Origin of the sequence: Microbacterium californiense, from assembly GCF_047246625.1 — a bacterium.
Lineage (GTDB): Bacteria > Actinomycetota > Actinomycetes > Actinomycetales > Microbacteriaceae > Microbacterium.
Genome location: NZ_JBFOKQ010000002.1, coordinates 1 through 56108 on the forward strand (window position 1 = coordinate 1; position 56108 = coordinate 56108).

56 protein-coding genes, 1 tRNA gene and 1 pseudogene (1 of these 58 running past the window's edge) are annotated in these 56108 nt (G+C 70.5%); 26 read left to right on the forward strand and 32 right to left on the reverse strand.

The window, feature by feature from the left end; genetic code table 11:
* Window positions 1–55: 55 nt before the first annotated feature.
* From AB3M82_RS11250 to AB3M82_RS11320, 15 genes are all read right to left on the reverse strand, one after another.
* Window positions 56–868 carry a hypothetical protein gene (locus AB3M82_RS11250; RefSeq protein ID WP_412958039.1) on the reverse strand — a complete coding sequence of 271 codons (813 nt, stop codon included), beginning with the start codon at window positions 866–868 and terminating at the stop codon, window positions 56–58.
* Complete coding sequence (locus AB3M82_RS11255) at window positions 865–1287, reverse strand: flagellar FliJ family protein (RefSeq protein ID WP_412958040.1); 423 nt, start codon at window positions 1285–1287, stop codon at window positions 865–867. Before AB3M82_RS11255 ends, AB3M82_RS11250 begins: the two co-directional genes overlap by 4 nt.
* Entirely contained in the window at window positions 1284–2612 is a 1329-nt protein-coding gene (locus AB3M82_RS11260) for a FliI/YscN family ATPase (protein WP_412958041.1), read from the reverse strand. The genes AB3M82_RS11255 and AB3M82_RS11260 overlap by 4 nt, the downstream gene beginning before the upstream one ends.
* Window positions 2609–3259, reverse strand: coding sequence for a FliH/SctL family protein (locus AB3M82_RS11265; RefSeq protein ID WP_412958042.1), 651 nt, complete (start codon window positions 3257–3259; stop codon window positions 2609–2611). The genes AB3M82_RS11260 and AB3M82_RS11265 overlap by 4 nt, the downstream gene beginning before the upstream one ends.
* A 134-nt stretch (window positions 3260–3393) precedes the next feature.
* Complete coding sequence (gene fliG, locus AB3M82_RS11270) at window positions 3394–4476, reverse strand: flagellar motor switch protein FliG (protein ID WP_412958043.1); 1083 nt, start codon at window positions 4474–4476, stop codon at window positions 3394–3396.
* The gene (gene fliF, locus AB3M82_RS11275; RefSeq protein ID WP_412958044.1) at window positions 4473–6113 is read right to left on the reverse strand and encodes a flagellar basal-body MS-ring/collar protein FliF; all 1641 of its coding nucleotides are present in this window, start codon (window positions 6111–6113) and stop codon (window positions 4473–4475) included. Before fliF ends, fliG begins: the two co-directional genes overlap by 4 nt.
* Before the next feature lie 2 nt (window positions 6114–6115).
* Window positions 6116–6382 (reverse strand): flagellar hook-basal body complex protein FliE, encoded by a 267-nt coding sequence (gene fliE, locus AB3M82_RS11280; RefSeq protein WP_489672256.1) that lies wholly within the window; start codon window positions 6380–6382, stop codon window positions 6116–6118.
* A gap of 50 nt (window positions 6383–6432) precedes the next feature.
* Complete coding sequence (locus AB3M82_RS11285; protein ID WP_412958046.1) at window positions 6433–6828, reverse strand: flagellar basal body rod protein FlgC; 396 nt, start codon at window positions 6826–6828, stop codon at window positions 6433–6435.
* Window positions 6825–7172, reverse strand: coding sequence for a flagellar basal body rod protein FlgB (locus AB3M82_RS11290; protein ID WP_412958047.1), 348 nt, complete (start codon window positions 7170–7172; stop codon window positions 6825–6827). The genes AB3M82_RS11285 and AB3M82_RS11290 overlap by 4 nt, the downstream gene beginning before the upstream one ends.
* A gap of 109 nt (window positions 7173–7281) precedes the next feature.
* Window positions 7282–7560, reverse strand: coding sequence for a hypothetical protein (locus AB3M82_RS11295; protein ID WP_412958048.1), 279 nt, complete (start codon window positions 7558–7560; stop codon window positions 7282–7284).
* Window positions 7561–7565: 5 nt separating this feature from the next.
* Entirely contained in the window at window positions 7566–7979 is a 414-nt protein-coding gene (gene fliS, locus AB3M82_RS11300; protein ID WP_412958049.1) for a flagellar export chaperone FliS, read from the reverse strand.
* Between the two features lie 42 nt (window positions 7980–8021).
* Window positions 8022–9386 (reverse strand): flagellar filament capping protein FliD, encoded by a 1365-nt coding sequence (gene fliD, locus AB3M82_RS11305; RefSeq protein WP_412958050.1) that lies wholly within the window; start codon window positions 9384–9386, stop codon window positions 8022–8024.
* Between the two features lie 98 nt (window positions 9387–9484).
* The gene (locus AB3M82_RS11310) at window positions 9485–10345 is read right to left on the reverse strand and encodes a flagellin N-terminal helical domain-containing protein (protein WP_412958051.1); all 861 of its coding nucleotides are present in this window, start codon (window positions 10343–10345) and stop codon (window positions 9485–9487) included.
* A gap of 105 nt (window positions 10346–10450) precedes the next feature.
* On the reverse strand, window positions 10451–11326 hold the full coding sequence (locus tag AB3M82_RS11315) for a sigma-70 family RNA polymerase sigma factor (protein WP_412958052.1): 876 nt from the start codon (window positions 11324–11326) through the stop codon (window positions 10451–10453).
* 139 nt (window positions 11327–11465) lie between these two features.
* Window positions 11466–11538: transfer RNA gene (locus AB3M82_RS11320), tRNA-Val, on the reverse strand.
* 153 nt (window positions 11539–11691) lie between these two features.
* On the opposite strand from AB3M82_RS11320, the gene aceE reads away from it, so the two are divergent.
* The 6 genes from aceE to AB3M82_RS11350 all read left to right on the forward strand — a co-directional run bounded on the left by aceE (window position 11692) and on the right by AB3M82_RS11350 (window position 19313).
* On the forward strand, window positions 11692–14418 hold the full coding sequence (gene aceE, locus AB3M82_RS11325) for a pyruvate dehydrogenase (acetyl-transferring), homodimeric type (protein WP_412958053.1): 2727 nt from the start codon (window positions 11692–11694) through the stop codon (window positions 14416–14418).
* A 31-nt stretch (window positions 14419–14449) separates the two neighbouring features.
* Entirely contained in the window at window positions 14450–15646 is a 1197-nt protein-coding gene (locus tag AB3M82_RS11330; RefSeq protein ID WP_412958587.1) for a PucR family transcriptional regulator, read from the forward strand.
* Between the two features lie 96 nt (window positions 15647–15742).
* Window positions 15743–16663, forward strand: a complete 921-nt coding sequence (locus tag AB3M82_RS11335) for an ACP S-malonyltransferase (RefSeq protein WP_412958054.1) — start codon at window positions 15743–15745, stop codon at window positions 16661–16663.
* Window positions 16660–17661, forward strand: coding sequence for a beta-ketoacyl-ACP synthase III (locus AB3M82_RS11340; RefSeq protein ID WP_412958055.1), 1002 nt, complete (start codon window positions 16660–16662; stop codon window positions 17659–17661). Before AB3M82_RS11335 ends, AB3M82_RS11340 begins: the two co-directional genes overlap by 4 nt.
* A 69-nt stretch (window positions 17662–17730) precedes the next feature.
* Window positions 17731–17979: an acyl carrier protein gene (locus tag AB3M82_RS11345; protein ID WP_314647770.1), complete on the forward strand. Its 249-nt coding sequence runs from the start codon at window positions 17731–17733 to the stop codon at window positions 17977–17979.
* 92 nt (window positions 17980–18071) lie between these two features.
* On the forward strand, window positions 18072–19313 hold the full coding sequence (locus tag AB3M82_RS11350) for a beta-ketoacyl-[acyl-carrier-protein] synthase family protein (protein ID WP_412958056.1): 1242 nt from the start codon (window positions 18072–18074) through the stop codon (window positions 19311–19313).
* A gap of 71 nt (window positions 19314–19384) precedes the next feature.
* On the opposite strand, the gene yczE is transcribed toward AB3M82_RS11350, so the two are convergent.
* Window positions 19385–20050 carry a membrane protein YczE gene (gene yczE, locus AB3M82_RS11355; protein ID WP_412958057.1) on the reverse strand — a complete coding sequence of 222 codons (666 nt, stop codon included), beginning with the start codon at window positions 20048–20050 and terminating at the stop codon, window positions 19385–19387.
* A gap of 95 nt (window positions 20051–20145) precedes the next feature.
* On the opposite strand from yczE, the gene yczR reads away from it, so the two are divergent.
* Complete coding sequence (gene yczR, locus AB3M82_RS11360) at window positions 20146–21549, forward strand: MocR-like transcription factor YczR (RefSeq protein WP_412958058.1); 1404 nt, start codon at window positions 20146–20148, stop codon at window positions 21547–21549.
* A gap of 140 nt (window positions 21550–21689) precedes the next feature.
* Here the strand turns inward: yczR and AB3M82_RS11365 are convergent, their stop codons facing one another.
* Complete coding sequence (locus AB3M82_RS11365) at window positions 21690–22193, reverse strand: DUF3145 domain-containing protein (protein ID WP_412958059.1); 504 nt, start codon at window positions 22191–22193, stop codon at window positions 21690–21692.
* Window positions 22194–22378: 185 nt separating this feature from the next.
* The gene (locus tag AB3M82_RS11370; RefSeq protein ID WP_412958588.1) at window positions 22379–23152 is read right to left on the reverse strand and encodes a hypothetical protein; all 774 of its coding nucleotides are present in this window, start codon (window positions 23150–23152) and stop codon (window positions 22379–22381) included.
* Window positions 23153–23329: 177 nt separating this feature from the next.
* On the opposite strand from AB3M82_RS11370, the gene AB3M82_RS11375 reads away from it, so the two are divergent.
* Window positions 23330–25330, forward strand: coding sequence for a DUF262 domain-containing protein (locus AB3M82_RS11375; RefSeq protein ID WP_412958060.1), 2001 nt, complete (start codon window positions 23330–23332; stop codon window positions 25328–25330).
* A 58-nt stretch (window positions 25331–25388) separates the two neighbouring features.
* Window positions 25389–26615 carry an alpha/beta fold hydrolase gene (locus AB3M82_RS11380; RefSeq protein ID WP_412958589.1) on the forward strand — a complete coding sequence of 409 codons (1227 nt, stop codon included), beginning with the start codon at window positions 25389–25391 and terminating at the stop codon, window positions 26613–26615.
* Between the two features lie 377 nt (window positions 26616–26992).
* Here the strand turns inward: AB3M82_RS11380 and AB3M82_RS11385 are convergent, their stop codons facing one another.
* The 3 genes from AB3M82_RS11385 to glgA form a co-directional block, all read right to left on the reverse strand.
* Complete coding sequence (locus AB3M82_RS11385; RefSeq protein WP_412958061.1) at window positions 26993–27250, reverse strand: type B 50S ribosomal protein L31; 258 nt, start codon at window positions 27248–27250, stop codon at window positions 26993–26995.
* 90 nt (window positions 27251–27340) lie between these two features.
* Entirely contained in the window at window positions 27341–28126 is a 786-nt protein-coding gene (locus tag AB3M82_RS11390; protein ID WP_412958062.1) for an ABC transporter ATP-binding protein, read from the reverse strand.
* A gap of 17 nt (window positions 28127–28143) precedes the next feature.
* A complete protein-coding gene (glgA, locus tag AB3M82_RS11395) occupies window positions 28144–29328 on the reverse strand; it encodes a glycogen synthase (RefSeq protein ID WP_412958063.1) in 1185 nt (394 codons plus the stop codon).
* A gap of 46 nt (window positions 29329–29374) precedes the next feature.
* Here glgA and AB3M82_RS11400 point away from each other — a divergent pair, with 46 nt between their 5' ends.
* The 3 genes from AB3M82_RS11400 to AB3M82_RS11410 are packed head-to-tail and all read left to right on the forward strand — an operon-like array spanning window position 29375 to window position 32053.
* Window positions 29375–30619, forward strand: coding sequence for a glucose-1-phosphate adenylyltransferase (locus AB3M82_RS11400; RefSeq protein ID WP_412958064.1), 1245 nt, complete (start codon window positions 29375–29377; stop codon window positions 30617–30619).
* Window positions 30620–30661: 42 nt separating this feature from the next.
* On the forward strand, window positions 30662–31297 hold the full coding sequence (gene serB, locus AB3M82_RS11405) for a phosphoserine phosphatase SerB (RefSeq protein ID WP_412958065.1): 636 nt from the start codon (window positions 30662–30664) through the stop codon (window positions 31295–31297).
* A 57-nt stretch (window positions 31298–31354) separates the two neighbouring features.
* Window positions 31355–32053 (forward strand): alpha/beta fold hydrolase, encoded by a 699-nt coding sequence (locus tag AB3M82_RS11410; protein WP_412958066.1) that lies wholly within the window; start codon window positions 31355–31357, stop codon window positions 32051–32053.
* A gap of 36 nt (window positions 32054–32089) precedes the next feature.
* On the opposite strand, the gene AB3M82_RS11415 is transcribed toward AB3M82_RS11410, so the two are convergent.
* Window positions 32090–32800: a beta-ketoacyl-ACP reductase gene (locus AB3M82_RS11415; protein ID WP_412958067.1), complete on the reverse strand. Its 711-nt coding sequence runs from the start codon at window positions 32798–32800 to the stop codon at window positions 32090–32092.
* 166 nt (window positions 32801–32966) lie between these two features.
* Between AB3M82_RS11415 and AB3M82_RS11420 the strand changes: the two genes are divergently transcribed.
* Genes AB3M82_RS11420 through AB3M82_RS11435 form a run of 4 tightly spaced genes read left to right on the forward strand, consistent with a single transcriptional unit; the run spans window position 32967 to window position 34941 of the window.
* Window positions 32967–33527: a DUF4190 domain-containing protein gene (locus AB3M82_RS11420; protein ID WP_412958068.1), complete on the forward strand. Its 561-nt coding sequence runs from the start codon at window positions 32967–32969 to the stop codon at window positions 33525–33527.
* A 54-nt stretch (window positions 33528–33581) separates the two neighbouring features.
* A complete protein-coding gene (locus AB3M82_RS11425) occupies window positions 33582–33932 on the forward strand; it encodes a DUF3099 domain-containing protein (protein WP_412958069.1) in 351 nt (116 codons plus the stop codon).
* Entirely contained in the window at window positions 33929–34123 is a 195-nt protein-coding gene (locus tag AB3M82_RS11430; protein ID WP_412958070.1) for a hypothetical protein, read from the forward strand. Before AB3M82_RS11425 ends, AB3M82_RS11430 begins: the two co-directional genes overlap by 4 nt.
* The gene (locus tag AB3M82_RS11435) at window positions 34120–34941 is read left to right on the forward strand and encodes an SURF1 family cytochrome oxidase biogenesis protein (protein WP_412958071.1); all 822 of its coding nucleotides are present in this window, start codon (window positions 34120–34122) and stop codon (window positions 34939–34941) included. Before AB3M82_RS11430 ends, AB3M82_RS11435 begins: the two co-directional genes overlap by 4 nt.
* 3 nt (window positions 34942–34944) lie before the next feature.
* Here AB3M82_RS11435 and AB3M82_RS11440 read toward each other — a convergent pair whose 3' ends face one another.
* Window positions 34945–35544 (reverse strand): pyridoxine/pyridoxamine 5'-phosphate oxidase, encoded by a 600-nt coding sequence (locus AB3M82_RS11440; protein ID WP_412958072.1) that lies wholly within the window; start codon window positions 35542–35544, stop codon window positions 34945–34947.
* 34 nt (window positions 35545–35578) lie between these two features.
* A complete protein-coding gene (locus tag AB3M82_RS11445) occupies window positions 35579–37177 on the reverse strand; it encodes an ABC-F family ATP-binding cassette domain-containing protein (RefSeq protein WP_412958073.1) in 1599 nt (532 codons plus the stop codon).
* A 166-nt stretch (window positions 37178–37343) separates the two neighbouring features.
* Here AB3M82_RS11445 and AB3M82_RS11450 point away from each other — a divergent pair, with 166 nt between their 5' ends.
* From AB3M82_RS11450 to AB3M82_RS11465, 4 genes and pseudogenes are all read left to right on the forward strand, one after another.
* The gene (locus AB3M82_RS11450) at window positions 37344–37958 is read left to right on the forward strand and encodes a DedA family protein (protein ID WP_412958074.1); all 615 of its coding nucleotides are present in this window, start codon (window positions 37344–37346) and stop codon (window positions 37956–37958) included.
* Between the two features lie 5 nt (window positions 37959–37963).
* Window positions 37964–39220, forward strand: a complete 1257-nt coding sequence (locus AB3M82_RS11455; protein WP_412958075.1) for a histidine kinase — start codon at window positions 37964–37966, stop codon at window positions 39218–39220.
* On the forward strand, window positions 39217–39888 hold the full coding sequence (locus AB3M82_RS11460; protein ID WP_412958076.1) for a response regulator: 672 nt from the start codon (window positions 39217–39219) through the stop codon (window positions 39886–39888). The genes AB3M82_RS11455 and AB3M82_RS11460 overlap by 4 nt, the downstream gene beginning before the upstream one ends.
* A 99-nt stretch (window positions 39889–39987) precedes the next feature.
* A pseudogene (locus tag AB3M82_RS11465) lies at window positions 39988–41058 on the forward strand (acyltransferase family protein); the annotation flags it as partial.
* A 192-nt stretch (window positions 41059–41250) separates the two neighbouring features.
* Here the strand turns inward: AB3M82_RS11465 and AB3M82_RS11470 are convergent.
* The 7 genes from AB3M82_RS11470 to sufB all read right to left on the reverse strand — a co-directional run bounded on the left by AB3M82_RS11470 (window position 41251) and on the right by sufB (window position 47929).
* Window positions 41251–42621, reverse strand: a complete 1371-nt coding sequence (locus AB3M82_RS11470; protein ID WP_412958077.1) for an MFS transporter — start codon at window positions 42619–42621, stop codon at window positions 41251–41253.
* Entirely contained in the window at window positions 42618–43772 is a 1155-nt protein-coding gene (locus AB3M82_RS11475) for a MalY/PatB family protein (RefSeq protein ID WP_412958078.1), read from the reverse strand. The genes AB3M82_RS11470 and AB3M82_RS11475 overlap by 4 nt, the downstream gene beginning before the upstream one ends.
* Window positions 43773–43864: 92 nt before the next feature.
* Window positions 43865–44194, reverse strand: coding sequence for a metal-sulfur cluster assembly factor (locus AB3M82_RS11480; protein WP_412958079.1), 330 nt, complete (start codon window positions 44192–44194; stop codon window positions 43865–43867).
* Window positions 44195–44203: 9 nt separating this feature from the next.
* The gene (gene sufC, locus AB3M82_RS11485) at window positions 44204–44974 is read right to left on the reverse strand and encodes a Fe-S cluster assembly ATPase SufC (protein WP_412958080.1); all 771 of its coding nucleotides are present in this window, start codon (window positions 44972–44974) and stop codon (window positions 44204–44206) included.
* Window positions 44975–44977: 3 nt separating this feature from the next.
* On the reverse strand, window positions 44978–45304 hold the full coding sequence (locus AB3M82_RS11490; RefSeq protein ID WP_412958081.1) for a non-heme iron oxygenase ferredoxin subunit: 327 nt from the start codon (window positions 45302–45304) through the stop codon (window positions 44978–44980).
* Window positions 45301–46509, reverse strand: a complete 1209-nt coding sequence (sufD, locus tag AB3M82_RS11495; RefSeq protein ID WP_412958082.1) for a Fe-S cluster assembly protein SufD — start codon at window positions 46507–46509, stop codon at window positions 45301–45303. Before sufD ends, AB3M82_RS11490 begins: the two co-directional genes overlap by 4 nt.
* Before the next feature lies 1 nt (window position 46510).
* A complete protein-coding gene (sufB, locus tag AB3M82_RS11500) occupies window positions 46511–47929 on the reverse strand; it encodes a Fe-S cluster assembly protein SufB (RefSeq protein ID WP_412958083.1) in 1419 nt (472 codons plus the stop codon).
* A 233-nt stretch (window positions 47930–48162) separates the two neighbouring features.
* Between sufB and AB3M82_RS11505 the strand changes: the two genes are divergently transcribed.
* Complete coding sequence (locus tag AB3M82_RS11505; RefSeq protein ID WP_412958084.1) at window positions 48163–49281, forward strand: COX15/CtaA family protein; 1119 nt, start codon at window positions 48163–48165, stop codon at window positions 49279–49281.
* 88 nt (window positions 49282–49369) lie between these two features.
* Window positions 49370–49804: a hypothetical protein gene (locus tag AB3M82_RS11510; RefSeq protein WP_412958085.1), complete on the forward strand. Its 435-nt coding sequence runs from the start codon at window positions 49370–49372 to the stop codon at window positions 49802–49804.
* Here the strand turns inward: AB3M82_RS11510 and AB3M82_RS11515 are convergent.
* Entirely contained in the window at window positions 49750–50664 is a 915-nt protein-coding gene (locus AB3M82_RS11515) for a heme o synthase (protein WP_412958590.1), read from the reverse strand. The genes AB3M82_RS11510 and AB3M82_RS11515 overlap by 55 nt on opposite strands.
* Window positions 50665–50872: 208 nt before the next feature.
* On the opposite strand from AB3M82_RS11515, the gene tkt reads away from it, so the two are divergent.
* The 4 genes in view from tkt to zwf are tightly spaced (at most 22 nt apart) and all read left to right on the forward strand, a layout consistent with a single transcriptional unit that may run on beyond the window.
* Window positions 50873–52987 carry a transketolase gene (tkt, locus tag AB3M82_RS11520; protein WP_412958591.1) on the forward strand — a complete coding sequence of 705 codons (2115 nt, stop codon included), beginning with the start codon at window positions 50873–50875 and terminating at the stop codon, window positions 52985–52987.
* On the forward strand, window positions 52984–54096 hold the full coding sequence (tal, locus tag AB3M82_RS11525) for a transaldolase (RefSeq protein WP_412958086.1): 1113 nt from the start codon (window positions 52984–52986) through the stop codon (window positions 54094–54096). The genes tkt and tal overlap by 4 nt, the downstream gene beginning before the upstream one ends.
* Window positions 54093–55700 carry a glucose-6-phosphate isomerase gene (locus AB3M82_RS11530; RefSeq protein ID WP_412958087.1) on the forward strand — a complete coding sequence of 536 codons (1608 nt, stop codon included), beginning with the start codon at window positions 54093–54095 and terminating at the stop codon, window positions 55698–55700. The genes tal and AB3M82_RS11530 overlap by 4 nt, the downstream gene beginning before the upstream one ends.
* Window positions 55701–55722: 22 nt before the next feature.
* Window positions 55723–56108, forward strand: the 5' portion of a protein-coding gene (zwf, locus tag AB3M82_RS11535; RefSeq protein WP_412958088.1) for a glucose-6-phosphate dehydrogenase. The gene runs 1165 nt beyond the window's last position; the window shows 386 of its 1551 coding nt (coding positions 1–386); it begins with the start codon at window positions 55723–55725; its stop codon lies beyond the right edge, outside the window.

The window sequence follows — 56108 nt, forward strand, 5'->3', positions numbered from 1 at the left end:
CCCCCCCCCCCCCCCCCCCCCCCCCCCCCCCCCCCCCCAGCACTCGGCGGCCGCGTCAGTGGTGTATACGAGACCGGGGGGCCGCCCCGGCCCCCGCGGCGGACGCCGACGGGGCCTGCGGGCGGTCGACCGGCGTCGCCGCCGACTGCACCGCAGGGCCCGGAGGAGCCGTGGCCACGGGAACCGCCGGGCCCGTCGTCCGCGAAGGCAACGGCCCGGACTCCTCGGTCGGGTGCGGCGACGCGGATGCCGGGTCGGCACCGCGAGGTCCGGACGGGATGACGCGGACGTGGGAGGCCTCGGGACGCTCCGGGGTCCGGGTACCCCGAGGGGCGCTCTCGGGGGTGGCCGCCGGGCTCGCCGGAGCGACAGCGGGCCCCCGCCCCGCGGCCTCCGGCTCCCCGGCACCCCCGGGCTGCTGTGCGGAGGTCTCCGGAGGCACGGACGCCTGCGCCGTGCGGGGCGCCGCGCTCGCGGCGAGCGGGACGTCCAGGACGACGTCCGCCCCGTCAGTCTGGGAGGGAACCGGCGCCGACGACGCCGTGGCGGGGGGCGCCGCGTCCAGAGGCGCGGCGTCCGGCGTGGACGACGGGTCCGCCGTCCGTGTCTCGACGCGCGCGATGAGCAGCGGCACCGGCACGGGCAGCGCGTCGGTCGTGGCGTCGGCGCCCTCCCCTGTTCCGTCCTCCGGGTCACCGGGGGTCTCGATCACCGGGATCCGCGGCGGTCCGTCCCGGTCCTCGAGCGCGCGCCCGGCGAGAGAGAGCGCGGAGCCGAAGATCGCCGCCGCATCGGTCACGGCGCGTCCGCGTTCCGCACTCTCGCCCGAGGTCTCGGCCAGCGCCGGGATCAGGGCGACGGCGGTCATGCGGCGCTTCCGTCGTGCAGGCTGCGCACGACCGCGATCTCGTCGAGCGCGGCCTGCTCGGCACGGAGCTCCGCCTTCTCGCTCTCTGCGCGATGGCTGTGCTCCAGGCGCTCCAGGCCCTTGAGCTCGCGCCGTGCCTCGACGTGCGAGGCCGTCGCCTCGGCCTCCTCCGCCCGCCGCAGCTCGCTGAGCGTCTGCAGGTCGCTGAGGGCGCTGCGGCCGGCGGCACGCGCCGCCGCCAGGGCCATGAGCGTCGAGGCGTCCTCGATCTGGACGCCGAGGTCGGCGAGGCTCGTCACCGCGCCCTGTTCCGCCTCCTCCGCCTGCATCCGCTCCGTCCGCGCTCGCGATGCCTGCTCGGCGGCGACGCGCTCCTGGGCGCTGCGCACCCGCAGCAGTCCGGCCAGTGGGAATGTCATGACGCCAGTCCTCCGAACTCGGTGGTCAGGGCAGCGAGACGCTGCCAGGATTCCTCGGGTGCCGTGCGGTCGTCCATCCGCTGCGTGAGGAACGCCACGATGGCTCCCTCGTGCTGCAGCGCCGCATCGACGAGCGGGTTCGCGCCCGCCCGGTATGCGCCGATGTCGATCAGGTCGTTCGCGCTGCGCCGGGCGGCCAGCACGCTCCGCAGCACGACGGCCGCGTCGCGCTGCTCGTCGGTGGTGATCTTCGAGACCACGCGCGAGACCGATCCGAGGACGTCGACGGCGGGGAAGTGCCCGCGGATCGCCAGGGCGCGGTCCAGAACGACGTGGCCGTCGAGGATCCCCCGTGCGGCGTCGGCGATCGGCTCGTTGTGGTCGTCGCCATCGACCAGCACGGTGTAGAGCCCCGTGATCGAGCCGACGGGTCCGGTGCCCGCGCGCTCGAGGAGTCGGGCGAGCACCGAGAACGTGGACGGCGGGTATCCCCGCGTCGCCGGCGGCTCGCCGGCGCTCAGGCCGATCTCGCGCTGGGCCATCGCGACGCGGGTGAGCGAGTCCATCATGAGCACGACGTCCAGGCCGTCGTCGCGGAACCGCTCGGCGATGCGGGTCGCGACCACGGCGGAGCGCAGCCGGGCCATGGCGGGCTGGTCGGAGGTCGCCACGACCACCACCGAGCGGGCGAGGCCCTCGGCGCCGAGGTCGTCCTCGAGGAACTCGCGCACCTCGCGTCCGCGCTCCCCCACCAGCGCGATCACCGTGACATCCGCGGAGGAGCCGCGGGCGATCATCGACATCAGCGACGACTTGCCCACGCCCGAACCGGCGAAGAGACCGAGGCGCTGACCGACGCCGACCGGCGTGAGGGTGTCGAGCACCCGCACCCCGAGGCCCAGCTGACGGTCGATGCGCTGACGGCTCATGATGCTGGGCGCGTCGTGGTCGAGCGACACGAAGGAGGCGTCCGCGAGGGGCCCCTTGCCGTCGATGGGACGCCCCATGCCGTCGAGGACGCGGCCGAGCAGAGCGCGCCCGGTGGGGACCTGGAGCGGTGCGCCCGCGTGGCGGACCTTGGCGCGGGCCGTGATGCCGTCGAGGGGGCTCAGCGGCATGCACCGTGCCACGGCGCCGTCGACCGCGACGACCTCGGCATCCACCGGTCGTCCGCCCGCGCCGTCGATGCGCACCCGATCGCCCACCGCCGCATCGATGCCGCGGACCTCCACGCCCAGGCCTCGGACGGCCTTCACCGTGCCGGACCGCTCCGGCCGCGCGGCATCCAGTGCGCGGCGCCACGAGGCGCGGGTCGTGCCGATCATGCGCGACTCACCGCCCCGGCGGCCTCGACGTCGTCTCCGCGCAGTGCGGCGGACGCGCGGGCGAGGGCCTGCGAGATCCGGGTGTCCACGGCGCCGTGCTCGATGTCGACGATCGCGCCGCCGGGATCCACGTCGGGCGAGGTGACGACCCGGATGCCGCGCAGCGGGTCGAGGCCGCCCTCGTCCTCGCTCAGCACCGCCCAGTCGGCCTCGTGGAAGGCGATCCGCGTCCAGCGCTCGGCCGGCATCTCCGCCAGGGCCCGCCGGAGCGCATGCGCCGCGGAACGCGCGGGATCGGAGAGCTCGACCCCCAGGATCGCCGTCGCCAGCGACACGGCGAGATCCTCGATGCGGTCGGCGGCGAGCTCGCTGAGCTCCCCGATGCGGCGCTCCACCTCGTCCTGCGACGACTGCAGCGCGGCCAGCGCCGAGGCGTGCGCCCGCCGCTGGGCCTCGCGCGCATCCTGCATCCGCGCCTCCTCCTGGAGCTCGCGACGCCGGGCCTCTTCGAGCGCGATACGGCGCCCTTCGGCGAAGCCCTCCGCGTAGCCGCGGGTCCGCGCCTTGTCGGCCTCGCCGCGCACATCGGTGGGGGTCGCGCCCACCCTCGGCACCGCCAGCGGCGTGAAGGCGGAGGGATCGGACACGGCGGGCACCCCGGTCGTCGAAGGCGTGGCCTGTCCGTGGCGCGATGGGCGAGCGGTCCCTGCTCCCCGCCCACTATCGCGACAGGACGCGGCGGACGTAACCGCGGAGGATGAGAGGCCCGGCGACGCGGTCATCACTCGACCAGCTCGTCCTCGTCCTCGCGCGAGATGGTGATCTCCTCCGCCGCCTCGAGCTCGCGGATGATGCGCACCACCTCGGCGCGCGCCTCGTCGACCTGGCGCATGCGCACCGGGCCGAGCACCCGGGTCTCCTCGGCGAGGTTCTCCTGGTTGCGCTCGGTCATGTTGCTGCGGACCTTGTCGGCGATCTGGTCGTCCGCACCCTTGAGCGCCAGTGCCAGCATCCGCAGATCGATCCCCCGCAGCACGCGCTGAGCGTCGCGGTCCTCGAGCCGCGCGATGTCGGCGAAGGTGACCATCCGGCTCCGGATGTCTTCGGCGAGGGCGAGATCGCGCCCCTCCAGGCTCGCCAGGAGCGACTTCTCGAGGGCGGTGTCGGACCGGTTGATGATCTCGACCAGGGGCTGCACTCCCCCGATCGACTCGTGGTTGTCGCGCATCGCGAACACCCCGGTGCGCGATCGCAGCGAATCCGCCACGATCGAGATCGCCTCCTGCGTCGCCGTGCCCATCGTGGCGATCGCCTGGGCGACGTCGGTGCGCAGCGGATCCTGGAGGGCGGCCAGCACGGCGGCGGCACGGTCGGCACGCAGATTGGCGAGGACGACCGCGACCGTGGTCGGGAGCTCCCCCTCGAGGATCGTCGCGAGCTGCGCCGGGTCGGCGGCGTTCAGGAAGTCGAACGAGACCGACCCTTGCGACATGACGCGACCCACCATCCCGACCGCCTTCTCCCGCCCGAACGCGGTCTCCAGCAGACCGGTGGCGAGCTCCTGGCCGCCCCGGGAGAGCACCGAGCCGCCGCTGGCGATCCGACGGAACTCTCCGAGCGCGCGCGCCGTCGCTGCGGCATCCACACCGCCGATCTGCGTGAGCTCCGCCGCGAGCATCTCGGAGCGCTCCTCCCCGAGATGCCGGAGCACCTCGGCGCTGGCCGCGCGGTCCATGTTCATGAGCACGATCGCCGCCTTGCGGAGTCCGCTCATCTCCGGTGCGGGTCCGCTCGCGACCGCCACCGCCGACGACACCTGGACGGTGTCCTCCTGCGCGTTCAGCGCCTCGGTCAGCATGCTCATACCGTCGCCTCGTCCATCAGGTTCGCCAGAGCGCTGGCCGTCGCCTGCGGCTCGCGCGTGGCCAGGTCGTCGATCTCGCGCCGCCGCCGCTCGACGAGGAGCTGGTCGGGCTCGCGCTCATCCTCGACGTCGATCACGGCGGAGGGCAGGATCCGCGTGGGCAGCGGCAGCGTGACCGCGTCGGGATCGGCCAGCCCCTTGAGCGACTTGAGTTTCTGCTCCTCGTCCTCCGACAGGGTCGCCAGGTACTCGATCGGACCGTCGTCGGTGTACAGGATGCGTCGCTTCATCCGGCGCCGCACCACGAGGAAGACCACCAGGATGATCACGGCGAGCAGGATCGATCCGCCGATGATGAGCGCGCGCACCAGCTCCTGCTGGAACTGGGCGTCGCGCTCGGCCTCGGCGGCCGCCAGCGCCGCCTCCGCGGCCGCGGATCCGGACTGGTTGAACTCCACGAACTCGACCGCGATGGTGTCGCCGCGCTCGACGTCGATGCCGGCGGCGGAGGCGACGAGCGTCTCGACCTGGTCGGCCGTCACCCCGGTGACCGTGCCGCGGTTGAGGGCGATGCTGACGGTCTGCCGCGTCACCTCGCCGGCCGGGGTGATGGTCTTCTCCGTCGACTTGTTGACGGCGTTGTTGCGCGAGGTCTCCTCGAATTCGTAGGCGCCGTCGCTGTTGCCGTTGTTCGGCACCGCGATGTTGTCCGGTCCGAGCACCCCTGTGCCGGTGGAAGGTCCGCCCGAGTAGGTCTCGGTCTTGGTCTGCTCGGATGCGCTGAGCTCCCCGTCCGGGGCGCTGTAGGTCTCCTCCATGCGCTCGGAGGTGGAGTTCGCGACGTCGGCCGACACGGTGACGGTGGCGTTGCCGGGACCCACGATGGTCTCGAGCATCTTGCTGACGGAGGCCGCGACCTTGGCCTCGTGCTCCGTGGCCTGCTTCGACGAGGTCCCTGTCAGTCCGGTGCCGACGGCCGAGAGCACGGACCCGTTCTGGTCCGTGACGGCGACGTCCTCGGGCGTCATGCCGGGGACCGAGGCGCTGGTCAGGTGCACGATGGCCTCGATCTTCTCGTCGGAGAGCGTCGAGCCGTTGCGCGTCTTGACGAACACCGATGCGGTCGGGTTCTGCTTCTCCGAGACGAAGACGCTCTCCTCGGGGATGGCGAGCTGCACCGACGCCGTGCTGATGCCGTCCATCGCGCCGATGGTGCTGGCCAGCTCCCCCTCGATCGCCCGCTTGTAGGTCACCGACTGCTGGAACTCGCTCGCGGTCACGCCCATCTCGTCGAGGAGCGTGTACCCCTCGCTGGTGTCGCCGGGGAGTCCGGATGCCGCGGCCGCCAGGCGCTGGGGATACACCTGGTCGTCCGGCACGAGGATCGTGGCACCGCCCTCGGTGAGCTCGTAGCTCACGCCCGCGGACTTCAGCTGCTCGACGACCGCGGAGGCGTCGCCGGCGCTGAGCCCGGTGAAGAGCGGGCTCATCTGCGGCTTCGTCAGCCAGGTGCCGAGCGCGATCGCACCCATGACCAGCAGCGCGACGCCGATGATCGCGATCGTGCGCTGGGCGACGGTGAACCCGCCGACCACCTGCTTCGCGCGGCCGAAGTAGTTCGTGAGCACCTTCGGCATGGTCAGGCCTGCATCCTCATGATCTCGTTGAACGCCGCGACGCTGCGGTCACGGACGGCGACGACGAGGTCGAGCGTCACGGAGGCCCTGGCCGACGCGATCATCGCCTGGTGGATGTCCTGGAGGTCGCCCGTGACCGCCTGGACGGCGAGTTCGTTGGAGCTCGACTGCAGCTGCTGCAGGTTCTCCATGGCGCCCGTGAGGGAGGTCGCGAACGATCCGGCGGACGCCGCACCGGCGGGCGCCGACGCGCCGTCCTCGAAGCTCAGCGGCGCGAGGGGCGAGACCCCTGCGGCCGAGACGGCGTCGATGCCGCCGCTCACGAGTTCCGCCCGATCTGGAGCGCGGCCTCGTACGTCGTCTTGGCGCGGTCGACGACGGCGGCGTTCGCCTCGTAGCCGCGCTGGGCGAGGATGAGCATGCCCATCTGGTCGCCGAGATCGACGTTCGGGTACTGCACGTACCCGTCTTCGTTCGCATAGGGGTGGTCCGGTTCGTAGACGAGCTTCCCCTCGGCCTCCGACTCCACCACGCCGGCGACGTAGACCCCGGGGCTGTCCGTGCCCGCCTGGACCGCGACGAACTTCTCGCGGAACGCATCCTGCCCCGCCGGGGTCGCGGTGTTCACGTTGGCGATGTTGTCGCTGAGGGCGTCGAGCCACTTGCGGTGGACGTTCAGTCCGGTGCCGGCGATGCCGATCGCGTCGAAGGTCATGCCGAGGCCTGCCCGATCGCCTTGGTGATCGAGGTGGCCTGACCGCCGATCGCCTGGCTGGCGAACTGGAATCGGAGGACCGTGTCGATGTTCGACAGCGTCTCGGTGTCGAGGTTGACGTTGTTGCCGTTGAGCCGGGTGGGCTCGAGCGACCGCTCGACGCTCGGGGCGACCGCGCCCGAGCCGTTCGTCACGGCCGAGCGCAGCTCGTCCTCGAACTGGACGCGCTTGGCCTGGTAGCCGGGGGTGTTGACGTTCGCGATGTTCTCGGCGATGGAGCGCTGGCGCAGGGCCAGCCCGTCGAGGGCGCTGATCAGCGCGCTGGAGGTTACGGATTCGAGCACGGCGGTACTCCGGACGTAGGGGGAGAAGCCGATCCGTGGCCAATCGTCGAGCTATCCGTGCTCGGTGGCGACTATCGCGACACCGGGGCGTCCGCGTAACCTGCTCGGTTCATCCCTCGACGTCGAGGTAGGCCGGGGCATCCTTCGGGGTCGTCGGGACCCGTCGGAGAGCAGCGAGCTCCCGGGCGATGTTCGCTCGCGAGGCGGCGAGTCCGCTGATCATCAGCTGCTGGCGTCCGAGCACCGCCTCGGCGCGTTCTCGCAGCTCCTCCGGCACGGGGCCCGCGGGAGGATCGACCGATCCCGGGGCCATCTCCTGGTCCGCGGCGTCGAGCGCGCGCTCGAACCGGTCGAGCACCGCGAGCCAGGCCGTGAGGTTGTCGGACACGGGTTTCAGGCCAGAGCCGAGGTGGGCGATGCGGGCGCGGAGGCGGTCGCGGCCGCCGCCTGGTGCCACGCGTCGCGCAGCGGAGCGACGATGTCACGGCACTCCGCCGTCGCGTTCCGGTCGCGGGCGATGTTCGCCGAGATGAGGCGACCGGTGAGATGCGTGTAGAGCGCGCGGAGGTCGCCCGCACCCTCCCAGGCGTCGGTGAGCGAGCCGCTGAGCTCGGCGACGATGCGCTGGGCGTGGGTGAGGTGGGTGCCGGCCGCCGCCCAGTCGGAGGCGTCCTGGGACGCGGCAGCTCGATCGATGTCGACGAGCAGTCGGTCGTAGAGCATCGTGAGGAGGCGTTCCGGGGAGGCGGAGGCGACCTGCTGCTCGAGGTACTGCTGCTTGGCGCGGTCCAGAGAGGTGAGGGGCATCGTTCTGTTGTCCTAGGGTGCGGGGTCGTCGGGTTCGTCGGGTCAGGAGCTGCTGTCGGGAGTGAGTCCGGCGAGCTGCGAGCTCAGCCACGACGACTGGGACTGCAGCTTCGACAGCTGCACCTCCAGCTGGGAGTAGGTGCGCTCCAGGATCGCCCGGCGCTGCTCGAGCCGCACATCCCACCGCTCCACCTGGGTCTTCAGCGTCTTGACCTCGGACTCCTGACCCGTGATGCGCTGCGTGAGAAGGCCCTCGTACTTGTCGGAGTACTGGTCGGCGACGTCTTCGAGCCGTGCGCTCACAGCGGAGAACAGCCCCTGCACCGCTTGCGGGTCGTCGGCCAACGCCGTGCTGAACTTCTCGGCGTCGAAGGTCAGCACACCCTTCTCGTCGAGCGTGATGCCGATGCTGGACGGGGAGACGCCGTCGACCGGATGCTGCACGGCGCCCGCGAGGGCGGTGCGGAGGTTGCGCACCGTGCTGTCGCCGGTGAAGACCCCGAGTGTCGTCGTCCCGCCCGCCTCGGCCACCGTCGCCCGGGAGCCGTTGTCGATGCGGGTCAGGAGCGCGGCGATCTCCTTGACGAATGCCTCGGCGGTCGTCGACTGCGCCTTCGCATCGAGAGCCACCGACACCGTGACCGGGTCGGCGCTGACCTTCGACACGGTGACATCGATGTCCTGGCCGATGCGGATGGTGTTGGTCGCGCTGGTGAGCGTCTGCTCGGCCGAGGTGCCGGCGAAGAGGCGGATGCGCGCGTCGGCGCCGAGGGCGAGCTGCGCGGCTCCGGGCTCTGCCGCGACATCGACGGAGGTCCCGGCGTCCACGGCGTCGCCGTCGCCGCGGTGCAGGGCGAAGCGTCCGACCTCGCCGGTCTGCGCCGAGGTCAGCTGCAGGCGCGAGAGGGGCTTGCCGTCGGCATCCGTCCCTGCGGGGACGACGGTGGCGGAGACTCCGGCGTTCGCGGCGTTGATCGCCTTGGCCAAGTCCTGTGCGCCGGTCCCCGAGGGGGTGATTTCGGTCTGCTTCCCCTCGGCGTCCACGAGCGTGAACGTCCCGCCCCAGGCGTTCGCTCCGGCTGCCGCGGTCACCGTCGAATGGGCCGTGGCGACGGCATCCACCACCACGCCGGTCGAGAAGGCGCTGGCCTGCGGCCCGGCGGTCACCTTCACGCTCTCGTGGGAGGAGGTGGCCGTGAACGCCGCGAGCGAGGTCGGAGCCGACGCGGTCTTCGCCTTGGCGACCAGGTCCTGCAGCGATTTGTTCAGCGACTGCAGGTTCGTGATGATCGCGTTCCGGTCGGTGATCTTCGTCGTGATCAGCTTCTTCGGGATCGCGGAGACGTCCATCAGGGCGTTGATGAGCTCTTCGGTCTTGAGACCGGAGACCAGTCCGTCGAGTTTCATCCTCGGCTGCCTTCTGTGCGGTGCGGGTCGGGGTCCTACAGGAAGGCGCCCGCGCGAGTGAAGCCCGCGCGGGCGCCCAGCGCCTCAGGCGCAGCGACTCAACGGAGCAGCTGGAGAACGCCCTGGCCAGACTGGTTCGCCTGGGCCAGCATGGCGGTGCCCGCCTGCTGCAGGATGTTCGCAGCGGTGTACTTGACCATCTCCGCGGCCATGTCGGTGTCCGCGATGCGGCTCTTGGCGGCCGACAGGTTCTCGGCCGAGACCTGCAGCGAGTTGATCGTCGACTCGAAGCGGTTCTGGACCGCACCGAGGTCGGCGCGGGCCGACGAGACGGCCTTGATCTCGGTGTCGATGCGGGTGATCGTCGTAGCGGCCACCGTCGGGTCGGCGAAGCCGTCCGTGGTGACGATCGCCGTGCGCAGCCCGGTCGCCAGCGTCTTGATGTTCGCGCTGCTCAGGTCGACGGTGATCTGGCTCGAGGCGGAGCCGTCGGCGCCCACCTGGAAGCTCAGCACGCCGTCGCCGTCGGCACCGGCGGTGCCGTCGAGCAGCTGGATGCCGTTGAAGTTGCTGCTGTCGGCGATGCGCTCCAGCTCGTCGACCAGCTGCGTGACCTCGGTCTTGATGGCCGTGCGCGAGTCGGCGTTGTTGGAGTCGTTTCCGGCCTGCACCGCGAGGTCGCGCACGCGCTGCAGGATGGAGTGGACCTCGGTCAGCGCACCTTCCGCGGTCTGGATGACCGAGATGCCGTCCTGCGCGTTGCGGGCTGCGACGTTCAGGCCGTTGACCTGCGAACGCAGGCCCTCGGAGATGGCCAGGCCGGCGGCGTCGTCGGCTGCGCGGTTGATGCGCAGGCCGCTCGAGAGCTTCTCGAGCGACTTCGAGACGTCGTTCTGGTTGGCCGACAGGTTGCGGTACGAGTTGAGCGCACTGACGTTGGTGGCGATCTGAAGACCCATGATTATCCTCCGTGGTTATGGGACTGGAAGCGGGCCCGTCCGTGGGCCTGCACTCACCACATTCGCGACACGCGCCGGCGGCGTAACCTGTGCCCGGGAAGAAGTTCAGAGCGCGGCGAGCAGCCGGTCCTCGGTGTCGGATGCCGCGGCGGGCGCGGCGGGGAACACCGCGCCGAAGAACTCCGCCTTGGTCTTGTTGGAGCGGTCGCCGTCGGTTCCGTCCTCCCACGCCTCCATCGCTTCGCGCATGAGCGCGAGCCCGCGGCTGCGGAGCTTGGACACGTAGGCGTGGCTGACGTCCATCTCCTCGGCGAGGTCCTTCACCAGGCGGTCGTCGATGTAGATGCCGCGGATCACCCGTTGCATCGCCGCCGGGAGGGCGTCGAGCACGCGCAGGAGCATCGTCCGGGTCTCGTTCTGCTCGGCGGCATGTTCCGGGAGGATGACATCGTCGGTGAGGTCCACCGCCTGCCGGCCGGACTCGGGGTCGAAGTGCTCCTCGAAGCTGGTCGCGGTCCGCACCATCTCGTCGAGCTGGAGCATCTCGGTGACGGCGGCGGCGTCGAGCCCGGACTCCTTCGCCAGCTCCGCCACGGCGCCCGGGCGTCCGGTGCGGGCGAGCACGGCATCCGCCGCCGCGCGCACGAGCTCGATCTTGTCGCGCCCGCGTTCCCCCGCCGGGTCGGCTCGTCGCATCTCCGACAGGATCGCCCAGGTGATCTGCGAGCGGGCGAAAGCGCCGAACGGGATGCCGCGCTCCGGCTGGTAGCTCAGCGCCGCCCGCGCGAGACCGAGCCGCGCCGCCGACAGGAGGTCGTCGAGGTCGACGTGCTGGGCGGACCGTGCCTTCTCGACGGCCAGGAACGTGGCGAGCGGCATGTTCTCCCGCGCCAGCTGATCGGCCGTAGCGCGCGCGGCGGAGTTCGCGCCAGAATCAGCAGAAAGTTCAGAGTGGCTCAGCAACGTGACTCCATGACCCATTCGACTGGTTTACGTGCAATCTGAGAAGAACTTCCCATAAACCAGTGAAAAAGACAACATGCAGACGGCGTGCCGAAGCATCCGCTTCCGGAGGTGGCGAATCGAGCCAATCCGGAGGGGGCGCGGATGCCGTGAGAGGTGGGCCCTGCCGGGATCGAACCGACGACATCCACGGTGTAAACGTGGCGCTCTACCAGCTGAGCTAAAGGCCCTGGTGCGCTCAGTGTATCGGCACGCGGCTGCGCGCCCGAGTCGTGGAACAGGGCTAGGCTGAGTGCGGCGCGCGTTGTGCACAGCCGACAAGGCTGCCCGTGTCGCTTCCCGTTTCATTGGCATGACCTGCCAGCTTGACGAAAGGCTCCCCCGTGACCGTCCACGACCAGGATCCGTACTCTCAGGGCCCCCTCGACAGCGATCCGGAAGAAACCGGCGAGTGGCAGCAGTCGCTCGATGAGCTGGTCGACGCGAAGGGCCACGGCCGTGGTCGCGAGATCATGCTCAGCCTGCTCAAGCGCTCGAAGGAGCTGCACCTCGGCGTGCCGATGGTCCCGACCACGGACTACATCAACACGATCGCCCCGGAGAACGAACCCGAGTTCCCCGGCGACGAGGAGATCGAGCGCCGGTACCGCGCCTGGATCCGGTGGAATGCCGCGGTCACCGTGCACCGTGCGCAGCGCCCCGGCATCGCCGTCGGCGGTCACATCTCGACCTACGCGTCCTCGGCCGCCCTGTACGAGGTCGGCTTCAATCACTTCTTCCGCGGCGCGGACAACCCCGGCGGCGCCGACCAGGTGTTCATCCAGGGCCACGCCTCCCCCGGCATCTACGCCCGCTCCTTCCTCGAAGGCCGCCTGACCGAGGAGAACCTCGACGGCTTCCGCCAGCAGGAGTCGCGCGCACCGCACGGCATCCCCTCCTACCCGCATCCGCGGCAGATGCAGGACTACTGGCAGTTCCCCACCGTGTCGATGGGTCTCGGCCCGATCAACGCGATCTACCAGGCGATGTCGAACAAGTACCTCGAGAACCGCGGCATCAAGGACACGTCGGACTCGCAGGTCTGGGCGTTCCTCGGCGACGGCGAGATGGACGAGATCGAGAGCCGCGGCCAGCTGCAGGTCGCCGCGAACGAGGGTCTCGACAACCTGAACTTCGTCATCAACTGCAACCTGCAGCGCCTCGACGGTCCGGTCCGCGGCAACGGCAAGATCATCCAGGAGCTGGAGTCGTTCTTCCGCGGCGCCGGCTGGAACGTCATCAAGGTCGTCTGGGGCCGCGAGTGGGACTCGCTGCTCGCGAACGACACCGAGGGCGCGCTCCTGAACCTCATGAACGTCACCCCCGACGGCGACTTCCAGACGTATAAGGCCGAGTCCGGCGCGTACGTCCGCGAGCACTTCTTCGGGCGCGACGAGCGCGCGGCGGCCCTGGTCAAGGACTACTCCGACGAGGACATCTGGCACCTCAAGCGCGGCGGCCACGACTACCGCAAGGTCTATGCGGCCTTCAAGGCGGCAGCCGAGCACAAGGGCCAGCCCACGGTCATCCTGGCGAAGACGGTCAAGGGCTACGGCCTCGGCCCCCACTTCGAGGGCCGCAACGCGACCCACCAGATGAAGAAGATGACGCTGGACAACCTCAAGACGTTCCGCGACACGATGCACATCCCGATCACGGACGCGCAGCTCGAGGAGAACCCGTACCTGCCCCCGTACTACAACCCGGGAGCCCAGGACGAGACGATCCAGTACATGTTGGAGCGTCGCCGCGCCCTCGGCGGCTACCTGCCCGAGCGCCGCTCGACGCACGTCGGGCTCTCGCTGCCCGACGACAAGGCGTACGCGCTGCCCAAGAAGGGCTCCGGCACGCAGGAGATCGCCACGACCATGGCGTTCGTGCGACTGCTCAAGGATCTCCTCCGCACGAAGGACTTCGGTCACCGCATCGTCCCGATCATCCCGGACGAGGCCCGCACCTTCGGCATGGACGCGTACTTCCCGACGGCGAAGATCTACAACCCGAACGGCCAGCACTACACCTCGGTCGACCGCGAACTGCTCCTCGCCTACAAGGAGAGCCCGCAGGGCCAGATCGTGCACGTCGGCATCAACGAGGCGGGCGCCCTGGCGGCGTTCACCGCTGCCGGAACGTCGTACGCCACGCACGGCGAACCGCTCATCCCGATCTACATCTTCTACTCGATGTTCGGCTTCCAGCGCACCGGCGACGCCCAGTGGGCGGCCGCCGACCAGATGGCGCGCGGCTTCATCATGGGCGCGACCGCCGGCCGCACGACGCTGACCGGTGAGGGTCTGCAGCACGCCGACGGGCACTCGCACCTGCTCGCCTCGACGAACCCCGCGACGGTGTCGTACGACCCCGCCTACGGGTACGAGATCGCGCACATCGTGCGCTCGGGCCTCGAGCGGATGTACGGCGGCAACCACCCCGACCCGAACGTCATGTACTACATCACCCTCTACAACGAGCCGCTCGTGCAGCCCGCCGAGCCGGAGGATGTGGACGTGGACGGCATCGTGCGCGGCATCCACCGCATCTCGACCGGCGAGGGCGAGGGTCCCCGCGCCCAGCTGCTCTCCTCGGGCGTCGGTCTGCCGTGGGTGCTCGAGGCGCAGGAGCTGCTGAAGAACGACTGGGGCGTCGTGGCGGACGTCTGGTCGGTCACCTCGTGGACCGAGCTGCGCCGCGACGGTCTCGCCGCCGACGAGCACAACTTCCTCCACCCGGAGGCCGAGCCGCGTACCGCCTACCTCACCGAGAAGCTGCGCGACGCGCAGGGTCCCGTGGTCGCGGTGAGCGACTACATGCACGCTGTGCAGGACCAGATCCGGCCGTGGGTCCCGCAGCGTTTCGCGACGCTCGGCGCCGACAGCTTCGGCTTCTCGGACACCCGCGCCGCCGCACGCCGCTTCTTCAAGATCGACGGCCCGTCGATCGTGGTGCGCACGCTGCAGTCGCTGGCCGAGGACGGCGTCGTGGACCGCTCGCTCGCCGCGCAGGCGATCGAGAAGTACCGTCTGCACGACGTGAACGCCGGCACCAGCGGCAACGCGGGCGGCGAAAGCTGAGCCATCGGTGACAGGAACGTCTTCCACCGGCATGGACAAGGCCGCGACGCTCACCTGGCTGCGCCGGATCTCCGGTGACATCGCCTCGGTGACGATCAAGCGGCTCGAGGACACCCTGCCTTGGTACGCCGACATGCCACCAGCCCGCCGTTCTGCGGTCGGGCTGGTGGCCCAGGCGGGCATCACCTCGTTCATCCAGTGGTACGACGATCCGAACTCCACGCCGTGGATCGCCGCCGACATCTTCGCCGCCGCCCCTCGTGAGCTGCTGCGCAGCGTCAGCCTCCAGCAGACCCTGCAGCTGATCCGGGTCACGGTCGAGGTCACCGAGGAGCGGGTCGCCGGTCGCGGCGAGGACCTGCGCGAGGCCATCCTGCTCTACTCCCGTGACGTCGCGTTCGCCGCAGCCGACGTCTACGCCCGCGCTGCCGAGGCCCGCGGTCTCTGGGACGCGCGGCTCGAGGCCCTCGTCGTCGACTCCATCCTGACCGGCGAGGCCGACGAGGAGCTCCCGAGCCGCATCGCCGCGCTCGGCTGGCACGGTCACGGAGAGGTCGCGGTGCTGGTCGGCACGACGCCTCCCCAGTTCGACGTCGACCAGGTCCGCCGCACGGCCCGCAAGCTCGCCGTCGACGTGCTGATCGGCGTGCAGGGCTCCCGGCTCGTGCTGGTGATCGGACGCGCTCGCGACGACGATCAGGAGGGCGACTCGGAAGAGCTGACGTTCCTCGAGATCGCCGCGCGCCTCGAGCCGTCCTTCGGTCCCGGCTACGTCGTGCTGGGCCCGGCTGTGGCGGCTCTGGTCGACGCGAGCCAGAGCGCTCGGGCCGCGCTGGCCGGCTTCGCGGTCGCCCGCGCCTGGCGCAGTGCCCCGCGTCCGGTCGAGGCCGACGATCTGCTTCCCGAGCGTGCGCTGGCGGGCGATCCGCTTGCCAAGCAGACGCTCATCGAACGCATCTTCCGGCCCCTGCAGGCTCATTCGACGGACCTGGTCACGACGCTGTGGAGCTATCTCGACAACGGCCGCTCCCTCGAGGCGACGGCACGGGAGCTGTTCGTGCACCCGAACACCGTGCGCTACCGCCTCAAGCGGGTCAGCGAGGTCATCGGCTGGGACGCCACCGGACCGCGCGAGGCGCTGATCCTGCAGACCGCGCTCATCCTCGGCTCCATCGGCGCGGCGGACCCCGCACGCCGGCGGTCCGCCCTGCGTCGTCCCCCGCGCTGACATCGGCGCCCCGTCTGTACGCCACACACAAGGGTTCCTCGGAATCTTGTGATGGATCATCCACCACTTCTCCCGGATCATTGGCAGACTGGTCTGGTGATTGTCGTCGTATGCCCTGGTCAGGGCTCGCAGACCCCCGGATTCCTCGCCCCCTGGCTCGAGATCGACGGGGCGGCCGAACGGCTCGCCGCGTATTCCGAGGCGGCGGGCGTCGATCTGCAGACCCACGGCACGGAGTCGGATGCCGACACCATCCGTGACACGCGCATCGCCCAGCCGCTCATCGTCGCGGCCTCGCTGATCGCCGCCGACGCCCTCTCCGCCCGCGCCGGACGCCTGGCCGACGGGATCGCCGGCCACTCCGTCGGCGAGATCGCCGCGCTCGTCGGAAGCGGCGTGCTGGATGCCGAGATGGGCATGCGCCTGGTCGGCATCCGCGGTCGCGCGATGGCGGATGCCGCGGCGCAGACCCCCACCGGCATGAGCGCCGTCCTCGGCGGCGACGAGGACGCGGTTCTCGCGCGCCTCACCGACCTGGGACTCTCCCCCGCGAACTACAACGGCGGAGGCCAGCTGGTCGTCGCCGGTGAGCAGGTTGCCCTCGAGGCGCTGGCCGCCGATCCCGTCAAGGGCACGCGGGTCATCGCGCTGCAGGTCGCCGGCGCCTTCCACACGACGTACATGGCCTCGGCCGTCGAGGCCCTGCGCGATGCGGTCGCCTCTGTCGAGCCCCGCGATCCCTCGCTGACCCTCTGGACCAACCGCGACGGCTCCACCGTGAAGGACGGAGCTCAGGCGCTGTCGTACCTCGTCGACCAGGTGTCGTCGCCGGTGCGCTGGGACCTGTGCATGGCCTCGTTCGCCGAGCACGGCGTCACCGGCCTGATCGAGCTGGCCCCCGCCGGCGCGCTGACCGGCCTCGCCAAGCGCGGCCTGCGCGGCGTCCCGACCGTCGCCGTGAAGACCCCCGATGATCTCGACGCAGCCGTCGCGCTGCTGAACGGAGAAGCCGCATGAGCGCCATCCTGACGCAGGCGACCGGTCCTGCCTACACGCGCATCTACTCCTTCGGCGCGGCGCGCGGCGAGAACGCGGTGCCGAACGAGGACCTCATCGGTCCGATCGACTCCAGCGACGAGTGGATCCGCCAGCGCACCGGGATCATCACCCGGGTGCGCGCCGCCAAGGACACCGATGCGATCGACCTCGCCGCCGACGCCGGTGCCGAGGCGATCGCGAAGGCCGGCATCCCGGCCGACCAGATCGACCTCGTGATCGTGGCGACCATCAGCAACCCGAAGCAGACGCCCTCGGTGTCGGCGATCGTGGCCGACCGCGTCGGCGCGAATCCCGCCGCGGCCTACGACGTCAACGCCGCCTGTGCGGGATACGCGTACGCGGTGACCCAGGCCGACGCGCTCATCAAGGCGGGCGCGGCGCGCTACGCCCTCGTGATCGGCACCGAGAAGCTCTCGGACGTCGTCGACCCCGCCGACCGCAGCATCTCGTTCCTGCTGGGCGACGGCGCGGGCGCCGCGGTCATCGGTCCCAGCGAGACGCCGGGCATCGCCCCGGCCGTCTGGGGCTCGGACGGCTCCAAGGCGGATGCCGTCGGCATGAACGGCACCCTCACGCAGTTCCGCGACGGGGAGATCCCCTGGCCGACCCTCCGCCAAGAGGGACCGACGGTCTTCCGCTGGGCCGTCTGGGAGATGGCGAAGGTCGCGCGCGAGGCGCTCGACCGGGCCGGCGTCGAGGCGTCGGACATCGCGGCGTTCATCCCCCACCAGGCGAACATGCGCATCATCGACGAGTTCGCCAAGCAGCTCGGCCTGCCCGAGACCACCGTGATCGCGCGCGACATCGAGACCACGGGAAACACGTCGGCCGCCTCGATCCCGCTCGCCAGCCACCGTCTGATGGCCGAGCACCCCGAGCTGTCGGGGGGCCTGGCCCTGCAGATCGGCTTCGGCGCCGGGCTCGTGTTCGCCGCCCAGGTGGTCGTCCTCCCCTGACCGGGCGTCCGCGTTCCCTAGACTGTTCCACGGTTCCGAAAACAACCCGCAAGAAAGAGGAAGACCGACATGGCTTTCACCAAGGATGAGGTCCTCGCCGGCCTCGCAGAACTGATCACCGACGAGACGGGCATCAACGCCTCCGAGGTCGCCCTCGAGAAGTCGTTCACCGACGACCTCGACATCGACTCGATCTCCATGATGACGATCGTCGTCAACGCCGAGGAGAAGTTCGGCGTCACCATCCCGGACGACGAGGTCAAGAACCTGAAGACCGTCGGCGACGCCGTCGACTTCATCGTCGCAGGCCAGGAGTAAGACGCGCAGGATGCCACCCCCGCTCGCCGGGGCGTGGCATCCTCCGTCCTGCCCGCTCCCATCCGCATCCCGCTCGACAAGGAACCACACCCATGACCCAGCGCATCGTCGTCACCGGCATCGGCGCCACGTCCGCCATCGGCGGGACTGCCCCTGACAACTGGACCAACCTGCTCGCCGGCATGTCCGGCACCCGCACCCTCGAGCACGACTGGGTGAAGGAGCACGACCTCCCCGTCACCTTCGCCGCCGAGGCCATGGTCCGCCCCGAAGAGGTGCTGCCGCGCCACGAGGCGAAGCGTCTCGACCCGTCGTCGCAGTTCGCACTGATCGCCGCACGCGAGGCGTGGGAGGATGCCGGCTCGCCCGAGGTCGCCCCCGAGCGCCTCGGCGTCGATTTCGCCACCGGTATCGGCGGCCTCTGGACCCTGCTCGACGCCTGGGACACCCTGCGCGAGAAGGGCCCGCGCCGCGTCATGCCGCTGACCGTTCCCATGCTGATGCCGAACGCGGCCGCCGGGAACCTCTCGCTGCAGTTCGGCGCTCGCGCGTACGCGCAGACCGTCGTCAGCGCCTGCGCCTCGAGCACCGAGTCGATCATCCACGCGTTCCACCATCTGCAGGAGGGCCTCGCCGACGTCGTCATCGCCGGCGGCACCGAGTCGGCCATCCACCCCATCACCATGGCGGCATTCGCCTCGGCCCAGGCCCTGTCCCGCCGCAACGACGACCCGGCGCACGCGTCGCGCCCCGGCGCGATCGACCGCGACGGCTTCGTCATGGGCGAGGGAGCCGCCGCCCTCATCCTCGAGACCGAGGAGCACGCGAAGGCGCGCGGCGCGAAGATCTACGGCTATGTGCTGGGCGGCGGCGTCACCGCCGACGCCTACCACATCACCGGCAACGACCCCGAGGGCAGCGGAGCGGCGCGCGCCGTCACGCAGGCGCTGACCGAGGCGGGCATCACGGCCGACCAGGTTACGCACATCAACGCCCACGCCACCTCGACCCCGGTAGGCGACCCGAACGAGTACGTGGCCCTGAAGAAGGTGTTCGGCGAGCGTCTCGACGAGATCCCCGTGTCGGCCACGAAGGCGTCGACCGGACACCTCCTCGGCGGCACCGGCGCACTGGAGGCGATCTTCGCCCTCCTCGCCCTGCGCGATCGCGTCGCTCCCCCGACCATCAACATGACGGAGCAGGACCCGGCCGTCCCGTTCCGCCTCTCGGTCGAGCCCACGCCGCTCGGCGACGGCCCGCAGGTCGCGATCAGCAACTCCTTCGGCTTCGGCGGCCACAACGCCGTCGCCGTGTTCGCGAGTGCCGACGACTGATCTCCGACGCGCAGACGCACAAAGCCCCCGGACTCCCCGGGGGCTTTGTGCGTGTCACGGATGCCGGGAACTCAGCCCGCAGGGGCGGCGGTGAGTCGCTGTGAGCGCGCCTCACGCATCGACGCGATGCGCGGCAGGAACCATCCGATCAGCGGTCCGACGCCGAACGCGAACAGGACCGTGCCCACACCGACCGGGCCTCCGAGCAGCCAGCCGACCGCGAGCACACTCCCCTCGATGAGCGTGCGCACCAGCCAGACCGGCCAGCCGGTGCGGCGGACGAGGCCCGTCATGAGGCCGTCCCGCGGGCCGGGGCCGAAGTCGGCGGAGATGTAGAGCCCGGTCGCGAACGCCAGGAGCAGCAGTCCGACGACGAACATCGGCGCGCCGATCCACACCGTGCCGGGCGTCGGGAGCACGAGGAGCGCCAGGTCGGCGCTCGGGCCCACGAGCAGAGCGTTGAGCACGGTGCCGAGACCGACGCGTTGGCGGAGCGGGATCCACAGCAGCAGCACGATGACGGAGACCGCCACGGTCACGGTCCCGTAGCCGATCGGCGCCCAGCGGGCGATCCCGAGCGACAGCACGTCCCACGGGGCGACGCCGATGCCGCCGCGCACCATGAAGCCCAGGGCGACGCCGTACAGCAGAAGCCCGATGATCAGCTGGCCGAAGCGCTCCACGAGGTCGCGTCGACTGGTGGCGGTGATCGGGAGGAGGACGGCGCGGAGCAGCATCCTCCTATCGTGGATGCTGCCGCGGGCGCGCCACCGGAACCACTTCCCGAAAAGTGGCCTGCCTGAAAGAGGCCACTTTGCGCGATGCTGGGGAGATGGGATCACGACTGGTGGAACAGCTCGGCGCACAGACCGTGGCGGGGGCGACGGCCTCGGCACTCGCCGGGCACATCCGCGCTCTGATCCTCGACGGCCGTCTGACCGTCGGCGAGCGTCTGCCCAGTGAGCGGTCACTGGCCCTCGAGCTCCGCCGGTCCCGGTCGACGATCACCCGCGTGTACGGTCTGCTCGAAGGCGACGGATTCGTCTCGCGCCTGCACGGCGGCAGCACCCGGGTCACCCTTCCGCACGAGGCCGCGCCGCCGTCGCTCGCCGAGGACGAGACCGCCATCGATCTGTCGATCGCCTCGATGGACTCCACCCCGGGTCTCTACGACGCCACCGTCCGCTCGCTCCCCCGGCTGGCTGCGATGCGCGGGACGAGCGGATACTCGCTCCGCGGCCTCCCCGAGCTCCGCGAGGCCATCGCGCAGCGGTACACCGACCGCGGCGCCGACACCCACCCGGACGAGATCGTCGTCACGTCCGGGGCCCTGAACGGGCTGAACCTGATCCTCGCCACGCTCGGCAGACGGGGCGAGCGGGCCCTCGTGGAGCAGCCGACCTTCCCCCACGCGCTCGAGGCCCTGCACCGGCACGGCTACCGCCCGGTGCCCACGCCCGTCGACGCGGACGGCTGGGATGCGCGGCACCTCGCCGAGACGCTGCTGAGCACCCGGCCCCACGTCGCCTACCTGATCCCCGACTTCCACAACCCGACGGGCGCCACCCTGCCGGATCCCGAGCGGGACCGCATCGCCGCGACCGCTCGCAGCGCCGGGACGCACCTCATCGTCGACGAGACGACGACCGACCTCGACATCGATCGCGGATGGGCCCCCACCCCCGTCGCGGCGTTCAGCCCGAAAGTCATCACCGTCGGGTCGATGTCGAAGATCGCCTGGGGCGGCATGCGCATCGGCTGGATCCGCGCCGAGCGCTCCGTGGTGAGCCGCCTGCTCGCCGTCCGGCCCTCGTTCGAGCTCGGCACCGCGCTGCTCGAGCAGTGCATCGCGGTCGAGCTGCTGCAGGAGATGCCCGCACTCACCGCTCACGTCCGGGCGCGCCTGCACGCCGGGCGCGCCGCTGTGGCCGCCGGGCTCGGGCACCTGGACGGCATCCGGATGCCGTCCACCCCCGGCGGGCTCTCCACCTGGGTCGATCTCGGTGCCCCCGTGTCGACCCGGCTGTCGCTCGCGGCGCGCGAGCACGGGCTCATCCTGCCGCCCGGGCCGCGATTCACGACGGGCGGGGTGCTGGAGAGGCGGACGAGGATCCCCATCACGCTCCCGCCCCAGCGCACGGCGGAGGCCCTTCACCGACTGCGGCGCGCCTGGGAGGACGTGCAGCGCGGGGCCGCCGCACCGCCGGAGCGCCTCCTGCACGCCGCCGTGATCTGACGGCGGACGAAGGCCCCGCCGCTGCCGGAGCAGGGACGGGGCCTTCGACGGGCGGAGCGGGATACGTCTTCTCAGCGTCCGGGTCGATTCACCGGCATCCGATACTCACGCCTCCGCGCTCCGGGTCTCGGGGCGGCGGGTCAGCCGACCTTGTGGAGCCAGACGACGCGTGCGTCGTCGCTGGCGTGGCGGAAGGGCTCGAGCTCCTCGTCCCAGGCCGTGCCGAGGGCGACGTCGAGTTCGCGCTGGAGCTCGACCGCGTTGCCGGCCGCGATCTCCATGGCGTAGCGGATGCGATCCTCGCCGACGACGATGTTGCCGGCGGCATCCGTCTGCGCGTAGTGGATGCCGAGATCGGGCGTGTGCAGCCAGCGACCGCCGTCACTCCGGGGCGTCGGGTCCTCCGTCACCTCGAAGCGCAGGTGCTCCCAGCCTCGGATGGCCGTGGCGAGAGCGGCCCCGGTGCCGACCGGTCCGTCCCAGTAGAACTCGGCGCGGCGGGCGCCGTCGAGCACGGGCTGGTCCGCCCACTCGAAATTCACCGCACGACCGATAGCGCGTCCGACCGCCCATTCGAGGTGCGGGCAGAGCGCGCGAGGCGCCGAGTGGATGAACACCACTCCGCGTGCGTAAGCCGTCGCCATGATCTCTCCGTTTCATCAGGTGCGTCTTCCCCAACGACCTGGACCAACGAAGTGGCGAGAGTATGCGGTTGTGCGCCCATTCTCGCCCACCCGGCGGCAAATCACAAGCGTGTGATTCCACGCGAAAGGCCCCGGTCGCGAGGACCGGGGCCTTGGACCGCGGAACGGTCCGTCGACGAGGAGGCTCAGGCCTCGCTCATCGCCTGCTTCACCTGCTGGCCCTTGGCCGCGTAGTACGCGGCGCGCGCGGCGTCCTTTCGGGCCTGCTCGGCGTAGCCGTGCTCGAGCACGTCCTGCGGGACCTCGACGTTCGGAACGTCGTCGGTGCCGTGGTACTTCTCGATGTAGGCGTCGAGCTCCGGGCCCGAGGTCCACGACGTGATCAGGCAGTACCGGGGCTCGGTGCCGTTGTGCGTCGCGGCGTGCCACAGGCGCTGGGTGTCGACGATGAGCTGGGCGCCCGCCGGCAGGGCGATGCGGTACTCGATGCTCGGGTCGGTGCGGTTCTCGCGCAGGACGAAGTAGCTGTCCTTGTCATCCGTGAGGTTGAAGAAGCCGCGGACGACCCACCCGGTCCCGTCGGGGTTCAGGCGGTTGTTGTCGTCCTGGTGGAGGTTGTAGAGGCAGTCGCCGTACGGGGTGGGCTGCAGCTCGATGACGCGGCAGCGTCCGACGTTCGCACCGGGCTCCTGCGCGCGGCGGGTGAGGTTGGGGGCCTTGGCGACCTGCGAGTCGATCCAGACCCCGTCCTTGTCGGTGCGCGGCGGCTTGTGGTTCCAGAAGCCGTTGCACTCGATGTCGCCGAAGGCGCTCGCCAGAGGGGCGAAGCGGGTGTCGCCCGAGGACTTCCAGTCGTTGTACTCGATGTCCAGCCACTCCTTGGGGTCGAGCTCCTGGTTGTAGCTGTCGAGGACGACGAAGCCCTTCTCCTCCAGCGCTGCGGACTTGATGTATCCCATGATCTGCGTCATGTTCCTTTCATCGGGGGCCAGCACGTTTTAACAGGCCCTGATTAGGCAAGCCTAACAGCGGCTCCTTCGGGCCCCTCCGAGGGCCGCCGTGAATAACCGAATAGACTTGCTCGGGCGCCTCGGCGAGTCCCGGCGCCGAGCGCAACGGGAGGACCGGACACGAGCATGAGCACCGCCACCAACGTCGAGGCGACGGCCGTCAACACGATCGAGTGGCTCGCGACAGGCTCCTCGAGCATCGTCGTCCCGGTGTACCAGCGCCAGTACCGCTGGGACATCGGCGGGTGCGAGCAGCTCCTCTCCGACATCCGCGCGGTCGCCGACGAGGACACGGCGCACCGGCACTTCATCGGATCCATCCTCTCGGCCCAGGACGGCGACTCCGCGCGGGACCTCATCCTCATCGACGGGCAGCAGCGCATCACCACGCTCATGCTGCTGATCGCGGCGCTTCGGCATTCCGTCGAGCACGCCGACCCGGCCCTGGCCGAGGAGCTCGGTCGCGTGCTGGTCCGCGGCGACGAGCCCTCGCGCACCAAGCTCCGTCCGCACGACGCGTGGGCGGGACCGTACGAGTCGGTGGTCCTCGACCGCCGCGACGACGCCGACCGCGAGTCCCGCTTCGACGACAACTACGCGTTCTTCCGCAGCCAGATCCACGTCGACGAGGTCCCCCGAATCTGGCGCGGACTCCGACGGCTCGAGCACGTGTCGATCACGCTGGGCGCCGAGGCGAACGCCCAGCAGATCTTCGAGAGCCTGAACTCGACCGGCGAGCCGCTCCGCGACCACGAGCTCATCCACAACTACATCCTCATGGGCCTCACCCACGCCGAGCAGCTCGATGTCGAGAGCCGCTTCTGGCTCCCCATCGAGCGCCACACCGGCGAGACGATCGGCGCCTTCTGGCGCCACTACCTGGTGATGACCACGGGACGGGAGCTCGCCGCCAACGGGGAGCACGGCGTGTACAGCGCCTTCCGCCGCTCCTTCCCGCGCGTGGATGCGGAGCAGCTCCAGGCGGATGCCGAGACCTGGCGCCACTACGCCGAGATCTACGGCATCCTCCTCGACCCTTCGCGCGAGCCCGATCCGGAGATCGCCCGTCAGCTGCGGTTCGTCGGCACGTTCGGGCGCGCCGCGTACCCGCTCGTCCTCAGGGTCTACAGCGACCACGCTCGGGGCCTGATCGACCGCGCCGAACTCGTGCAGACCCTGGAGTGGATCCAGGCGCTCTACCTCCGCCGCACGCTGGTCAACCTGCCGAACGAGCGCCTGATCGCCCGGCTCTGCCGCGCTCGTACCCAGGGACCGGACGCCCTCGCGCGGGCCTTCGCGCGCATCACACCCTCCGACGAGCGGGTGAGCGCTGTGCTGAAGTACAGCGAGCTGCCGCACGCGGCGTACGTCCTGGGGCGGCTGGAGGGCGTGGAGGATCCGACGGCCTACGACGTCGAGCACGTGGTGCCGCCGGTTCCGAACGACTCCTGGTCGGGCGACGGCGTGCGTCCGTGGAGCGAGTACTCGGAGGACGAGCAGAACAGCCATCGCGCGCTCGCGCCGACCCTCGGAAACCTGACACTCCTGGAGCCGCACCTGACCGAGCGGGTGTTCGGCGCTCCCTTCCCGGTGAAGCGAGCCGACGCCTATGCGCGCAGCGCCGTCACCGCCACGCGGGAGCTGGCGGGATCGGACCGGTGGAACACGGCGGCCATCACGCAGCGCACAGTGGGGCTGACCGCCGAGCTGGTGCGGATCTGGGCGCGTCCCGCCCTGCCGGAGATCGACGACGACGGCCTCACCCCCATCCTGGATGCGGTGCGCCGGCGCGGCTGGCCCGCCGGCTGGGAGCGCGAGTTCGACTATGTCGAGTACCGCGGGGAGCGCTGGGAGGTCTACGACGTCAAACACCTCTTCAACCGGGTGCTGCGGCGCGCCTGGACCGACACGCGCACTGCCGCCCTGTCGTACTGCGAGACCCACGGCGGTCCGATCTATGCGGACAAGGCGTGGAAGGGGCAGTGGGACGACCTCGGCGACGGCCACCACCTCTACATGGGCTGGGATTCGAACTACATGATGAGCGCCGTGCAGGGGGTGCTGGAAGAGGCGGGCATCGCGTCCGAGGTCTTCGTCAAGTACTCCTACATCGGCAACGTGATGTAGCCCCCCGTCGGCCGGCCGGGACGGTTAGGCTCGACGGGTGAGCACCGTAGTCCGTCGCATGCAGGATCTGACCGTCGAAGAGCACACCCTCACCGTTCCGCTGGTGTGGGACGATCCATCCGACACCCGCACCATCGACGTCTTCGCGGCCGTCGTCTCGCGCGAGGGCGGAGAAGACCTTCCCTACCTCGTGTTCCTGCAGGGCGGTCCGGGTCACGAGGCCCCGCGGCCGTTCCATGCCGCCCTCGCCCCCACCTGGCTCGACGAGGCGCTGGCTCACTACCGCCTGGTGCTCCTGGACCAGCGCGGCACCGGCCGCTCGACGCCGGTGAAGGACGCCGACCTCGGACGCGGCGCCTCGGCGGTCGCGGAACACCTCACCCACCTCCGCGCCGACTCCATCGTTCGTGACTGCGAGGCGCTGCGCGAGCATCTCGGCGCGACGCGGTGGAGCGTGCTGGGCCAGTCGTTCGGAGGCTTCACGACCCTCGCCTACCTCTCGACCCGTGCCTCGTCGCTCGAGCACGTGTACATCACCGGCGGCCTCAGCGCCGTGGGCCGTCACCCGGACGACGTCTACTCCCTGTGCTACGACAAGATGCGCGTCGCGTCGGAGCGCTACTACCGCCGCTTCCCCGAGCACCGCGACGTGATGCGCCGGCTGGTGGATCAGGCCGCGGAGGGAGGGATCGTCCTCCCCGACGGCGAGGTCGTCTCCCCGTCGCGGCTGCGCTCCGCCGGCTCGGCGCTGGGCACCGACAACGGCTGGCAGACGCTCTGGTCCCTCCTCGAGCTCGACCCCGCCTCGAACGCGTTCCGCTACGACCTCCAGAGCGCGATGCCCTACGGCGGACGCAACCCGCTGTACTTCGCGTTCCACGAGTCCAGCTATGCCGACGGGTTCGCCACGCGCTGGTCGGCGGAGCGCGTCGAGCCCGACGACTTCCGTGAGGACCCCACGCTGTTCACCGGCGAGCACATCCGTCGCGAGTGGACCGAGACCGTGCCCGCGTTCCAGCCTTGGCGCGAGGTGGCGCAGGAGCTGGCCGAGTTCGCCTGGCCCCGCCTCTACGACGAGAACGCTTTGGCGGCGTCGGATGCCGCGGGCGCCGCAGCCGTCTACGTCAACGACGCCTACGTGCCCCTCGAGTTCTCGCTCGAGACGGCGAGTCTCCTGCCCGGCGTGCAGCTCTGGCAGACGAGCGAGCACGAGCACAACGGCCTGCGGTCTGGGCACGTGCTGTCCCGCCTGATCGACCTCGCCCACGGGCGCCTCGTGCGCTGAGGCGTCGAGGCTCCGGAACCTGGACGTGCCGCCGTGGACGATGTGATGGGCGGAGTGATCGCCGTGGTCGCGGTCGTCGTCGCAGCCGCGGTGCTCCTCATCGCCATCGAGCGCTCCGCGCGTCGGCCGATCGAGGAGAAGTACCGGGGAGACGGAGGCGGGCTCGGTGCCGCCCTCGACGCGGTCTGGTCGCCGACGGCAGCATCCGCATCGATCTCTGAGCTCTGCGCCGGCTTCCGGTCGCACGAGCGGCTGCTCTCAGCCCTCGGAACAGCCGTCCGCGCGACCGGAACGGTAGCGGATGCCAGGCCTGCGAACGCCGCGACAACGCGGAAAGGCCCCGCCCTCCGAGGAGTGCGGGGCCTTTCGAGCGGTCCTTACTTGGAGGCGCCGCCGAAGCCCTTGAAGCGCTGGTTGAACTTCTCGACACGGCCGGCCGAGTCCATGATGCGCTGCTTGCCCGTGTAGAAGGGGTGCGAGGCCGAGGAGATCTCGACGTCGATGACGGGGTACTCGACACCGTCCAGCTCGATGGTCTTGTCGCTGGTCACGGTGGAGCGGGTGAGGAAGGTCTCGCCCGAGCCGAGGTCGCGGAACACGACCGCCTGGTAGTCGGGGTGAATGTCAGTCTTCATGGGATTCCTTAGTTGCTGCCCTGGATTGTGCCAGGGACGAGGGAAGTCTGCGGTGCACGATGCACCAAGGATCGATTCTACCAGACGGCGTCAGGATGCTGCGCGTGCGGCGTATCGACCCTCGTGCGACGTCAGCGTGATCGGCATGCCGAACGCGGTGCCGAGCGCTTCCGCCGTCAACGTCTCCGCGATGGGACCGGCGGCGACGACCTGGCCCTCCCGCAGCAGCAGGACGTGCGTGAAGCCGACAGGGATCTCCTCGACGTGATGCGTGACCATCAGCATGGCCGGGGTCGTCGGGGAGGACGCATACCCGCTGAGCAGCGACAGCAACTCCTCTCGCGCGCCCAGGTCGAGGGATGCCGTGGGCTCGTCGAGCAGCAGCAGCTCGGGATCGGTCATCACGGCACGGGCAATCTGCACCCGCTTCTGCTCGCCGTCACTGAGCGTGCCGAAGGTGCGGTCGGCGAGGTGCTCGAGCTTCCAGTCCCCGAGCACCCGGAGCGCCCGGCGCTCGTCGATGTCCTCGTAGTCCTCGTTCCAGCGTCCCGTCACCGAGTAGGCGGCCGTGAGCACGGTGTCGAGCACCGTCTCGTCGCGCGGGATCCGCTTGGCCATCGCCGAGGAGGCGAACCCGATGCGGGGGCGCAGCTCGAAGACGTCGGTGCGGCCCAGGGTCTCCCCCAGCACCGAGACCGATCCGGCGGTCGGGTGCATCAGGGTGTCGGCGAGCTGGAGCAGCGTCGTCTTGCCGGCGCCGTTCGGCCCGAGGATCACCCATCGCTGGTCGTCGGCGACCTGCCAGCTCACGTGATCGATGATGTTGCGCCCGTCGCGGCGCACGACGACGTCGGTGAATTCCAGAGCGATCGGCATGGAGCCAGCCTATCGGCTCAGCGGCTCAGCTCCGCGTAGAGCTCCCGTGTGGTGTCGGCGATGGAGGCCCAGCTGAACTCCTGACGTGCGCGCTCGCGTCCGGCGTCGCCGTACTCGCGCGCTCGGGCCGGATCCAGAGCCACCTCGGTGAGCGCCGCCGCGAGATCCGACACGTACCGCTCCGGGTCGACGGGGGTACCGGTACCGTCCTGTACCTGGTCGATCGGGACGAGCCGACCGGTCACGCCGTCGGCCACCACCTCGGGGATGCCGCCGGTCGCCGTTCCGACCACCGCCGCGCCGCACGCCATCGCCTCGAGGTTGACGATGCCGAGCGGCTCGTACACCGAGGGGCACACGAACGTCGTCGCGGCGGTCAGGATGGCCGAGAGCTGGTCGCGCGGCAGCATCCGCTCGATCCAGATCACGCCCTCGCGCGTCTGCTGCAGCAGGCGCACCCCCTCCTGCACCTCGGCCATGATCTCCGGGGTGTCGGGGGCACCGGCGCACAGGATCAGCTGCACCTCCGGTGGCAGCATCCGCGCCGCCCGGAGAAGATAGGGCAGCCCCTTCTGGCGGGTGATGCGGCCGACGAACACGACGGACGGCCGGTCCGGGTCCATGCCGACCGATGCGAGGAAGGCGGGGTCCTGCACGGGGCGCCAGCGCTCGACGTCGATGCCGTTGTGGATCACGCGCACCTTCGCGGGATCGACCTGCGGGTAGCTCCGCAGGATGTCGGCGCGCATGCCGGCGCTGACGGCGATGACGGCGGCCGCATTCTCGTACGCGAGCTTCTCGATGCCGCTCGACACGGCGTACCCGCCGCCGAGCTGCTCGGCCTTCCAGGGGCGCAGCGGTTCGAGGCTGTGCGCGGTGAGCACGTGCGGGATGCCGTGCAGCTGCGAGGCCAGGTGCCCGGCGAAGTTGGCGTACCAGGTGTGGCTGTGCACGATGTCCGCCTGCTCGATCGCCGCTACGATCTCGAGATCGGTCCCCAGCGTCTGCAGGGCGGGGTTCGCGGCGGCGAGGCCGGCCGGCGTCCGGTAGGAGGCGGTCTCGGCCTCGTCGCGCGGCGCCCCGAATGCGCGGACGCTGACGTCGATGCTCGCGCGGAGCGCGGTCACGAGTTCGGCGACGTGCACCCCGGCACCGCCGTAGATCTCGGGCGGATACTCCTTGGTGATCATTTCGACTCGCATGCCTGAACGCTAGTACAGCGAGCGGAATCGCGCCTATGGTTGACCCATGTCCGCACCACAGAAGGTCTTCGGGATCATCCTCGCCGGCGGCGAGGGAAAGCGCCTCATGCCGCTGACAGCCGATCGCGCGAAACCGGCGGTTCCCTTCGGCGGTCAGTACCGGCTCATCGACTTCGCCATCTCGAACCTGATCAACTCCGGTCTGCGGCAGGTCGTCGTGCTCACGCAGTACAAGTCGCACAGCCTCGACCGCCACATCTCGCAGACCTGGCGGATGTCCGCCCTCCTGGACTCCTACGTCACCTCGGTGCCCGCCCAGCAGCGACTGGGCAAGCGGTGGTTCTCGGGATCCGCCGACGCGATCCTCCAGAGCATGAACCTGATCAACGACGAGAAGCCCGACATCGTCGTGGTCATCGGCGCCGACCACGTGTACCGCATGGACTTCCGGCAGATGATCGAGGCCCACGTCGCCTCCGGGGCGAAGGCCACGGTCGCCGGCATCCGCCAGCCGCTCGCCCTCGCCTCGCAGTTCGGCGTCATCGACGCGGATCCCGACGGCTCCGGCCGCATCCGCGCCTTCCTCGAGAAGCCCACCGACGCCACGGGCCTGCCGGATGCGCCGCACGAGGTGCTCGCCTCGATGGGCAACTACGTCTTCGACGCCGATGCGCTGATCGCCGCGGTCGAGGCCGACGGCGAGTCCCCCACGTCCGGTCACGACATGGGCGGGGACATCGTCCCGTACTTCGTGGACCGCGGCGAGGCCGGGTACTACGACATGAAGCGCAACGACGTTCCCGGATCGTCGCCGCGGGATCGCTCCTACTGGCGCGACGTCGGCACGATCGAGAGCTTCTTCGACGCGCACATGGACCTCATCTCCACGCTGCCGATCTTCAACCTGTACAACACCGACTGGCCGATCCACTCGCAGACCGTCAACTCGCCGCCCGCGAAGTTCGTGCGCGATTCGGTGGGACGCATCGGCAACGCCATCGACTCGATCGTGTCGCTGGGCTCCGTGCTCTCGGGCACGCACCTCGAACGCAGCGTGGTCGGCCCGTGGACGCTCGCCGGCGGGGGCTCGACAATCACCGACTCGGTGGTGTTCGATCATGTGCGGGTGGGAGCGGGGTCGCGCGTGCACCGGGCGATCCTCGACAAGAACGTGGTCGTCGCGGACGGCGCGACGGTCGGAGTGGACCGGGAGCGCGACATCGCCCGGGGTTTCACGGTCACCGAGACGGGCATCACCGTGGTCGGCAAGGGCGCGTTCATCGAGCGGTGAGCGTGCGCAGCGGGGTGCCGTTCGATCGCTAGGCTCGAACGCGTGACCCCGCCGCGCTTCCTCGTCGTCCTCGATGCCGATTCCACGCTCATCCGCGACGAGGTGATCGAGCTCCTCGCCGACGAGGCCGGGCGCCGCGCCGAGGTCCAGGCCGCCACCGAGGCGGCGATGCGCGGCGAGGTGGACTTCGCCGAGAGCCTGCGCTCGCGCGTCGCCGCGCTGGAGGGCGTGCCGGTCGATTCCTTCCCTCGGGTGATCGCCCGCATCCAGCCGACACCCGGCGTGCGCGCGTTGACGGCGGCCGTCCACGAGCGCGGCGGCGTCGTGGGCGTCGTCTCCGGCGGTTTCCACGAGATCCTCGACCACGTCGCTCCGGGTCTCGGTGTCGACCGGTGGCGCGCGAACCGGCTGGCCGTCCGCGAGGGTGCCCTGACCGGCACGGTGGACGGCGACATCGTCGACGCGGCGGTCAAAGCGGCGACGCTCCTCGAATGGGCCGACGAGCTGGGGATCGCTCCGCATGCGACCCTCGCCATCGGCGACGGCGCGAACGACCTGCACATGATGGGTGTCGCCGGACTGGGCCTCGCCTTCAACGCCAAGCCCGCGGTGCGCGAGGCCGCAAGCCTCGTGATCGGGCCGCAGGACCTCGCCGAGGTCATCCCGCTCCTCCCCTGAGCCTCCCCGGCTACACGACCCGTCGCGCATGTCGGTGAGCGGGGCTACCTTCGGTTCATGGACGTCATCCTCATCCCCGGTCTCTGGCTCGACGCGGCGAGTTGGGAGGAGGTGGTGCCCGACCTCGAGAAGGCGGGGCATCGCGTGCATCCCCTGACGCTGCCGGGCGTCGGCGAATCCGCCACCTCCTCGTCCGACATCGGCATCGCCGACTGGATCGCCGCGGTCGTGCGCACGATCGACGAGCTCCCCGCCGACCGCGTGGTCGTCGTCGGGCACAGCGGCGGGGGCAACGTCGCGTGGGGCGCCGCCGCCGAGCGTCCGGACCGCGTCGCGCGCGTCATCTTCGTCGACACCATTCCCCCGGCGCCGGGCCACGGGATCAGCGAGTTCGAGGTCGTCGACGGGGTCGTGCCGTTCCCGGGATGGGACTTCTTCCCCGAGGAAGACGTGTACGACCTCGACGAGGCGACCCGGGCGCGGACGGCGCCGCTGACACGCAGCGTGCCGGCCCGCGTGCCGACGGACGAGATCGAGCTCGCGCGCGCGGACCGCTTCCGTGTGCCCGTGACGCTCCTGATGGGCGGCATGGACGAGGAGTCGCTCCGTGCATCGGTGGCCGACTGGGGGCCGTACGGCGACGAGTTCCGGGCGATCGACGATGCCGAGGTCGTGCGGATCGGCTCGGGCCACTGGCCCCAGTTCTCCGTGCCGCACAGACTCGCGGAGCTGATCGACGCCGCGATCCGGCGCTGACCCGTCGGATCGGGCGCGTGCGGGGGCGCGGCGGGGTCAGTGCCCCATGCCGAGGCCGCCGTCGACGGGGATGACGGCACCCGAGATGTACGCCGCGTCGTCTCCCGCGAGCCACGCGACGACACCGGCCACCTCGTCGGGCGTCGCGAAACGTCCGGCCGGGATGTTCGCCTTGTACTGCTTCTGGGTCTCCTCGGGCAGCTCCGCCGTCATGTCGGTCTCGATGAAGCCCGGGGCGACGACGTTGGCCGTGATGCCGCGTCCGCCCAGCTCGCGCGTGAGCGAGCGGGCGAAGCCGACGAGGGCGCTCTTCGACGCCGAGTAGTTGATCTGTCCCGCGGATCCGTAGAGCCCCACCACGCTGGAGATGAGGATGACGCGGCCGAAGCGCGCCCGCAGCATGCCCTTCGACGCGCGCTTGACCACGCGGAACGTGCCGCCGAGATTCGTGGCGACGACGCTGTCGAAGTCGTCCTCGCTCATCCGGAGCAGGAGGGTGTCCTTGGTGATGCCGGCGTTCGCGACCACGATCTCGACCGGGCCGAGCTGCTGCTCGACCTCGGTGAAGGCCGCGTCGAGAGCGGCGGCATCCGTGACGTCGGCTCGGACCGTCAGGGTGCCTTCGGGTCCCTCGCCGCTGCGCGCCGTGACGGCGACGCGATACCCGTCGCGGACGAATCGCTCGGCGATCGCTCGACCGATTCCGCGGTTTCCTCCGGTGACGAGGACGACGCGCTGAGCACTCATGTTGGTTCACTCCCGATGGGCGGTCGATACGGGGCATCCGCATCGACCTCGATCCTATCGACGGATGCCGCTCGTCCGCGGTGCGGCGGCGGCCGTCCCGCACCGCCCCCTGTTTGACAGATGCGGGCGCTCCTGGAAATCTGAACGGGACGAAAGGGCTTCCCGCGTGAGCGACAACAGCGTTCCTCCTTCCGGTGATCCGGCGTACATGCCCCCGCCGGCTCCTCCTGCTCCCTCGACCCTGCCGGCTCAGCCCTCCCAGGCGTATCCGGGTGCAGCCCCGACGTACGGCAGTCCGGCCGCGGCGCCCGCATACGGCGCACCCGCGCCGCAGTATGCGCCCCCGCCGGCTCCCGCCCCCCTCCAGCCCTACGGCGGCGGCCCGGTCGCCCCGGGTCACGGTTATGCGCAGCCTCCGTACCCCGTCTACCCGGCGCCTCGTCCGATCAGCGGTCTCGCCATCGCATCGCTGGTCTGCGCCATCGCCAGCATCGTGTTCAGCTGGCTGGTGCTCCCGGCGTTCGCGTCGATCGCCGCCGTCATCACGGGCCACATGGCCCTCCGCCGCACCAAGGAGAACCCGATGATCGGAGGGCGGGGCATGGCCTTCGCCGGCCTGATCATCGGATACGTCGTGCTGGGGTTCGGCGTGCTGATGCTCCTGATCGGGATCTTCAGCTTCGCGATGCTCGGCGCGTTCACGCTGCCGTTCGTCTACAGCAGCTGATCCGCCTCGAGCGGGCCGTCCACTGCGCTCCCGGCGGCGTAGGCTGGAGGCATCGTGAACCGCAAGCGTCTCGTCCCCGCCGTCACCTCCCTGCCGCAGTCGCCGCGGGCAGAGGCAGACCACCGCGTGCGCCGTTACGCCATCACGATGACCATCCGCATCGTCTGCTTCGGGCTGATGGTGCTGGTGCAACCCTATGGCTGGTACACCTGGGTCTTCGCGATCGCGGCGGCCGTCCTTCCGTACATCGCCGTGGTGTTCGCCAACGCGGGCAGCGACAGCACCGAGACGGGGGCGGAGTCGCCCCTGCAGCAGCTCGAGGCCGCTCCCCCGGAGCCATTCCATCCGGACGACGACGGTCCGCAGATCTTCACCATCCGCGAGAGCCCGCGAGACCCGTCGTGACCGAACTGATCTGCTCGCGCGCCGGCTGCCGACGCGCGGCCACGCACCAGGTCGTCTGGCGGAATCCGCGCATCCACGCCGCCGATCGCGAGAAGGTATGGCTCGCATGCGACGACCACGTCGACTACCTGCGCGACTATCTCGCGGCCCGGGACTTCCCCGTCGCCGTCCGCAAGGGAACTCCCGCATGAGTCGACGTCTGACCCGGTGGGCGGTCTACGTGCTCGTGGCGATCGCCTTCGCCATCGGCTGTGCCTTCCTCTCGAACTGGCAGTTCGACCGCAACGAATCCCGGGCCGAGCAGATCGCGCTCGTCGAGAAGAACTATGACGCGACCCCAGTGCCGCTGGGCGAGCTCATCGGCGACGACGACGTCCTCGACCCGGGCGATCAATGGCACCCCGTCGTGCTGCGCGGCGAGTACCTCCGCGATCAGCAGCTGCTCGTGCGCAACCGCCCCCACGGAGGCACGGCGGCCTTCGAGGTGCTCGTGCCCTTCCGCGACGTCGACGGCCGGATCTTCATCGTGGACCGCGGCTGGGTGCCGCCCGGGGAGGGCGAAGCCCCGGAGTCGGTGCCGTCGGCGCCGTCCGGCACCGTCGAGGTCGTCGTGCGCCTCCGGCCGGGCGAGCCCGTTCCGGCGTCCGGCCGCGGAGCCCCCCAGGGGCAGGTGCCGACGATCAACCTTCCGACCATCGCGGGGCTGGTCGACGGCGACGTCATCACTGCCGCCTACGGGCAACTGGTCAGCGAAGACCCCGCGGGCGGCGCGCTGGGCGGCTTCGACTCCCCCACCGACGATCCGGGGCCGCACCTCTCGTACGCGATCCAGTGGATCCTCTTCGCCCTCATGGGTTTCATCTTCATCGGCTACATCATCCGCACCGAGATCGTGAAGCACCGGGAGGAGCGCGAGGGGAAGCCGGCGCCCGTCCGTCGCTCCCGACGGCGCGACAAGGATGCGGATGCCGAGGACGAGCTGCTCGACGCCGGCGTCGACGCCCGTTGACGGCTAGCGCGGAGCTCGCCCCGCGTCGATCACCGATCCGCCCTCGACCGTCCTCCGCCAGCCCCCTCCGTCGTTCTCGTACACGACGCGCGCGTGGCGACGGTCCTCGGCACCCTGCCAGAACTCGACCCGTGTGGGGCGGAGGCGCCACAGCACCCAGTCGTCGTCACTGATGTCGGCGCGGGCAGCGGCCGATCGGGCCGCGAGATCCGAGGCGCTCTCCTCCGGTGAGGCCTCGTCGACGGGGCCGCGCACACGGACCGCGCGCACGAGCGGCTGCCACCAGAACGCGAGCGCCGCAGCGGGGTGCCGGGCGAGTTGAACGCCGTTGCGCGACGACCGTGGTCCGGCGAAGGCCCAGCCGCGCGCGTCGAGTCCCTTGAGCACCAGCGTGCGGGCATCCGGGACTCCGTCGTCCGCCACCGTCGCGAGGGTCGCCGCGTGCGGTTCCGGCACTCCCGCCGCCGCCGCGTGCTCCATCCACGCCAGGAACAGCGCCACGGGCTCGTCCGGGAGGTGTGAGGAGGCGAGTTCCGGAGCCCGGCCCTGGAGTGTGGGTCGGGCTCGCAGCCACGCGGCCACGTCGTCGGGATCGGGGCGCATGTCTCGACTATGCCACTCGTCCGACGGAGCGCGATCAGGCGAGCTCGATGAGGTCCTGGTAGTCCTGGCTCCAGATGTCCTCCACGCCGTCCGGCAGGATCAGCACGCGCTCCGGGTTCAGGGACTGCACCGCGCCGGGGTCGTGCGACACGAGCACGACCGCGCCCTCGTAGTGCGCGAGCGCCCCGAGGATCTCCTCACGGGAGGCCGGGTCGAGGTTGTTGGTCGGCTCGTCGAGCAGCAGCAGGTTCGCCGAGGAGACGACGAGGGTCGCCAGCGACAGACGCGTCTTCTCCCCGCCCGACAGCACGCCCGCCGGCTTCAGCACGTCGTCGCCGGTGAAGAGGAAGGAGCCCAGCACCTTGCGCGCCTCGGTCTCGGTGATGTGCGGCGCCGCCGAGACCATGTTCTCCAGCACCGAGCGGCCGACGTCGAGGTTCTCGTGCTCCTGGGCGTAATAGCCGACCTTGAGTCCGTGACCGGGTTCGAGCTGGCCGGTGTCGGGCTGGTCCACGCCCGCGAGCATCCGCAGCAGCGTCGTCTTGCCCGCGCCGTTCAGGCCGAGCACGACCACCTTGGATCCGCGGTCGATGGCGAGATCGACGTCGGTGAAGATCTCCAGGGATCCGTAGGACTTCGACAGCCCGGATGCCATGAGAGGCGTCTTGCCGCAGGGCGCGGGCTTCGGGAACCGCAGCTTCGCGACGCGATCCTCCTGCCGAACGTCCTCGAGTCCTGCCAGCAGCTTCTCCGCCCGCGCGACCATCTGGTGGGCCGCGGCGGCCTTGGACGCCTTCGCCCCGAAGCGGGCCGCCTGCTGCTGCAGAGTCGTCGCCTTCTTCTCCGCGTTCACGCGCTCCTTCTTGCGGCGTTCCTCGTCGGCCGCGCGCTGGCGCAGGTAGTTCTTCCAGTTCATGTTGTACGTGTCGATGATCTGGCGGTTCGCATCGAGGTAGAACACGCGGTTGACGGTCTCGCCGACCAGCTCGACGTCGTGGCTGATGACGATCAGCCCGCCCTTGTAGTTCCTCAGGAACTCGCGCAGCCAGACGACGCTGTCGGCGTCGAGGTGGTTGGTCGGCTCGTCCAGGATCATCGTCTGCGCGTCCGAGAAGAGGATGCGGGCGAGCTCGATGCGTCGGCGCTGACCGCCCGAGAGGGTCGACAGCGGCTGATCGAGGATGCGGTCCGGAAGGGAGAGGTTGTGGGCGATCGATGCCGCCTCGGCCTCTGCGGCGTAGCCGCCCTGCGCCTCGAACTTCTCGGTGAGCTGCGCGTAGCGCTTCATGGCCTTCGCCGCGACCTGGGGGTCTTCCGAGCCCATCGCGAGCGAGGCCTCCGTCATGCCCAGGTTGAGCTGACCGAGCCCTCGCGCATCGAGGATGCGCGTGCGCGCGAGGTCCTCGGGGTTGCCCGATCGCGGATCCTGCGGCAGATAGCCGAGCTCTCCGGACCGCGTGACGGTGCCGCCCGACGGCAGGACGTCGCCCGCCAGGACCTTGGTCAGGGTGGTCTTGCCGGCGCCGTTGCGGCCGACGAGTCCGATCTTGTCGCCGTCGGCGACGCGGAAGGAGACGTTCTCCATCAGCAGGCGCGCGCCCACGCGGATCTCGAGGTCGTGCACGGCAAGCACAGCAGGATGTCCGTTCGTTCGGGGTGGAGGTCGGCCGAGGGGCCAGCCTCCCAGTATAAGCCGCCCCGGTTACGCGACCGTCCGACGGCAAGATCACTCCGGGGACCGAGCCGATCCATACCGGGGAGGGATGCCGGCGGCGCGGTGCGCTTCGTACCGTTCCAGGGTGGACGCCCTCACCGACTTCATCCTCCTCGCCGTGCACTCGCCATGGCTCCCGCTGGTGCTCTTCCTGGTCACGGTGGTCGACGGATTCTTCCCGCCCGTGCCGAGCGAGACGGTGCTCGTGGCCGCCGCGGCGGTGTCGACATCCGCGGGTGCAGACGTGCTGGTGCTGGGCGGGGTCGCCGCACTCGGAGCCGCGGTCGGCGACAACGTCGCCTTCGCGATCGGCCGCCGCGTGGGGACGACCTCCCCACGGTGGAGGAGCCGCCCTCGCCTCGCCGCCGCCTTCGAGCGCGCACGGGCGGCTCTGGACGAGCGCAGCGCGTCGCTCATCCTCGGCGCGCGGTACGTCCCGGTGGGTCGCGTCGCGGTGAACATGTCCGCAGGCATGCTGCAGTTCCCGTGGCGCAGGTTCCTCCCGCTCAGCCTCGTCGCGGGCGCGAGCTGGAGCGCCCTGAGCCTCGCGATCGGCGTTTTGGCCGGATCGTGGGTCGCCGACCAGCCGATGCTCGGCGCCGGGATCGGGGTGGCGCTCGCCCTGACGATCGGTGTGGTGATCGACCGCTTTGCGCGGATACGACGAGGCCGCGCCGAGGCGACTCGACTGGCAGGATGATGACCATGGCCCGTTCCCCTCTCCGCTCCCGCTTCACCGGGCGGCAGGTGGCTCTCGCGGCGCTCTGCCTCACCGCCGTCGTGCTCTACGCCGTCTTCGTGCCGGTGCACGTCGCCCTCTCCGGCACCCCGGTCGTCCTCGCGTTCCTCCTGGGCGCGGTCATCTGCGCTGCTCCCCTGCTCGCCCTGACGCGCCCGCGCACGGCGATCGCGCTGTTCTGCGGCGCCGCGATCGTCCTGCCGCTCGTGCCGGACGCCCGCCTCGCCGCGACGGCCCCCTGGCCCTGGTCGGTGCCCGCCCTTCTCGCCTTCGCCCTCTTCGTGGGCGTGGTCACCGCCGTGCACGGCGCCCGTCTCGGCGCCTTCCCGCTCGTCATCGGTGCGGTCGGTCCGCTCGCCGCTCCCCTCGTGCGCGCCGACATCGCGGGATCGCCCGGTGTCCCCGCGACCGCCACGGCCGACCTCATCGTCACGGCATCCGTCGCCGTCGCCGCCTTCCTGCTGGCGATCCTGATCGCCAGCCGCGTGCGCGTCGGCGTGGAGCTCACGCAGGAGCGGGAGCACGCGGCACTCGAGGAAGGCCGTCGGGCCCTGCTCGAGGAGCGCACCCGGATCGCGCGCGAGCTGCACGACGTCATCGCGCACAGCATGTCGGTGATCCAGGTGCAGGCGTCCACCGCGCGCTACCGCTTCCAGGGGATGGACGACGCCGCCGCCCGCGAGTTCGAGGAGATCGCCGCGACCGCGCGCACGTCCCTCATCGAGATGCGCCGACTCCTGGGGGTCCTGCGCACGGAGGACCAGCCGACCGAGCTCGAGCCGCAGAAGGGGGTCGACGACATCCCCGAGCTCGTCGACACACTGCGCCGTGCGGGCGTGGAGGCGGGTCTCGCCCTCGTGGGGGCGGACGCCTCCCACGCGGCGCCGCCCGCCGTGCAGATCGCCGCCTACCGGATCGTGCAGGAGGCGCTGAGCAATGCCGTGCGGCACGCCCCGGACAACCCGATCGCGGTGCACGTCGAGGCCGATGGCCGCGGCATCCGCCTGCGCGTCCGCAATCCCGCCCCCGGGGCGGCAGACGCGGCGACCACCGGCCACGGCCTGCGCGGGATGCAGGAGCGGGCGCACCTGCTCGGCGGCACGCTGACCGCAGGACCGGACGAGCACGGCACCTGGGAGGTGGAGGCGAACCTTCCCGTGACTCCGTCCCGCTCGCAGCCGCCGACGCCTCGCGCCTCTCCCTCGCCGGAGGACGCGTCGTGACGATCCGCGTGCTCATCGCGGACGATCAGGCGATGGTCCGCGCCGGTTTCGCCGCGCTCCTCGACGCGCACGACGGCATCCACGTCGTGGGTCAGGCGGCCACCGGTGCGGAAGCGGTCGCGCTGGCCGTGCGCCTCGACCCCGACGTCATCCTCATGGACGTGCGGATGCCGGAGCTCGACGGGATCGAGGCCACTCGACGCCTCCTCGGACCGACCTTCCCCGCCGCCCGCGTCCCCCGCATCGTGATGCTCACCACGTTCGACATCGACGACTACGTGTACGACGCCCTGGAAGCCGGCGCCAGCGGGTTCCTCCTGAAGGACGCCCTGCCCGAGGAGCTGGTGCACGCCGTCCGCGTCGTCGCGGGCGGCGACGCGCTGCTCGCGCCGAGCATCACGCGCCGGGTGATCGAGCAGTTCGCGAGCCGCAGGCCCCGGTCCGTGCGCTCCGCGACGGTCCTCGCCGAGCTCACCGAACGCGAGCGCGAGGTGCTCGTGCTCATCGGGCGGGGTCGGTCGAACGGCGAGATCGCCGCCGACCTCTTCATCGCGGAACAGACCGTGAAGACCCATGTCGGGAAGATCCTCGCGAAGCTCGGCGTCCGCGACCGGGTGCACGCCGTCATCGTCGCGTACGACACGGGGCTCGTCGAGCCGGCCTCCTGACCCTCCCTCCGCGGTAGGGGGTCACGACCCCACCCGAGGGTGATGCCCCGGCCGGCACCGAGTCCATAGCCTCCAGGGACACCGTTCCGAGGAGGACCCATGGCCATCATCGCCGCGACACCCGTCGTCGTCGAGCCGCGTCGATCGAGCACCCGCGACCCCGGCATCGACCTGGTCCGCGCCCTCTGCGTGACCGGGGTCGTGCTCCTCCACGGCATCATGGTCGGGGTCAGCGTGGTCGACGAGCAGGCCGTGTTCGACAACGCCAGCGTCGGCACGTGGTGGATCGTCCCCGTGAGCTGGGTCCTGCAGGTCATGCCGCTGTTCTTCGTGATCGGCGGGTTCTCGGGCTTCCTCGCCTACCGCAGGGCCCGCGAGCGCGGGGCGACGGCCGCGGCGTTCGTCGCCGCTCGTCTGCATCGGCTCGTGCGTCCGGCGGTCCTGACCATCGCCGTGGTCGGCGCGGTCCTGCTCGCGCTCACCGTCGCCGGCATCCCGCCGGAGCTCGTCGCCGTCGCGGGCTTCCGCTTCGGACAGCCCCTGTGGTTCCTCGCCGTCTTCCTCCTCTGCCAAGCCCTCCTCCCAGCCCTCGTGGCGCTGCACGATCGCGCGCCGGCTCTCGCGGTGACGGCTCTCGTCGTCGCCGCGGCATCCGTCGACGTCCTGCGTGCCACGACAGGTATCGCGTTCCTCGGCTTCCTCAATCTGGCCTTCGTCTGGCTCGCTCTGCAGCAGATCGGCTTCTTCCTGGCGGACGGCCGCATCGACCGTCTGGCGCGCCGCACGCGGACCCTCGCCGGCTCGGCGTCGGTCGCGCTCCTGCTGGCCGCCTTCTCCGCCGGGGTCTACTCCCCCGACCTCATCGAGAACATCAACCCGCCGACCACCGCACTGCTGCTGGTCGGCGTGGCGCACACGAGCCTGATCTCCCTGCACCGAGACCGCCTGCGGCACCTGAGCCGCGGGCCGATCGCCGGGGCGATGACGCGATTCGTCACCCGTCGCGCGATGACGATCTACCTGTGGCACATGCCGGTGCTCCTCGCCATGGCGGGCACGACCGCCGCCGTCGCGCTGGCCGCCGGCACGTCACCCGCGCCGGTCGGCAGCGCCGCCTGGTGGGTCGAGCGGCCCCTCTGGCTCGGCATCGCCCTGTCGTTCACCGCCGTGGTGGCGGTCCTCGCCGGAGGGATGGAGGAGCGCTCCGCGCCGCCGCTCGCCTCGTCGGCGGGACGGGTCTCCCTCGCCGTGACCCTGTCGCTCGTCGCGGTCGTGCTGCTCCTGGCGGCGGGGACCACAGCCCTCACGGCCACCGTCGCCGTCGCGCTGCTCCTCGCCGCGATGCGCTGCGCGAGTCGGGGCTCAGTGCGAGTCGCTCTCGGCGGCATGCCCGAGCCTGAACCCGGGAACCGCCGCCACCGCCACCAGCGCGAGGCACAGCGCGAACACCACCCAGAAAGCGCTCGCCCCGCCGCCGAGCGACGCGACCGCGAGTCCGGCCACCGCGATCGTCACGGCCGATCCGGTGGAGTCCGAGATCGAGAGCGCCGAGGAGTTGAAGCCCTGATCACGCTCACCGGAGTAGGCGAGCGTGAGGACCGTCAGCCGCGGATACAGCAGTCCCATGCCGCCCCCGGCGAAGCCCCAGCCGACGATCACGATGACGGGTGAGACGTCGAGAGTCGCCGCCAGCAGCACGCAGAGCAGCGCGACCACGAGCAACGAGAGGCTGATCGTGGTGATGCGGAGGTTGCCCAGCCGCTCCCCGAACCTCCCCTGCAGCTCCGAGGCGCTCGCCCACGCCAGCGCGGCGAACATCAGGGCGACCCCGGCCCAGGTGGCGCTGAACGCGAAGCGCTCCATCAGCAGGTACGGGATGTATGCCTCGGCGGCGAAGAACGAGCCGGCCGCGATCCCTCGCATCAGCACCACGCTCGGCAGGCCCCGACCCGCCCGCAGGGTGCGACGCGGCAGCAGTGGCAGCAGCGCGAAGGCGATCGCCCCCAACGCCACCAGGGCGATCGGCCAGCCCGGCAGGGGTGGGAGATCGGCGCTGAACCCGATGAGGACCGCGAGCAGCGCGACGACCACCGCGAGCACCAGGCGGATGCCGACGACTCGCCGGTCCTGGGGCTCGCCGTGACCGAGGTCCACGCCGCGCAGCCGCACGGCGATGACCGCGAAGGCGATCGCGGTGAGGACGGCGACCCCGAGGAACGCCCACCGCCAGTCGATGTGCTCGGCCACCGCCCCGGCGAGGAACGGCCCGACCATGGAGGGCACGACCCAGGCCGCGGCGAACGCGGCGAAGATCCGCCCGTGCAGGTGCGGCGGGTAGAGGCGCGCGACGACGACGTACAGCGCGACCGTCTGACCGCCGGCACCGAGCCCCTGCACCAGCCGTCCGAGGAGGAATTGATGCATGGTGACGGCGAATCCGGAGATGACCAGGCCGGCGAGGAACAGCGACACGGCGACGTACAGGGCGCCGCGCGGACCGCGGGAGTCCGACCAAGCGCCCGCGGCGACCATGCCGATCACGCCGGTCGCCAACGTGCCGGAGAAGGCGACGGCGTAGAGGGTACCGCCGTCGAGGGCATCGCTGACGATGGGCATCACGGTCGTGACGGCCAGCGCCTCGATCGCGGCGAGGAAGATGAGCGCGACGGCTCCGCTCGTGACCCAGATGCGCCGGCGGTCCCAGATCGAGGTGACCTCGGACGTGTCCGTCATCGCGCGACCAGGGCGCCGATGCGCTCCACGGCTTCGGTGATGATCTCGGGACTGGTGCCGAAGTTCAGCCGCACGAAGCCCTTCCCCTCAGCTCCGAAGGGCGTCCCGCCCTGGAGCGCGACCCTGGCGTCGCGGAGGATCCGGCGCGACGGGTTCTCGCCCCACTCCAGCGGCCGCAGGTCGATCCACCCGAGGTAGCCGGCATCCGGGACCCGGTAGCGGGCGCCGGGCACGAGACGGGCGAGCAGGTCCTCCAGCAGCACGCGATTGGCGTCGAGCGTGCGGAGCAGGCCGTCGAGCCAGGGGTCGCTCTCCTCCGAGAACGCGGCGACCGCGGCGAGGAGGCCGAACTGTCCCGTCCGCCACTCGACCTCGACCGGCAGGCTGCGCACGACCGCACTGGTCTCGTCATGGGCGGTGATCATGAGGGCGCACTTGAGACCGGCGAGGTTGAACGCCTTGCTCGCGCTGACTACGGCGTAGCCGACCCGCCGTGCGGCGTCGTTCGCGGCGAGGAACGGGGTGAACCCGGTTCCGGGCTGCGCGAGCGGCGCATGGATCTCGTCCGAGACCACCGCCGCGCCGAACTCCTCCGCCAGCTCCGCCAGCGCCTCGAGCGAGGCCCTCTCGTGGACGGTGCCGGTCGGGTTGTGCGGATTGCAGAGCAGGATCGCGCGGGCGCCGTCCTGGAGGGCGGAGCGGAGGCCGTCGAGATCCATCTCCCACCGCGTGCCCGTGTCACGGAGCGGTACACGCTCCACCTCCGCGCCCGCTTCCGCGACCAGCTCGTAGAACGGCGGGTACACCGGCGGCATGACGACCACGCGCTCACCCGGCTGCGTCACGCACCGCAGCAGCTCCACGATCCCCATGCTCACGTCGGCCGTGCTGCGCATGCGCGCGGGATCGGGGTCCCAGCCGAACCGGCGTCGCGCGAACGCCGCGAACAAATCCGCCAGCGGTCCGCGCGACGCGATGTATCCGGTGTCCCCCCGATCGACCGCGTCGTGCAGCGCCGCCGCGACCGTCGGGGCGAGGGGGAAGTCGGTCTCGGCGACGAACAGCGGCAGGACGTCCTCGGGGTACTCGCGCCACTTCTCGCTCGTGCGTCGACGCAGCTCCTCCAGGGGAAGGGCCTTCACTTCGAGCATCCGCGCTCCTCGCCTTCTCGCTGCGCAGCGCCGGAGCTGCGCACGCGCTCACACGCCCGCGTCGGCGCGTCGGGCGCGCCTCGCGCTTCTGCTCAGATCGCGAAGCCGAGCGCGCGCATCATGTCGCGCCCGTCGTCGGTGATCCGCTCGGGGCCCCACGGCGGCATCCACACCCAGTTGATGCGGAATCGCTCCACCACGTTGTCCAGCGCCTGCGCCGTCTGCTCCTCGAGCACATCGGTCAGCGGGCAGCCCGCGCTCGTGAGCGTCATGTGGATGACGAGAGCATCGTTCTCGTCATCCCACGCCAGGTCGTAGATGAGCCCCAGGTCGACGACATTGATCCCGAGCTCGGGATCCATCACGTCCTTGAGAGCCTCGGTGACCTCGTCGTACTTCTCGTCGGTCAGCGTCGCGGTCATGCGGTCAGCCTACGCCTCGAGAGGGGCGGCGGGGTCGAGGAACCGATCGTAGCCCTCTTCCTCGAGCCGGTCGGCGAGCTCGGGGCCGCCTTCCTCGACGATCTTGCCGGCGACGACCACGTGCACGAAGTCGGGGCGGATGTACCGGAGGATGCGGGTGTAGTGCGTGATGAGGAGCACGCCGAGCCCGGTGGCCTCCTTCGCGCGGTTCACGCCCTCCGACACGATCTTGAGCGCGTCGACGTCGAGACCCGAGTCGGTCTCGTCGAGCACCGCGAACTTCGGCTTCAGCACCTCGAGCTGCAGGATCTCGTGGCGCTTCTTCTCGCCACCCGAGAAGCCCTCGTTGACGTTGCGCTGCGCGAACTTCGGGTCCATGCGGAGGTTGCCCATGGCGGCCTTGACGTCCTTGGTCCAGGCGCGGATGGAGGGCGCCTCGCCGTCGAGGGCGGTCTTGGCGGTGCGGAGGAAGTTCGTCACCGTCACGCCGGGGATCTCCACCGGGTACTGCATCGCGAGGAACAGGCCCGCGCGCGCACGCTCGTCGACGCTCATCGCGAGCACGTCCTCGCCGTCGAACGTGATGGAGCCGCTGGTGACGGTGTACTTCGGGTGTCCGGCGATCGTGTACGCCAGCGTCGACTTGCCCGAGCCGTTGGGGCCCATGATGGCGTGGGTCTCACCGGTGTTCATGGTGAGGGTGATTCCGTTGAGGATCGGGGTGGTCCCCTCCTCGGTCTCGACCGTCACGTGCAGGTCGCGGATCTCGAGAACAGACATTCTTCAGACTTCCTTAATCACAGTCGGGTCGATGAGCACGTCGTCGCCGTCGATCTCGACGACGTAGACCGGGACGGGCTCGAAAGCGGGGAGGTTCTGGGGTCGGCCGGTGAGCAGGGAGAACGCGGAGCCGTGCGCCCAGCATTCCACCGTGTCACCCTCGACGAACCCTTCGGAGAGCGAGATGTCACCGTGCGTGCAGGTGTCGCCGATCGCGTGCACCACGCCCTCGCCGTCCTTGATCACGGTGATCGGCACGCCGTTCGGCTCCACCCGCAGCGGAGTGTCCTGCTCGAGGTCGCTCAGGCCGCACACGCGCTGGGCGCTCATGCGCCCGCTCCCGCAGCGAGCTCCGCCTCGATGGAGGCGAGGAGCTCGGTCTCGAGGGCCGGGATGCCGAGGCGCTGCACGATGTCGCTGAGGAATCCGAGCACGACGAGACGGCGGGCCTCCTCCTCGGTGATCCCGCGGGCCTGGAGGTAGAAGAGCTGCTCGTCGTCGAACCGGCCGGTGGCGCTGGCGTGGCCGGCGCCGAGGATGTCGCCGGTCTCGATCTCCAGGTTCGGGATCGAGTCCGCGCGGGCGCCCTCGGTGAGCACCAGGTTGCGGTTCGCCTCGTACGAGTCGGTGCCGGTGGCGTCCGGGCCGATGAGCACGTCGCCGATCCAGACGCTGTGCGCGCCCTCGCCCTGCAGCGCACCCTTGTAGAGCACGTCGCCCTTGGTGTGCGCGCCCTTGTGGTGCAGGTAGACCTGGCTCTCGAGATGCTGGCCGGAGTCGGCGTACGAGAGGCCGTACAGGTATCCCTCCGAACCGGCGCCCGCGAGCTCCACGTTCGGGTTGACCCTCACGACGCCGCCGCCGAAGCTGATCACGAAGTGCTTGAGGGTGGCGTCCGCGTCGACCCGCGCCTGGTGGGCGGCGGCGTGGACGGCGTCGTCATCCCACTGCTGCAGGCTGACCACCGTGAGCCGCGAGCCGGCGCGGGCGATGATCTCGACGTTCTGCGCGTACTGCGCTGCGCCCCGGTGCTGCAGGACCACGGTCGCCGCACTGTGCTCGAGGGCCTCGATCACGATGTGGGCGTCGGCGCGGTGCTCCGCGCCGCGGCCCTCGACCGTGACGAGGATCGGCTCGGCGACCTCTTCCTCGCGCGGGATGCGGATGTGCATCGCCTCGGCGGCGCCCTGCCACGCGACGGCCGCCGTGACGTCCTCCGCCCGGAAGAACTCGCCGCGGGGTGCGGTCCCGATGCCGAGCGGCGCCGCGACGTACTGCTCACCGGCGCCGAGCACGTAGCCGACGCCGTCGTTCGTCGTCGCCGGCGCGAAGAGGTCGGAGAGACGCGCCACCGGCGTGTGCTTCCAGTTGACCTCGCGGCCGGTCGGCGCGCCGAAGTCGCTCGGGTCGAACGAATGCGGGCGCTCGGAGCGCGTCTGCACGGGCACGAAACCGGCGTCCGCCACCTGCGCGGCGGGGTCGACGTGCGCGTTCGAAGAGTGCGGCGCCGTGGGCGCCGTCGTCTGGGACGTCATCTCAGCCGACCGATCCTTCCATGCCCATCTCGATGAGCTTGTTCAACTCCATCGCGTATTCCATCGGCAGCTCGCGGGCGATCGGCTCGATGAAGCCGCGGACGATCATCGCCATGGCCTCGTCCTCCGGCATGCCGCGGGACTGCAGGTAGAACAGCTGCTCCTCGCTGACCTTGGAGACCGTGGCCTCGTGACCGAGCTGCACGTCGTCGACGCGGATGTCGATGGCCGGATACGTGTCGGAACGCGACTTCGTGTCGACCAGCAGCGCGTCGCAGCGCACCGTGTTGGCCGAGTGGTGCGCGGCGGCATCCACCCGCACCTCGCCGCGGTAGCCCGCGCGACCGCCGCCACGGGCGATCGACTTCGAGACGATCGACGACTGGGTGTACGGCGCCATGTGGATCATCTTCGCGCCGGCGTCCTGGTGCTGGCCGGGGCCGGCGAAGGCGACCGAGAGCGTCTCGCCCTTGGCGTGCTCACCCATGAGGTAGATCGAGGGGTACTTCATCGTCACCTTGGAGCCGATGTTGCCGTCGACCCACTCCATGGTCGCGCCCTCGTGAGCGACCGCACGCTTGGTGACCAGGTTGTAGACGTTGTTCGACCAGTTCTGGATCGTCGTGTAGCGCACGCGGGCGTTCTTCTTCACGATGATCTCGACGACCGCCGAGTGCAGGGAGTCCGACTTGTAGATGGGAGCCGTGCAGCCCTCGATGTAGTGGACGTAGCTGTCCTCGTCGGCGATGATCAGCGTGCGCTCGAACTGGCCCATGTTCTCGGTGTTGATCCGGAAGTAGGCCTGGAGCGGGATCTCGACGTGCACGCCCTTGGGGACGTAGACGAACGAGCCGCCCGACCAGACGGCCGTGTTCAGCGCGGCGAACTTGTTGTCGCCCGCCGGGATGACGGTGCCGAAGTACTCCTCGAAGAACTCCGGGTGCTCGCGCAGCGCCGTGTCGGTGTCCATGAAGATGACGCCCTGCTGCTCCAGGTCCTCGCGGATCTGGTGGTAGACGACCTCGGACTCGTACTGGGCGGCGACACCGGCCACGAGGCGCTGACGCTCCGCCTCGGGGATGCCGAGGCGCTCGTACGTCTCGCGGATCTCCTCGGGGAGGTCCTCCCAGGACTGGGCCTGCTTCTCGGTGGACCGCACGAAGTACTTGATGTTGTCGAAGTCGATGTCGCTGAGGTCGGCGCCCCACGTCGGCATCGGCTTGCGGCCGAAGAGCTGGTATCCCTTGAGACGGGTCTTCAGCATCCATTCGGGCTCGTTCTTGAGGGCCGAGATGCCGCGGACGACCTCTTCGGAGATCCCGCGCTTCGCGACGGCACCTGCGGCGTCGGCGTCATGCCAGCCGAACTCGTACACCCCCAGGCCATCGAGCTCCGGGCGGTCGATCAGCACATCCGACATCACACACTCTCCTTATCGGGCCTCAACGGTGTCATCCGCCCCGACACACCTGATCCCCGTCGAGTATGCGGGGAGCGGGTGCCGCTGGTGGGCCCTCATCACCGGCGCATCCGTCGCGCCTAAACTGTTAGCGATGCTCCAGCGCGGTAAGGCGCTCATCGCAACAATCCGATTCTACAGGCTCCGCTTCGCGGACGGGCCGCCCGTCCCGTCCGATGCGGGCCGGAGGACCCATGCCCGAGACCACGACGCCCGCCTCGCCCTGCACCCCCGAGCGAGAGGCGCACTCCCCCGCCCGCTCGACCCTGTGGGGCCGCGCCCTCGGCGTCCTGGCCTGGCTCTCCTTCCTGGCCGAGACCATCATCATCGGCACCGGCGGCGCCGTGCGCCTCACCGGATCGGGACTCGGATGCTCGGAGTGGCCGCTGTGCACGCCGGAGTCGCTGGTCCCGATCCTCGAGGTCGACGGCATCCACGGGTTCATCGAGTTCGGCAACCGCCTCATGACGGGCGTCGTGGGCGCGATCGCCCTCGCCGTGGTGCTCCTGGTGCTGCACCACCTGGGCGGCCGCAGGGCCCTCACCTCCGCGCTGTGGTTCGCCCTCGGCGGGATCCTCGCCGCCGCGGCCGCCTTCGCGATCGCCTCCCCGTTCCAGATCCCCGCCTTCCCCGTGGCGTCGGCCGTGCTGCTGATCGCGGTCATCGCCGCCGCCGTCCGCGCGATCCGGACGGTGCCCGCGCGCCGCGACCTCATGACGCTCGCCTGGATCACCCTGATTGGCGTCGTCGCGCAGGCACTGGTCGGCGGCATCACCGTGCTGACGGGTCTCAACCCCTTCATCGTGGGCTTCCACTACGCGTCGTCGCTGCTGCTCGTCTGCGTGACGGCCGCCTTCCTCGTGCGGCTGCGCGCGGTCCCCGGCCCGCGCGCACGGGCCGTCCCGTCGTGGTTCGCGATCCTGAGCCACGTGACCGGCCTCGCGCTCGCGGTCACCATCTTCTTCGGCATCCTGACCACGGGGTCCGGACCCCACTCGGGCGACGCCGAGGTGTTCCGCCACGGCTTCGACGCGACGGTCCTCGCGCACGTGCACTCCTGGCCCGGCTACGTCCTCGCGGTCCTGGTGCTCGCGCTGACGGTCGCGGCCTGGGTGCTGCGACTGGAGCCCCGGAAGTGGCTCCTCGTGCTGGTGATCGCGATCACCGTGCAGGTCGGTGTTGGCGTCTGGCAGGCGCGCGAAGGACTCCCACCGCTGCTCGTCGGCATCCACATGGTGCTCGCCGCCCTGTCGGCCGCGACCTACACGGTCGTGGTGCTGCACCTCAAGAAGCCGGTCGCCCGCGAGGACTGATCGGACGGCGCTCCGGCGCCTCGCACGGACAGCCGATCCATAGCTCCCGCATACCGCGGTCATCGGAGGATCGATGATCGTGGGTGCCATGAACACGTCACTGACACGCAGCACCGGCTTCTGGGTGCTCCTCGCCCTCTCGCTCGCCTCGACCGCCGTGGGCGGGTGGCTCGTCGCGGGGCAGCTCACCACGATGACCGCGGCGCTCACGAACAACACCGCGACGGGCGTGGACGTCTACGTCGGACAGTCCCTCGTCGTCGTCGGGGCGGCGCTGCTCGGCGCCGGAGTGCTCGGCGTCCTGCTCTCCGCGACCCTGTCCACGGTGCGGTCGATCCTCCCGGCCGCCTCCTCGCCGGTATCCGCCCCCGTCGACGCCCCGGAGCCCGCGGAGCCGGCCGACCAGGACGACGTCGACGCGACCGCGGACGCTGCGGAGACGCCGGACGTCCCGCGAACGGAGGACGATCAGAAGGGCAGCAGCGGGTCGACCGCGACCGCGACGAAGATCAGCGTCAAGTAGGTGATCGAGGCGTGGAAGACCCGCATCGGCCGCGCCTCGGTCCCTCGTACCGCACGGTTGTACAGGCGGTGCGACTCGTAGATGAACCAGCCGCCGAAGACCAGCGCCGAGACCGTGTACACGAGGCCCATGCCCGCGATCGGGACGAGCAGCAGCGAGCACGCGACGGTGGCCCAGGCGTACAGGATCACCTGCAGGCCCACCTGGGAGGCGTTGCGCGTGACGCCCAGCATGGGCACGTCCACGTCGTCGTAGTCGTCGCGGTACTTCATGGACAGCGGCCAGTAGTGCGGCGGGGTCCACAGGAACACCAGCAGGAAGAGGATGAACGCGGGCCAGTCGAGCGAGCCGGTGACGGCGGACCAGCCGATCAGCACCGGGAAGCACCCGGCGATCCCGCCCCAGACGATGTTCTGCTCGGTGCGGCGCTTCAGCAGCATCGTGTAGATCACGACGTAGAAGAAGATCGCGGCCGCCGAGAGGGTCGCCGCGAGCCAGTTCGTGGTGAACCAGAGCCAGACGGTCGAGAGGATCGCCAGCGCCCACGAGAAGATCAGCGCTCCCCGCGGCGTGACCTCGCCGGTGACCAGCGGTCGGTTCTCGGTGCGGTGCATGTGGGCGTCGATGTCGCGATCGAGGTACATGTTGAACGCGGCCGCGGATCCGGCGCTCATGGAGCCGCCGATCACGGTCGCGAGCACCAGCCAGAGGTCGGGCATGCCGCCCTCGGCGAGGAACATCACGGGGACGGTCGAGACGAGCAGGAGTTCGAGGACGCGCGGCTTGGTGAGAGCGACGTACGCCTTCACCGTGCGGCCGGCCGTCCGCTTCCCCACGGTCTGATCAGACATCGTCGAGATCTCGATCCCCTCCTTCACACGCGTCATGACAGCCCTCCCAGTCTAGGGCACGCCGGGCTGCGACTCCCGGCGTAAGACGGCGGCCCGCGACGGAACGACCGGGCTATGCTGAAACCACTCGCGCCCGGCGCTGTGCACACCTCTCCGTGACGATGCGGAGGCGCCAGGGAATACGGGCGCCCTCGAAACCGTCGGAAAGGGCATGACCGTGTCGGAACTGCAGTGGGATGAGATCGATCGACGCGCGGTGGACACCGCCCGCCTTCTGGCGGCGGACGCCGTGGAGAAGGTCGGCAACGGTCACCCCGGCACCGCCATGAGCCTCGCTCCCGCGGCCTACCTCCTCTACCAGCGCGTGCTGCGCCACGACCCGACCGACACCGACTGGCTGGGTCGCGACCGCTTCATCCTCTCGGTCGGACACTCCTCCCTGACGCAGTACGTGCAGCTCTACCTGGGCGGTTTCGGACTCGAGCTCGACGACCTCAAGGCGCTCCGCACCTGGGGCTCGCTCACGCCGGGCCACCCGGAGTACGGGCACACCAAGGGCGTCGAGATCACGACCGGCCCCCTCGGCCAGGGCCTCGCCTCGGCCGTGGGCTTCGCGTACGCGGCGCGTTACGAGCGGGGCCTGTTCGACCCGGATGCCGCGGCGGGCACGAGCCCGTTCGACCACTTCGTCTACGTGATCGCCGGCGACGGCGACCTACAGGAGGGTGTCACCAGCGAAGCCTCGTCGCTCGCCGGACACCAGCAGCTCGGCAACCTCATCGCCATCTATGACTCGAACCAGATCTCCATCGAGGACGACACGAACGTCGCGTTCACGGAGGACGTCGCCCAGCGCTACGAGGCGTACGGCTGGCAGGTGCAGGTCGTCGACTGGAAGAAGACGGGCGAGTACGTCGAGGACGTCGCCGAGCTCTACGCGGCGATCGAGGCGGCGAAGGGCGAGACGTCGAAGCCCTCCCTCATCATCCTCCGCACGATCATCGGCTGGCCCTCCCCCGGCAAGCAGAACTCCGGCAAGATCCACGGATCGGCCCTCGGCGCCGACGAGCTCGCCGCCACCAAGGAGGTGCTGGGCTTCGACCCCGCGCAGACCTTCGTCGTGGCCGACGACGTGATCGCGCACACGCGCGGCCTCGCCGAGCGCGCGTCCGAGGCGCGCGCCGCCTGGCAGGAGTCGTTCGACGCCTGGGCAGCGGCCAACCCCGAGCGCAAGCAGCTGCTCGACCGCCTCGAGGCCGGCGAGCTCCCCGACGACATCGCGTCGGCCCTCCCGGTGTTCGAGGCCGGCAAGGACGTCTCGACCCGCGCCGCCTCGGGACAGGTCATCAACGCCCTCGCCGCCGAGCTGCCCGAGCTCTGGGGCGGCTCGGCCGACCTCGCGGAATCGAACCTCACCACGATCAAGGACGCCCCCTCGTTCATCCCGGCCGAGTGGTCGACCCACGAGTGGTCGGGCACCCCCTACGGGCGGGTCCTGCACTTCGGCATCCGCGAGCACGCCATGGGCGCGATCGTCAACGGCATCGTGCTGCACGGCAAGACGCGCGCCTTCGGCGGCACGTTCCTGATCTTCAGCGACTACATGCGGCCCGCCGTCCGGCTCGCCGCGCTCATGAACGTGCCGAGCGTGTTCGTCTGGACGCACGACTCCGTCGCGCTCGGCGAGGACGGGCCGACGCATCAGCCCGTCGAGCAGCTCGCGACGCTCCGCGCGATCCCCAACCTCGCCGTCGTCCGCCCGGCGGACGCGAACGAGACCTCGGCCGCCTGGCTGGAGATCCTGCGCCGTCAGGCCGGTCCCGCCGGCATCGCCCTGACTCGCCAGAACATCCCCGTGTTCGACCGCGGCGAGGGCGAGGCCGAAGGCGACGTCTTCGCCTCCGCCGCGCACACCGCGAAGGGCGCCTATGTCCTCGCAGAGGCCCCGGGCGAGACCCCCGACGTCATCATCGTCGCGACGGGTTCCGAGGTGCAGCTGGCCGTCGAGGCCCGAGCCGCCCTCTCCCGCGAGGGCATCGGCGTGCGCGTCGTGTCCGCCCCGTCCCTCGAGTGGTTCGCCGAGCAGGACGAGGCCTACCGTGAGAGCGTGCTGCCGTCGTCGATCACCGCGCGCGTCTCGGTCGAGGCGGGCTCGGTGCTCAGCTGGCGCGGCATCGTGGGAGACCGCGGCCGCTCGGTCGGCATCGACCACTTCGGTGCCTCCGCCGACTACAAGACCCTGTTCGAGAAGTTCGGCATCACGACCGACGCGGTCATCGCGGCCGCTCGGGAGACCCTCGCCGCACACAGCACCACCAAGGAGAACGCATGAGCACCCCCACCGCCCAGCTGGCCGCGGCCGGCGTCAGCATCTGGCTCGACGACCTCTCGCGCACGCGCATCTCCTCCGGCAACCTCGCCGAGCTGATCGAGTCGCGCGACGTGGTCGGCGTGACGACCAATCCCACGATCTTCGCGAACGCGATCACCGACAAGAACGACACGTCCTACGACGCGCAGATGTCGGAGCTGGCGGCATCGGGCACCTCGGCCGAGGACGCCGTGTTCGCGGCCACCACCCAGGACGTCGCAGCGGCGCTCGACATCTTCCGTCCCGTGTGGGAGCGGTCCGGGCACGTCGACGGACGCGTGTCGATCGAGGTCTCGCCCGACCTCGCGCACGACACCGAGGGAACGGTCGCCTCCGCCAAGAAGCTCTGGTCGAAGATCGACCGTCCCAACCTGCTGGTCAAGATCCCGGCGACGAAGGCGGGCCTGCCCGCCATCACCGAGGCGATCGCGGCCGGGATCAGCGTGAACGTCACCCTGATCTTCAGCCTGGAGCGCTACGAAGCCGTCATCGACGCCTACCTGACCGGTCTCGAGCGCGCGCACGCCGCCGACTTCGACCTGGCGAGCATCCATTCCGTGGCGTCGTTCTTCGTGTCGCGCGTCGACAGCGAGACCGACAAGCGCCTCACGGCCATCGGCACCGACGAGGCGCTCGCGCTGAAGAGCAAGGCGGGTCTCGCCAACGCCCGTCTCGCCTACGAGCTCTTCGAGAAGAAGTTCGCCGAGAAGCGGGCGCAGGATCTGCTCGAGCTCGGCGCGAACCTGCAGCGTCCGCTGTGGGCGTCGACCGGGGTCAAGGACCCCGCTCTGCCCGACACGCTGTACGTGACGGAGCTGGTCGCCGACGGCGTGGTCAACACCATGCCGGAGAAGACGCTCGAGGCCACCGCCGACCACGGTGTCATCACCGGCGACACGATCACCGGCGGATACGCCGAGGCGCACCGTGTCATGGACGCCCTGGCCGAGGTCGGCGTCGACTTCGACGCCGTCACCGAGCTGCTCGAGGAGGAGGGCGTCGCGAAGTTCATCGATTCGTGGCACGACCTGCTCTCGCAGGTGGCCGAGGTCCTGGAGGCGCAGCGATGACCTTCGGCATCCACACCTCCGGCGCGGCGCGGGTCGCGATCGACGACGTCGTCCCCGCGCTCGTGCGCGACCTGGTCGCCTCGCGCATCACGAGCGGCGACGCCACCCTCTGGGGTCCCGAGGCCGAGGCCGAGGCCTCGGTCCGCCTCGGCTGGGTCGAGGCGGTCTCGATCTCCCGGCCGCTCGTCGCCGAGATCGTCGCGCTGCGCGACGCCCTCCGCGCGAAGGGCGTGACCCGGGTCGTGCTGGCCGGCATGGGCGGTTCGTCGCTCGCCCCCGAGGTCATCGCCCAGACGGCCGGCGTCCCCTTGACGATCCTCGACTCCACCGCCCCCGGTCAGGTGCTGGCGGCTCTGGACGAGGGACTGGCCGACACCGTGCTCGTCGTGTCGTCCAAGTCGGGCTCCACGGTCGAGACCGACTCCCAGCGTCGCACCTTCGAGGCGGCATTCCGCGACCTCGGCATCGACCCCACCGACCGGATCGTCGTCGTGACCGACCCCGGTTCGCCGCTCGACGCGTCCGCCCGCGAGGCCGGCTACCGCGTCTTCAACGCCGACCCGAACGTCGGAGGGCGCTACTCGGCGCTCACGGCCTTCGGCCTCGTGCCCTCGGGCCTGGCGGGCGTCGACATCGAAGAACTGCTGAACGAGGCCGAGGCCTCGCTGCTCGAGGTCGCCGTGGACTCCGCGGAGAACCCCGCGCTGCGTCTGGGCGCGGCGATCGCCGGCACGAGCCCCCGACGCGACAAGCTCGGACTGATCACCGACGGCACCCACATCAACGGTCTGCCCGACTGGATCGAGCAGCTCATCGCCGAGTCCACCGGCAAGAACGGCACCGGCATCCTCCCTGTCGTCCTCCTCCCCGTGTCTCCCGAGCTGGACTCGCGGCCCGCCGACCTGCAGATCGTGCGTCTGGTCGACGACGCCAACGAGTTCCACCTGCACGAGCGTCACCCCGGGGAGATCCTGGTCAGCGGATCGCTCGGCGCGCAGTTCATCGTCTGGGAGTACGCGACGGCCATCGCCGGTCACCTGCTGGGCATCAACCCGTTCGATCAGCCGGACGTCGAGTCCGCCAAGGTGGCCGCACGCGGTCTTCTGGACGCCCGGCCGGAGCCCACGTCGCCCGCGTTCGTCGAGAACGGTGTCGAGGTGCGCGTGTCCGACCCCGCACTGGCGGCCTCCGGAACCGTGGAAGGCGTGCTCGACGCGCTGTGGGCCCGCCTCCCGGAAGACGGTTACGTGTCGATCCAGGCGTACGTGAACCGTCTCGAGGTCCCGCAGCTGCAGGGTCTGCGCGAACTCGTCGCCGCGGACTCTGGCCGTCCGGCGACCTTCGGCTGGGGGCCGCGATTCCTCCACTCGACCGGCCAGTACCACAAGGGCGGACCCGCGCAGGGCGTGTTCCTGCAGATCCTCGAGCGCACCGACGTCGATCTCGAGATCCCGGAGCGGCCGTACACCTTCGGCCAGCTCATCGAGGCGCAGGCCGCGGGCGACGCCGCGGTCCTGGCCGAGCACGGCCGTCCCGTCGTCTCGCTGACGATCACCGACTCGTCGGCGGACGTTCTCTCCCTCTTCGAAGCCGCGCAGAAGTAGCCCGCAGGAGAATCCCCCTCTGATGTCTGTTCCCATCTCGCGCGGGCACAACCCGCTGCGCGACCCCGACGATCGCCGCCTCAACCGGATCGCAGGGCCCAGCGCCCTGGTGATCTTCGGGGTGACCGGCGACCTCTCGCGCAAGAAGCTCATGCCCGCCGTCTACGACCTCGCCAACCGCGGTCTGCTGCCCCCGGGGTTCGCCCTCGTGGGCTTCGCCCGCCGCGACTGGGAGGACCAGGACTTCGCCGAGGTCGTCTACGACGCCGTGAAGCAGTACGCGCGCACGCCGTTCCGCGAGGAGACGTGGACGCAGCTGCTGCAGGGCATCCGCTTCGTCTCGGGCGAGTTCGACAACCCCGAGTCGTTCCAGAAGCTCCGCAAGACCGTCGACCAGCTGGACGTCGA

Bases quoted from the DNA above. Each gene is read 5' to 3' on its own strand.
- AB3M82_RS11400 (WP_412958064.1), top strand. From the start codon at position 29,375: ATGTCCGCACCACAGAAGGTCTTCGGGATCATCCTCGCCGGCGGCGAG.
- AB3M82_RS11330 (WP_412958587.1), top strand. From the start codon at position 14,450: ATGGACAAGGCCGCGACGCTCACCTGGCTGCGCCGGATCTCCGGTGAC.
- AB3M82_RS11310 (WP_412958051.1), bottom strand. From the start codon at position 10,345: ATGGGTCTTCAGATCGCCACCAACGTCAGTGCGCTCAACTCGTACCGC.
- yczR (WP_412958058.1), top strand. From the start codon at position 20,146: ATGGGATCACGACTGGTGGAACAGCTCGGCGCACAGACCGTGGCGGGG.
- AB3M82_RS11510 (WP_412958085.1), top strand. From the start codon at position 49,370: ATGAACACGTCACTGACACGCAGCACCGGCTTCTGGGTGCTCCTCGCC.
- AB3M82_RS11345 (WP_314647770.1), top strand. From the start codon at position 17,731: ATGGCTTTCACCAAGGATGAGGTCCTCGCCGGCCTCGCAGAACTGATC.
- AB3M82_RS11390 (WP_412958062.1), bottom strand. From the start codon at position 28,126: ATGCCGATCGCTCTGGAATTCACCGACGTCGTCGTGCGCCGCGACGGG.
- AB3M82_RS11370 (WP_412958588.1), bottom strand. From the start codon at position 23,152: ATGGGATACATCAAGTCCGCAGCGCTGGAGGAGAAGGGCTTCGTCGTC.
- sufB (WP_412958083.1), bottom strand. From the start codon at position 47,929: ATGTCGGATGTGCTGATCGACCGCCCGGAGCTCGATGGCCTGGGGGTG.
- glgA (WP_412958063.1), bottom strand. From the start codon at position 29,328: ATGCGAGTCGAAATGATCACCAAGGAGTATCCGCCCGAGATCTACGGC.
- AB3M82_RS11260 (WP_412958041.1), bottom strand. From the start codon at position 2,612: ATGATCGGCACGACCCGCGCCTCGTGGCGCCGCGCACTGGATGCCGCG.
- sufC (WP_412958080.1), bottom strand. From the start codon at position 44,974: ATGTCTGTTCTCGAGATCCGCGACCTGCACGTGACGGTCGAGACCGAG.
- AB3M82_RS11455 (WP_412958075.1), top strand. From the start codon at position 37,964: ATGGCCCGTTCCCCTCTCCGCTCCCGCTTCACCGGGCGGCAGGTGGCT.
- AB3M82_RS11475 (WP_412958078.1), bottom strand. From the start codon at position 43,772: ATGCTCGAAGTGAAGGCCCTTCCCCTGGAGGAGCTGCGTCGACGCACG.
- AB3M82_RS11375 (WP_412958060.1), top strand. From the start codon at position 23,330: ATGAGCACCGCCACCAACGTCGAGGCGACGGCCGTCAACACGATCGAG.
- AB3M82_RS11490 (WP_412958081.1), bottom strand. From the start codon at position 45,304: ATGAGCGCCCAGCGCGTGTGCGGCCTGAGCGACCTCGAGCAGGACACT.
- AB3M82_RS11315 (WP_412958052.1), bottom strand. From the start codon at position 11,326: ATGGGTCATGGAGTCACGTTGCTGAGCCACTCTGAACTTTCTGCTGAT.
- AB3M82_RS11250 (WP_412958039.1), bottom strand. From the start codon at position 868: ATGACCGCCGTCGCCCTGATCCCGGCGCTGGCCGAGACCTCGGGCGAG.
- AB3M82_RS11440 (WP_412958072.1), bottom strand. From the start codon at position 35,544: ATGCGCCCCGATCCCGACGACGTGGCCGCGTGGCTGCGAGCCCGACCC.
- AB3M82_RS11530 (WP_412958087.1), top strand. From the start codon at position 54,093: ATGACCTTCGGCATCCACACCTCCGGCGCGGCGCGGGTCGCGATCGAC.
- AB3M82_RS11380 (WP_412958589.1), top strand. From the start codon at position 25,389: ATGCAGGATCTGACCGTCGAAGAGCACACCCTCACCGTTCCGCTGGTG.
- AB3M82_RS11480 (WP_412958079.1), bottom strand. From the start codon at position 44,194: ATGACCGCGACGCTGACCGACGAGAAGTACGACGAGGTCACCGAGGCT.
- sufD (WP_412958082.1), bottom strand. From the start codon at position 46,509: ATGACGTCCCAGACGACGGCGCCCACGGCGCCGCACTCTTCGAACGCG.
- AB3M82_RS11285 (WP_412958046.1), bottom strand. From the start codon at position 6,828: ATGACCTTCGACGCGATCGGCATCGCCGGCACCGGACTGAACGTCCAC.
- AB3M82_RS11505 (WP_412958084.1), top strand. From the start codon at position 48,163: ATGCCCGAGACCACGACGCCCGCCTCGCCCTGCACCCCCGAGCGAGAG.
- AB3M82_RS11385 (WP_412958061.1), bottom strand. From the start codon at position 27,250: ATGAAGACTGACATTCACCCCGACTACCAGGCGGTCGTGTTCCGCGAC.
- AB3M82_RS11470 (WP_412958077.1), bottom strand. From the start codon at position 42,621: ATGACGGACACGTCCGAGGTCACCTCGATCTGGGACCGCCGGCGCATC.
- tal (WP_412958086.1), top strand. From the start codon at position 52,984: ATGAGCACCCCCACCGCCCAGCTGGCCGCGGCCGGCGTCAGCATCTGG.
- AB3M82_RS11435 (WP_412958071.1), top strand. From the start codon at position 34,120: ATGAGTCGACGTCTGACCCGGTGGGCGGTCTACGTGCTCGTGGCGATC.
- AB3M82_RS11365 (WP_412958059.1), bottom strand. From the start codon at position 22,193: ATGGCGACGGCTTACGCACGCGGAGTGGTGTTCATCCACTCGGCGCCT.
- yczE (WP_412958057.1), bottom strand. From the start codon at position 20,050: ATGCTGCTCCGCGCCGTCCTCCTCCCGATCACCGCCACCAGTCGACGC.
- fliS (WP_412958049.1), bottom strand. From the start codon at position 7,979: ATGCCCCTCACCTCTCTGGACCGCGCCAAGCAGCAGTACCTCGAGCAG.
- AB3M82_RS11350 (WP_412958056.1), top strand. From the start codon at position 18,072: ATGACCCAGCGCATCGTCGTCACCGGCATCGGCGCCACGTCCGCCATC.
- AB3M82_RS11410 (WP_412958066.1), top strand. From the start codon at position 31,355: ATGGACGTCATCCTCATCCCCGGTCTCTGGCTCGACGCGGCGAGTTGG.
- AB3M82_RS11255 (WP_412958040.1), bottom strand. From the start codon at position 1,287: ATGACATTCCCACTGGCCGGACTGCTGCGGGTGCGCAGCGCCCAGGAG.
- AB3M82_RS11415 (WP_412958067.1), bottom strand. From the start codon at position 32,800: ATGAGTGCTCAGCGCGTCGTCCTCGTCACCGGAGGAAACCGCGGAATC.
- AB3M82_RS11340 (WP_412958055.1), top strand. From the start codon at position 16,660: ATGAGCGCCATCCTGACGCAGGCGACCGGTCCTGCCTACACGCGCATC.
- fliF (WP_412958044.1), bottom strand. From the start codon at position 6,113: ATGCCGAAGGTGCTCACGAACTACTTCGGCCGCGCGAAGCAGGTGGTC.
- fliD (WP_412958050.1), bottom strand. From the start codon at position 9,386: ATGAAACTCGACGGACTGGTCTCCGGTCTCAAGACCGAAGAGCTCATC.
- fliG (WP_412958043.1), bottom strand. From the start codon at position 4,476: ATGAGCATGCTGACCGAGGCGCTGAACGCGCAGGAGGACACCGTCCAG.